This window comes from Pseudomonas sp. S31 (assembly GCF_016648105.1).
Classification (GTDB): Bacteria; Pseudomonadota; Gammaproteobacteria; order Pseudomonadales; family Pseudomonadaceae; genus Aquipseudomonas.
The window spans coordinates 57672-112098 of record NZ_JACVVE010000017.1 but is presented as its reverse complement, the minus strand read 5'-3'; the positions used below and the strand labels follow the sequence as shown (position 1 = coordinate 112098).

Genomic DNA, 54427 nt, shown 5'->3' with positions numbered 1-54427 from the left:
GGTCAGGTCGTGCAGATCTGGCACTTCCGATGGCGAGAACAGGGTCCACTTGCCGTCGTCGAAGACGCGCTTCATGAACAGGTCAGGGATCCAGTTGGCGGTGTTCATGTCGTGGGTACGACGACGATCGTCACCGGTGTTCTTGCGCAGCTCGATGAACTCTTCGATGTCCAGGTGCCAGGTTTCCAGGTAGGCACAGACGGCGCCCTTGCGCTTGCCACCCTGGTTGACCGCGACGGCGGTGTCGTTGACCACTTTCAGGAACGGCACGACGCCCTGGGACTTGCCGTTGGTGCCCTTGATGTAGGAGCCCAGTGCACGCACAGGGGTCCAGTCGTTGCCCAGGCCACCGGCGAATTTCGACAGCATGGCGTTGTCGTGGATCGCGTGGTAGATGCCCGACAGGTCGTCCGGCACGGTGGTCAGGTAGCAGCTCGACAGCTGCGGGCGCAGGGTACCGGCGTTGAACAGGGTCGGGGTCGAGGCCATGTAGTCGAAGGACGACAACAGGTTGTAGAACTCGATCGCACGGGCTTCCTTGTCTTTCTCTTCCAGCGCCAGGCCCATGGCCACGCGCATGAAGAAGACCTGTGGCAGCTCGAAGCGTACGCCATCCTTGTGGATGAAGTAGCGGTCGTACAGGGTCTGCAGGCCCAGGTAGGTGAACTGCTGGTCACGCTCGTGGTTGATCGCCTTGCCCATGCGCTCCAGGTCGTAGCCTTTCAGGGCAGGGTCCAGCAGCTCGAACTCGACGCCTTTCTCGACGTAGGCCGGCAGGGCCTTGGCGTACAGGTCGGCCATCTCGTGGTGGGTGGCGCTGTCGGCCACGCCCAGGAAGCCCAGGCCTTCGGCACGCAGGGTGTCCATCAGCAGGCGGGCGGTGACGAACGAGTAGTTCGGCTCGCGCTCGACCAGGGTACGGGCGGTCATCACCAGGGCGGTGTTGACGTCCTTCACGGCCACGCCGTCGTACAGGTTCTTCAGGGTATCGCGCTGGATCAGGCCGCCATCGACTTCGGCCAGGCCTTCGCAGGCTTCGCTGATGATGGTGTTCAGGCGCGCCATGTCGAGCGGCGCCAGGCTGCCGTCGGCGAGGGTGATGCGGATGCTTGGGTGCGGCTCGACCACGTTGTCGCTGACCACACGGGTGGCACGCTCCTTGGCGCGCTGCTCGCGGTAGATCACGTAGTCGCGGGCGACCTTCTGCTCGCCGGCGCGCATCAGGGCCAGTTCGACCTGGTCCTGGATTTCTTCGATGTGGATGGTGCCACCCGATGGCATGCGGCGCTTGAACGTGGCGGTGACCTGTTCGGTCAGGCGCGCGACGGTGTCGTGGATGCGCGACGAGGCGGCGGCGGTGCCGCCTTCAACTGCGAGGAACGCCTTGGTGATGGCCACGGTGATCTTGTCGTCGGTGTAGGGGACGACAGTGCCGTTGCGCTTGATCACGCGCAGTTGGCCGGGGGCGGTGGCAGCCAGATCCTGGTTGGCATCGGCAGCCTGCGGCGCCTTGGCCTGCGGGTTCTCGCGAGTTGTGTCGGTTTGCATGGGTGGGTGTCTCCACAGTTTCTATATTGTTCAGGCGCGTTGTGCGCGCCCACCGTTCCGTCCACTTGCTCGATGGCCCGCCGGGGAATGCGCCATGCACGGCGCATCCGCCCGCTCGGGCGTACCGACTTCGGGACAGATCAGGAATAAGGGGCAAAAACCTGCCGCTCCCTGGCCGAAGTCAAATGCTGTTGGCGCTGGACCAAAAGCTGTTGCTCTCAATGCTTCCGCTGGAGCGGTTTGGCTGATGAAACCACGTAGAACCTTGCGAGAAATTTCGCTTGAATTTCTCCGCTGGCTGGTGTTGGCGATGATGAGCCAAACCCTATATCTAGTGGTTCGCTGCGATGGGGATACAAGATAATGCGGTCTTGGGGGCTTTGCAAGGCGATCGCCTGTGGATAAGTTGTGCGTACTTTGTGTGTGAAGGGTGGGTATTCGCTGTAGGCCTTGTACCAAGAGGTTTGCACTATTTTTCTCTGCATCGCTGCTCCGAGGCAGATTTTTTCGGGCGCGAACCCTATCACAAAAAACGGTTCAGTCGAGGGGGCCGCCCGGCGGCTTGGCAGTACCTCCGACAGCACTTAGTATCCGGGACAGATGTTGCGCTCCGGTTAAAGGTTCATCGTTGCTTGTGCAGGCCTCTTCGCGGGTAAACCCGCTCCTACAGGGGCTTGGAGATCCTGTAGGAGCGGGTTCATCGGGGCGCCGAACCGCCGCGAAGAGGCCCGCAAAGGCGACATCAAACAAAAACGAAGGCACGAAGCCATGGCTCATCCCGCTCCCCGCATCCTCATCGTCGAAGACGACCCACGCCTGGCCGAACTCACCGCCGAATACCTGCATGCCAACGCCTTCGAGGCGGCCATCGAGCACGATGGCGCCCGGGCCGTGCGGCGGATCCTCGACAGCCAGCCGGACCTGGTGATCCTCGACCTGATGCTTCCCGGTGAAGATGGCCTGAGCATCTGCCGTCGCGTGCGCGCCCAATATCCCGGCCCGATCCTCATGCTCACGGCGCGCAGCGATGAACTTGACCAGGTCCAGGGTCTTGACCTGGGGGCCGACGATTACCTCTGCAAACCGGTGCGTCCACGCTTGCTGCTGGCGCATGTCCAGGCCCTGCTGCGGCGCCGCGAAGCTGAGCTCGGCAAACACCAGGCGCTGGTTTTCGGCGCACTGCGCATCGACAACCGCTTGCGCGAGGCCTGGCTGCACGAGCAGCCGATCGAGTTGACGGGCGCCGAGTTCGACCTGCTCTGGCTGCTGGCCAGCAACGCCGGCAAGGTGCTGTCGCGCGAACAGATCTTCACGTCGCTGCGCGGCGTTGGCTACGACGGCCAGGACCGCTCCATCGATGTGCGCATCTCGCGCATTCGCCCGCGCATCGGCGACGACCCGGAACATCCGCGGTTGATCAAGACCCTACGCAGCAAGGGCTACCTGTTCGTCGGCGATGCGCCATGAACAATTCGATCTTCCTGCGCATCTACGGCGGTATGCTCGCCGTACTGGTGCTGGTGGCCCTGCTGGGCGTGCTCAGCCTGCACCTGGTCAACGAAGTGCGCGCTGCCCAGCACCGCGAGCGCCTGGCCCAGGGCACGTTCAGCCTGATGGCCGACAACCTGGCGCAGCAGGATGACACCGAGCGCAAGCGTTCCTTGCTGATCTGGCAGCGTCTGCTCGGCGTGCCGCTGGCCTTGCAGCCGATGACCACGCGCACGCTCGATGGCGGCCAGCGCGGGCGCCTCGATCGAGGCCTGGTGGTGGTGGAAGCGACAGGGCCACATGCCGTGCAAGTGCTGCGCAAGGTCGGCCGGCAGGACCTGCTGCTGGTGGCCCAGGTCAAGCAGGTGAGCGAGCAGTTGGCGCGAGCCACCTTGTACCTGTTGGCCGACGAGTTGGTGCGCTACCCGGTGACCGAGCAGCAGCAGCGCCTGGCGGAGATCCGCCAGAGCAAGGGTTTCGGCTTTGGCGTGGCGCTCCAGCGCCTGGAGCGGGTCGGCCTGGACGATGACCAGCGGCGCCGGGTGGAGGAGGGCGACACAGTGATGGCGCTGGGCCCGGACGGCGACTCCATTCGAGTGTTCGCAGGCCTGCCGGGCTCGCCCTGGGTGCTGGAAATCGGGCCGTTGCACCAGCTCAACCCCTACCCACCGCAGTTGTTGGTGCTCATCGCCTTCCTCGGCCTGTGCCTGATCGGCCTGGTGGTGTACCTGTTGGTACGCCAGCTCGAACGGCGCGTGTCGGGCCTGGAAACCGCCGCCACGCAGATTGCTCAAGGTAGCCTGGACACCCGCGTGCCCGCGGGCGATGCCGATTCGGTGGGGCGTCTGGCGGCCGCCTTCAACGGCATGGCCGAGCACCTGCAACGCTCGCTGAACATGCAGCGCGAGCTGGTGCGGGCGGTGTCCCACGAGTTACGCACGCCGGTGGCGCGGTTGCGCTTTGGCCTGGAGATGATCGCCAGCGCGACCACCGAGCAGGCCCGGGCCAAGCACCTTGCCGGCATGGACGGCGACATTCAGGATCTCGACCGACTGGTCGACGAGATGCTCACCTACGCGCGCCTGGAGCAGGGTGCGCCGGCGCTGAAGTTCGAGCGGGTCGACCTGGACGTGTTGCTCGACCGGGTGATCGACGAGCTGGCGCCGCTCAACGCCAAGGTCCGCTTGCTGCGTGGCAGCTGCCAGGTACCGCAAGCCGACCAGGCCTGGGTCGAGGCCGAGCCGCGTTACTTGCACAGGGCCCTGCAGAACCTGGTGAGCAACGCCTTGCGCCACGCCCATGGCGAGGTACGCCTGAGCTACCAGCTGGGCCAGCAGCGTTGTCGCATCGAGGTGCAGGACGATGGCCCAGGCATTCCTGAAGGCCTCTGGGACCGTATCTTCATCCCCTTCACCCGCCTCGACGACAGCCGCACCCGAGCCTCGGGTGGGCACGGCCTGGGCTTGTCGATCGTGCGGCGGATCATCTACTGGCACGCCGGCCGCGCCTCGGTGGGGCGCAGTGCCGAGCTGGGCGGGGCTTGCTTCAGCCTCGAGTGGCCTCGCCAGCAGGCGTCGCCGTAGCGGCTAGACGCTGACCAGGCTGAGCAGGTGGCCGTCGTGCACGCTGAACTGGCCCTGCAGCTCGGCGCCGTGACGCCACTCGGCCGAGAGGTCGGTGAGCAGGCGCAGGCGGGCCAGGCCGGCCGCCGTCCATTCCAGGACCTCGGCGTGTTCGAAGTAGAAGCGCTGCCGGGTGATGGGGTACAGCGCCTTGAACAGGCTTTCCTTGAGCGAGAAGGTGAGGGTGACGGCCAGGCCCGTGCGGCGCTGGTCCAGGCGTTCGATTTCCGCCGGGGTGAGGATTTCGCCCTGCAGCCGCTCGGCACGGGCGTCGTCCAGCAATGCCTCCTGGTCCAGGCCCAGCCCCCGGCAATCGCTCTGGGCGGCGACCACGGCGGCGGCCCAGCCCTTGCCATGGGTGATCGATCCGTGGATGCCCGCTGGCCAGATCGGCGAACGGTCCTCGTGGGTGCCTGGCACGTAGTCGCGGCCATCCAGGCGCTGCAGGGCGGCACGGGCGCAGATGCGACCGGCCAGGTACTCGGCCTGGCGCTTGGCCACCGAGCGCTGCAGGCTGGCGCTGGGCGTGATGCCGGCGCGCTGGAAGTCATCGGCGGCCAGGTTCGCCGGGTCGAAGGCGCAACTGACCAGTACCGCGCCGGGTACTGGCTGGGGTAGTGGCCAATGGTGCTGGAGCGGGGCGCAGCAAGCGGGGAGTGTGTTCATGGCGGCTATTGTGCCAGCCGTTGGGTTTGTGGGGTAGGAGCGGCCCCCGGATATCGGCTGATATCCCTGAATCGGGGGCTGCTGCGCAGCCCATCCGGCCGGTCCGGCGCCCCGGCAAGGCCGCTCCTACAGGTACCGGTGTGGCTTAGTCGAACGCCTTCTTGAAGAACGCCTGCATGTCGGCCCAGGACTTCTCGTCGGCTGCCTTGTCGTAGCCGATGTCCGGACCTCCGTGCTCGCCATGGCTCAGGCGGTCGGCGTCCGGGTTGGTGAAACCGTGCTTGGCCCCCGGCAGGCTGACGAACTGATAGTCGGCCTTGGCCGCCTCCATTTCCGCCTTGAACGCCTCGACCTGCTGCTCGGTCACCATGCTGTCCGCCGCTCCATGCTCCACCAGGATCTTCGCCCGCACCAGACCGGGCTTGGCTGGCGTCTGGGTGGCCAGCGGGCCGTGGAAGCTCACCACGCCGTCGAGCTTGTCGCCACGCCGTGCGGCATCGAGCACGACCTTGCCGCCAAAGCAGTAGCCCACCGCACCCAGTTGGTGCTTGTTGATGTTCGGTTGCAGCTTGAGCAGCTCCAGGCCCGCCTCGAAGCGCTGGGCCGCGGCTTTCGGGTCCTTGGTCGCTTCGAGCATGAACGCCTTGGCATCGGCCGGGTGCTCGGTGTTCTTGCCATCGCCGTACATGTCGATGGCCAGGGCGTTGTAGCCCAGCGCTGCAAGATCGCGGGCGCGGCGCTTGGCGTAGTCGTTCAGGCCCCACCATTCATGTACCACGACGATGCCGGGGCGCTTGCCCTGCACCGCGTCGTCGTAGGCGTAGTAGCCGACCAGACGGTTGCCTTCGGCATCCTGGTAGGGAATCTCGCGGGTCTGCACCGCCGCCTGGGCAAGGCTGGCGCTGCAGATGAGGGTCAAGGCCAGCAGGGCACGCATATGAGGACTCCTTGGTTGACGAGCGAACCGTTCAGCCACGGTTCAGGCAGGGTTCAGCCGCGGTTCAGGGGGCCTTCCTTACTCTAGCTTCACACACAGACAACGCCCACCACGGAGTGCCAAACCATGAAAACCCTTCCAACCCTGTTCGCCGCCCTCGCTGTCTGCGCCGCCGGTGTCACCACCGTCCAGGCCGCCGACGACAACTTCGCCAGCATCACCTACGGCCAGACCAGCGACAAAGTGAAGAAGTCCGGCCTACTGCAGCGCAACACCGACCACCTCAATGCCGACGGCATCATCGGCAAGGACGACACCTGGGGTGTACGGGTCGGTAAGATCAACGAGGAGCGCCGCTACTACATGACCTACGACAATGTCTCCGGTGACCACAGCAACCTCAAGCTGCGCCAGGAAAACCTGCTCGGCAGCTACGATGTGCTCCTGCCCGTGGGCGATACCACCAAGCTGTTCGGTGGTGGTACCGTCGGTATGACCAAGCTGACCCAGGACTCTCCCGGCGCCAGCCGCGACAGTGACTATGGCTACGCGATCGGCCTGCAGGCCGGGGTGATTCAGGAGATCACCGACAAGGCCTCGGTAGAGTTGGGTTATCGTTACCTGCGCAGCAACGCGGCCACCGAAGTGAGCGAGCGTAGTGGTCCCAAGACCGGTACTCTGCGCTTGAACAGCAGCGCGCAAACTTACCTGTCGGCCAACTACAAGTTCTGACGCCGAGCCAAGTTATCCTGTACCGGCCTATTCGCGGGTAAACCCGCTCCTACAGGGGGTAGGTGATCCCCTGTAGGAGCGGGTTTACCCGCGAATAGGCCAGCACAGGCAACCGATACAAGGAGCCCAACATGAAACTGCTGGTGGTCGAGGACGAAGCCCTGCTTCGCCATCACCTGTTCACCCGCCTGGGCGAGAGCGGCCATGTGGTGCAGGCGGTAGGCGACGCCGAAGAGGCGCTGTACCAGGCCGAGCAATACCACTTCGACCTGGCCGTGATCGACCTGGGCCTGCCCGGCATGAGCGGCCTGGAACTGATCGGCCGGTTGCGCGGCCAGGACAAGACCTTTCCCATTCTCATCCTCACCGCGCGCGGCAACTGGCAGGACAAGGTCGAAGGCCTGGCCGCCGGTGCCGACGACTACCTGGTCAAACCCTTCCAGTTCGAAGAACTGGAGGCCCGGCTCAACGCCCTGTTGCGCCGCTCCAGCGGCTTCACCCAATCGACCATCGCCGCCGGTCCCCTGGTGCTCGACCTCAACCGCAAGCAGGCGACCCTGGAGGACCAGCCCCTGGCGTTGACCGCCTACGAATACCGGATCCTCGAGTACCTCATGCGCCATCACCAGCAGGTGGTGGCCAAGGACCGCCTGATGGAACAGTTGTACCCCGACGACGAGGAACGTGATCCCAATGTCATAGAGGTGCTGGTGGGCCGTTTGCGGCGCAAGCTCGAAGGCGAGCATGGCTTCAAGCCGATCGACACGGTCCGCGGCCTGGGCTACCTGTTCACCGAGCGCTGCCGATGATCCGCTCCCTGCGCGTGCGCCTGATGCTGGCTGCGGCGGTACTGGCGCTGCTGTTCATGCTGGCGCTGCTGCCGGCCCTGCAGCAGGCGTTCAGCCTGGCTTTGCAGGAGTCGATCGAGCAGCGCCTGGCCTCGGACGTGACCACGCTGATCTCCGCCGCGCGCATCGAGCATGCCCAATTGCAGATGCCCGACGTGCTTCCCGACGAGCGCTATAACCTGCCGGCCAGCGGTCTGCTGGGCTACATCTTCGACCGTGACGGTAAACTGGTCTGGCGCTCCAAGGCCACGCTCGACAAGCGCATCGACTATCAACCCCGCTACGACGGAAGCGGCAACGAGTTCGCCCGCATCCAGCGGGCCGACGGCGAGGAGTTCTTCGTCTATGACGTCGAGATCAAGCTGCTCGGCGGGCAGACCGCCGCCTACAGCGTCGTCGCCCTGCAGCCGGTGCGCGAATACGAACACACCCTCGATGGCCTGCGCAAAAACCTCTACCTGGGCTTCGGCGCGGCCTTGCTGGCCCTGCTGGCGCTGCTCTGGGCCGGCCTGACCTGGGCGCTGCGTTCGCTGCGCCGGCTGAGCCTGGAGCTGGACGAAGTCGAGGCCGGGGCGCGCGATGGCCTGAGCCGGGAGCATCCCCGGGAACTGCTGCGCCTGACCGGTTCGCTGAACCGCCTGTTGCGCAGCGAGCGCGAGCAGCGCCAGCGCTACCGTGATTCGCTCGGCGACCTGGCGCACAGCTTGAAGACCCCGCTGGCGGTATTGCAGGGTGTGGGCGAAAGCATGGGCCAGCGCGCTGGCGAGCGCGAGCAGGCGCGGGTGCTGCAAACCCAGATCGAACGCATGAGCCAGCAGATCGATTACCAGCTGCAACGGGCCAGCTTGCGCAAGAGCGGCCTGGTGCGCCATTCGGTGCAGCTGCGGCCGGTGCTCGAGAGCCTGTGCAGCACCTTGGCCAAGGTCTATCGCGACAAGCAGGTGGAGGTGACGCTGACGGTGGCGCAGCAGGCCACCGTGCCAATGGAGCGGGGCGCCTTGCTGGAGCTGCTCGGCAACCTGCTGGAGAACGCCTACCGGTTGTGCCTGGGGCAGGTGCGGGTGAGCCTCGTGGGGGCGCCGGGCAGTTTGGTCCTGGCGGTCGAGGATGACGGGCCGGGCGTGCCCGCCGATCAACGCGAACGCATCCTTGAGCGCGGGGAACGCCTGGACCGGCAGCATCCGGGGCAGGGGATCGGGCTGGCGGTGGTCAAGGACATCGTCGAAAGCTACGACGCCGAGCTGAGTCTGGAGGATTCGCCATTGGGCGGGGCGGCGTTCCGCATCACCTTCCATCTGGATTGATTAGTAGGCTGCACCGGCCTTTTCGCGGGTGAACCCGCTCCTACAGATGCAGCACCGGTTTCAATTGCTGTGCACTTCCTGTAGGAGCGGGTTTACCCGCGAAGAGGCCAGTGCAGGCGAAACCCAGCAGGGCGGATTCCCGCCATCCCCCTTGTTCGAAATCCGCCATCAGGCGGAAACCCGCCATCCCTCCTCAAGCAAATCGCCCCGTCCCAGGGCATTTTCCCCTTGCAAACACGGCCTCTGCACCCTCCCTGGGCATTTTGGCATCGCCCTTGCTATCAGTCTGGACAGAGGCCTGCCCAGGCAGCTCGAACACAACGACAAATCCCTCCAGGTGCAGGGGGGTTAGCGATTCAGGTGCCGCCACCCTGGGAAGGGTGAAACCGGCACACTTGAGGAAATTTAGCCATGACGACTCGTCAGCCGCTGTACAAATCCCTGTATGTCCAGGTGTTGGTCGCCATCACCGTCGGCATCCTGCTTGGCCACTTCTACCCCGAAACCGGCGTCGCCCTGAAACCGCTGGGTGATGGTTTCGTCAAACTGATCAAGATGGTCATCGCGCCCATCATTTTCTGTACCGTGGTCAGCGGCATCGCTGGCATGCAGAGCATGAAGTCGGTCGGCAAGACCGGCGGCTACGCGCTGTTGTACTTCGAAATCGTTTCCACCATCGCCCTGATCATCGGCCTGGTCGTGGTCAACGTGGTCCAGCCGGGCGCTGGCATGCACATCGACGTCAGCACCCTGAACGCCAGCAGCGTGGCTGCCTATGCCGCCGCCGGCGCGCAGCAGACCACCGTCGGTTTCCTGCTCAACGTCATCCCCAACACCGTGGTCGGCGCCTTCGCCAACGGCGACATCCTGCAGGTGCTGATGTTCTCCGTGCTCTTCGGCTTCGCCCTGCACCGCCTGGGCAGCTACGGCAAGCCGGTGCTGGACCTGATCGACCGCTTCGCCCACGTCATGTTCAACATCATCAACATGATCATGAAGCTGGCCCCGGTCGGTGCCTTCGGTGCCATGGCCTTCACCATCGGCCAGTACGGCGTCGGCTCGCTGGTACAACTGGGCTACCTGATGGCCTGCTTCTACATCACCTGCCTGCTGTTCGTGCTGGTGGTGCTGGGCGCCATCTGCCGTGCCCACGGCTTCAGCGTCCTCAAGCTGATCCGTTACATCCGTGAAGAACTGCTGATCGTACTGGGCACTTCCTCGTCGGAATCGGCCCTGCCACGCATGCTGGCCAAGATGGAGCGCCTGGGCGCGAAGAAATCGGTGGTCGGCCTGGTGATCCCGACCGGCTACTCGTTCAACCTGGACGGTACCTCGATCTACCTGACCATGGCCGCGGTGTTCATCGCCCAGGCCACCGACACGCACATGGACATCACCCATCAGATCACCCTGCTGCTGGTGCTTCTGGTGGCTTCCAAAGGTGCTGCCGGCGTCACCGGTTCGGGCTTCATCGTGCTCGCCGCGACTCTGTCGGCCGTCGGCCACCTGCCGGTTGCCGGCCTGGCGCTGATCCTCGGCATCGACCGCTTCATGTCCGAAGCCCGCGCCCTGACCAATCTGGTCGGCAATGCCGTAGCCACCGTGGTCGTGGCCAAGTGGGTGAAAGAGATGGACGACGACAAACTGGCCTCGGAGCTGGCCTCCGGTGGCGCGCCGCTGGAGCTCAATGCACCGACCGATGACCTGGGCGTTGCAGAGACTCCGGTTCGTTGATCGATTGGCGGTAATAATGAAGAAGGCGACCCTCGGGTCGCCTTTCTTTTACCTGGGATTTTTGCCCGGGTCTGGTCATTCGACCCGGGTCTCGCCGCTGTACTCGAGGATGGCCCGGCAGCGTCGGCACAGGTAACGCCGCCCCTGCCTCACCAGCTTGTGCCGCTGGGCAGTGAACGGGAAGTCGCTCTCCGGGCACGGGCAGCGGTAGATATAGCGGGTGACCACGCGCCGCTGCACTTCATAGTTGTGGCAGCGGTTTGGCGGCAGTTCATAGACCCCGCGCATGATCAACTGCCATTCCTCGCCATGGGCCTGGATCCGGTCGCCGAACAGTTGGTGGGCGACCAGATGCGCCACTTCGTGGGCAACGGTCTGGCGCAGGAAGTCTTCCTGGTTTTCGCGGTACAGCTGCAGGTTGAAGCGCAGCAGGTTCTCGTGCAGATGGGCGACACCGGCCTTCTGGCCGCGTAGCTTGAAGCTGACTTCCGGCCGCGGGAACGGGCGTTTGAAGAAGGTTTCGGCTTGCTGGTAACAGGTTTCGACGCGTTGCTTGAGCAGCTCGGGCATGGCAGGGTGGGTCTCCTCGATCGGCAATTATGCCGCAAGCACCCACCGCCTGCCGAGCCACTGGTCAGCGCACAGGCAAAGGCCGCCTTGCGGCGGCCCGTGCTTGATGCTCCGGTGTCGGTCGATCTGTTCTATGGGGTACTGCAGGCAAGGTTAGTTGGTATAGACGGGCCCCACGCCCAGTCCCCAGATGATCACGGTCGCGGCCATGATCGCCACCAGTACCACCAGCCCCACCGCCAGCACCGAGCTGGAGAACAGGAAGCCTTCATCCGATGGAATGTTCATGAAGGTCGGCAAGCCGACATACAACAGGTACACGGTGTAGCAGATGGCGGCGGTACCGACCATCATGCCCAGCCACAGGTGCGGGTACAGCGCTGCCAGGCCGCCGAGGAACAGCGGGGTGGCGGTATAGGTGGCAAAGGCGATGCATCGGGCCATGGACGGGGTGGCATCGTAGGTACGTGCCATCCAGTGGATGAAAGCGCCCATCACCGCCACCCCGGCGAGCATCGCCAGGTAGGACATGATGCTCATCCAAAGTGCGCTTTCCATGGTCAGCATCACCGCTGGCCGACCGCCGATCACCCAGCCGACCTGGGTAGTGCCGATGAACGCCGAAACGGCAGGGATCGCCGCCAAGATCAAGGTATGGGTGAGGTACATGTGGCTGATGCTTTCTTCCTCGCCACGGATTTCCCGCCATTCCTGGTCGGGATGGGTAAACAGCCCCACGACGTGATGAATCATGCCGGTCACTCCTCTCAGTGTTGCCCATCGCCCCCCACATGGAGCGCAAGCGGCCCGAGGCCAGGACACCGATGCAAGCGGTAATGTGGCCTTATGACGCAGTATAGGAAGCCGTACCCTGCACAAACCGGGCTTTTTAGAGCAAATTGCGCTGTCAGCGATGCTGCTGATTCCCTTGAAGTCTTTGTCGGAATCCCTACAGCATCGCGCTGTTTATGCGTAAAATACCCGCCTTTTGTCACACCTCGCGGATCCAAGCGCTATGGGCACCCTCTCGGTCAACCAGAACAAACTGCAAAAACGCCTGCGTCGTCTCGCCGGCGAAGCCATCACCGACTACAACATGATCGAGGATGGCGACAAGGTCATGGTCTGCCTGTCCGGCGGCAAGGACAGCTACACCATGCTCGACGTTCTGTTGCACCTGCAGAAGGTGGCGCCGATCAAGTTCGACATCGTCGCGGTGAACATGGACCAGAAGCAGCCGGGCTTCCCCGAGCACGTGCTGCCGGCGTACCTCAAGGAACTGGGTGTCGAATACCACATCGTCGAGAAGGACACCTACTCGGTGGTCAAGGAGCTGGTGCCCGAGGGCAAGACCACCTGCTCGCTGTGCTCGCGCCTGCGCCGCGGCACCCTGTACACCTTCGCCGACGAGATCGGCGCGACCAAGATGGCCCTGGGGCACCACCGCGACGACATCGTCGAGACCTTCTTCCTCAACATGTTCTTCAATGGCTCGCTCAAGGGCATGCCGCCGAAGCTGCGCGCCGACGACGGCCGCAACGTGGTGATCCGCCCGCTGGCCTACTGCAGCGAGAAGGACATCCAGGCCTATTCGGACATGAAGGAATTCCCGATCATTCCTTGCAACCTGTGCGGCTCGCAGGAGAACCTGCAGCGCCAGGTGGTCAAGGACATGCTGGTGGAATGGGAGCGCAAGCATCCGGGCCGTACCGAGAGCATCTTCCGCGCGATGCAGAACGTGGCGCCGTCGCAACTGGCCGACCGCAACCTGTTCGACTTCACCAGCCTGAAGATCGACGAAAGCGCCACCCCGCGCTTCCTCGACGTGGTGAACATCTGAGCCCATGCGCGACTACCAGTGGCTGCATGAATACTGCCTGAACCGCTTCGGTTCGGCCCAGGCGCTCGAAGCCTTCCTGCCGCAGCCGCGCACGCCTGCACAGCTGCGCGCGATCGGCAACGACCGCTACCTGTCGACCCTGGCCCTGCGCGTCTTCCGGGCCGGCCTCAAGCACAGCCTGGTGGACGCCAAGTGGCCGGCGTTCGAGCAGGTGTTCTTCGGTTTCGACCCGGAGAAAGTGGTGCTGATGGGCGCCGAGCACCTGGAGCGCCTGATGCAGGACGAGCGCATCATCCGCCACCTGGGCAAGCTCAAGAGCGTGCCGCGCAACGCGCAGATGATCCTCGACGTAGCGAAGGAAAAGGGCAGTTTCGGCGCGTTCATCGCCGACTGGCCGGTGACCGACATCGTTGGGCTGTGGAAATACCTGGCCAAGCACGGCAACCAGTTGGGCGGCTTGTCGGCGCCGCGCTTCCTGCGCATGGTCGGCAAGGATACGTTCATTCCCACCGAGGACATGGCGGCCGCCCTGATCGCGCAGAAGGTGATCGACAAGCAGCCGACCAGCCAGCGCGACCTGGCCTTGGTGCAGCAGGCGTTCAACCAGTGGCACGCAGAAAGCGGGCGACCGCTGTGCCAGTTGTCGGTGATGCTGGCGCATACCGTCAACCATTGAGAGCAGTGTTGCCCCGCGAATGGGCCGCAAGCCGGCCCTGATATCAAATACCTTCGCCCGCCATGCGCCGCTCGAACTGAAACTTCCAGCGCACATACAGCAGCCCGGCGATGAACAGCCCCAGGCTCACCAGCACCTCGACCCAGCCAAACACCGCCCGCGCCGGGTCGAACGCCGCCAGCACGCCCTTGATGAAGTAGATGTTCACCACGAAGCAGGTCCAGGCATGTGCTCGGGCGCTGCCTAGCAGCATGCCCGGCAGCAGCAACAGCAGCGGCACCAACTCGATCGTCAGGATCACTTCGACGCGCGCCCCGTGCAGGTTGGCGAACCACAGGTTGTTCACCACCAGCAGGGCGATCAGGCCCAGGAAAAACGCCAGGCTCAGCGCCCGCGTCAGGCGCAGGCGCGGGGCCAGCCATTGCAGCGTGGGCAACCGCTTGGGCTGCTTAGCCACGTGCGGCCTCCAGGGCCTTGGCGGTGGTCGCCAGGCGTTGGCCGAGGGCGCGGCACAGGGCGATCTCGTGAGGGTCCAGTTCACGCTTGCCGTCGGCGCCGGCATGGTGGCTGGCGCCATACGGCGTGCCGCCACCGCGGGTCTCGAGCAGCGCCGATTCGCTGTACGGCAGGCCCATCACCAGCATGCCGTGGTGCATCAGTGGCAACATCATCGACAGCAGGGTGGTTTCCTGGCCGCCGTGCAGGCTGGCGGTGGAGGTGAACACGCCGGCCGGCTTGCCGACCAGTTCGCCACCCAGCCACAGGCTGCTGGTGCCATCGAGGAAGTACTTGAGCGGCGCTGCCATGTTGCCGAAGCGGGTCGGGCTGCCCAGCACCAGGCCGGCGCAGTGGCGCAGGTCGTCGAGGGTGGCGTACAGCGCACCACTGGCCGGGATGTCCGGGGCCACGGCTTCGCATTCGGTGGAGATCGCCGGCACGGTGCGCAGGCGCGCTTCCATGCCCGCCAGCTCCACGCCGCGGGCGATGTGCCGGGCCATCTCGCTGGTCGAGCCATGGCGGCTGTAGTACAGGACCAGGATGTACGGCTCGCTCATGGCAGCAGCTCCAGGACCTTTTCCGGCGGTCGGCCGATCACGGCCTTGTCACCGGCCACCAGGATCGGCCGCTCGATGAGCTTGGGGTGTTCGACCATGGCCGCGATCAACTGCGCATCGCTCAGTGCCGGGTCGGCCAGGTTCAGCGCCTTGTACTCGTCCTCGCCGCTGCGCAGCAGTTGGCGTGGGGCGATACCCAGCTTGCCGAGCAGGGCCTTGAGGGTGGCGGCGTCGGGCGGGGTTTCCAGGTAGCGCACGATGGTCGGTGCCAGGCCACGGGCCTCGAGCAGTTCCAGCGCGCCGCGGGATTTGGAGCAGCGCGGGTTATGATAGAGCGTGAGGTCGGTCATGTCGGTTCGCATCCAGCGGGGTGTGGCGGCTATTCTAACCGTTGCGACTGACCCTTTCGCTTGAAACTTCGAGAAGGATTGACCCATGGCAAGGCGTTTGGCAGCAGTACTGGCCATCACCGCGAGCCTGTTGCTCGGTGGTTGCGGTGCCGACTACGGCGTGGACCAACACGGCAACACGGTAAAGGCCGAACAGATCGACGGGCACTGGCTGGTGCTCAACTACTGGGCGGAATGGTGCGGCCCGTGCCGGACCGAGGTTCCTGAACTGAACACTGCGGCCAAGCAGTGGGAGGGGCAGGGCATCAAGGTGCTGGGGGTGAACTTCGATGGCTTGCAGGGCCAGGACCTGAAACAGGCCGCCGACACCCTGGGCATCAGTTTCACCGTGCTCGCCCAGGACCCGGCCGAACGCTATGACCTGCCGCGCAGCGAGGCGCTGCCGGTGACCTACATCATCGATGACAAGGGCAAGGTCCGCGAGCAACTGATGGGCGAGCAGACCCTGGAGGGGCTGCAGGCCAAGATCAAGGCGCTCAAGGGCGCCTGATACTTCGGGGGCAGGCTCGCGGCCCACCCCCCAACAGCTGGCACGGTCGCTGTAGGAGCGGGTTTACCCGCGAACACGGGCGAAGCCCGTGCCAGACACCGCTGTGTATTTTCGCGGGTAAACCCGCTCCTACAAGACCGTGCCAACGCCTGGAAGTATCAGCCTTCCTCAGGCCAGAACCGCAGTGGCTTGCCCTCGGCCGGCCAGAAACGCAGTTGCTCGATCGGCGACACATCCCAGCGCTGCACCGTTTCCAGGGCCTGGAGGAAGCGCGTTTCCTGTTCCATCAACGCCGGGGCACACAGCTTGCGGGTCTTGCCGACCTTGCCGAAGCTCAGCTGCTCGCCGTCCAGTGTGTAGGGCGCGAACCAGTGGTTGCAGCCGGCATTGCCGTAAGCCCGGCCATCGCTGGCCAGGGTCAGGGTCAGGTGGCTGTAGTCGATCAAGGGCCGTTCGCCGATCCATTCCAGCACATAGCTGCGCTCCTGCTCCAGCTTGGACGGTTCGGCGGCGCAACCAAGCAGGCCGGTGGCGATCAACACGCCGCTCAGCAGATTTTTCACGCAGCGTTCTCCTGGCAACGCGGGCACAGGTGTTTCTCGCCTTGGCTGGCCCAGCCCAGTTCGGCGATGCGCGCGGTCGCCGCCGGCTGGCGGGCTTTCTTGCCGAGCTTGGCGTCGACGGCGAACTCGAAGTCCAGCACCGCATCGCAGCTGTCGCAGGCGACCTGCCAGTTGAGGATTTCTAGCTCGTTGAACACCGGGCCGGTGGCCACGGCCACCCACTGGCCGCGCGGGTTGATCAGGTGGCGCACGCTTTCCACGGTCAGGCGCATGGCCAGGTCCTTGCTGCCCTTGAGGGTGACCAGCAGGACATCGCCCTTGTGCATCGAGCCACCGTTGCCGGTGACCTGATAACGCCCCGGCACCAGTGCGCGGCACTCGATCAGGGTGTGTTGCGGATTGAAAAGGGTGTAGCGGAAATCGTGCTCGACCATGGGTCCTCCAGAAATGCCGCGTATCCTAGCATCAACCCGTGACCAGATTCTGCGGATTACCCGCCGCCCAGCCGATGATGTTGTCCAGCGTGGTGGTGGCAATCGCCTCCAGCGCTTCATGGGTGAGGAAGGCCTGGTGCGCAGTGACGATCACGTTGGGGAACGTCAGCAGCCGGGCCAGCACATCGTCTTGCAACGGCAGGTCGGAGCGGTCTTCGAAGAACAGCTGCGCTTCCTCTTCATAGACGTCCAGGCCAAGGTAGCCGAGCTGGCCGCTTTTCAGCGCGTCGATCAGTGCCGGGGTGTCGACCAGGGCGCCGCGCCCGGTGTTGATCAACATCGTGCCCGGCTGCAGCTGGGCCAGGCTGCGGGCGTTGATCAGGTGCTTGGTGTGCTCGGTGAGCGGGCAATGCAGGCTGATGATCCGCGCTTGGCGTAGCAACTCGGGCAGCTCCAGGTAGCGCGCGCCGAGCGCCAGCATTTGCGGGTTGGGGTAGGGGTCGTAGGCCAGCAACTGGCAGCCGAAACCGGCCATGATGCGAGCGAAGGCCATGCCGATCTGGCCGGTACCGACCACGCCGACGGTCTTGCCGTGCAGGTCGAAGCCGGTCAGCCCGTGCAGGGTGAAGTCGCCTTCACGGGTGCGGTTGTAGGCGCGGTGCAGGCGCCGGTTGAGCGCCAGGATCAGCGCCACGGCGTGTTCGGCGACGGCATGCGGCGAGTAGGCCGGCACCCGCACCACGGCCAGGCCCAGGCGCTGCGCCGCGGCCAGGTCGACATGGTTGTAGCCGGCCGAGCGCAGGGCGATCAGCCGCGTGCCGCCGGCGGCCAGACGCTCCAGTACCTGTGCATCCAGCTCGTCGTTGATGAAGGCGCACACCGCTTCAAAGCCCTGGGCCAGGGCGGCGGTGTCGAGGGTCAGGCGGGTGGGCTGGAAGTGCAGGTCCAGGGCGCTGCCCTTGGCAGCCTGGGTGAAGGTTTCCTGGTCGTAGTGCTGGCTGCTGAACAACAGGGCGCGCATGGGGGGGGAATCCTCTGTAGGAGCGGCCTCGTGCCGCGAAAGGGCTGCAACGCAGCCCTCGAATTGTAGCGGTGGAGCTGACAATCGGGGCCGCTTCGCGCCCCTTCGCGGCACAAGGCCGCTCCTACAGGGCGCGGTGCCGATTACCGGCGTCAAGCACTCAACTGCGCCTGCTCCGCCAACCGGTCGATCGCCGCGTCCAGTTCGTCCAGCGCCTGCTGCGCCTGCGGATTCTCCTGCTTGAGCAAGGTCTCGCTGCGCTGGCATGCCGCGCGCAACTGGGGTACGCCGCAATAGCGCGTAGCGCCGTTGAGCCGGTGCACCTGTTCGATCAGCAAACCGTGGTCCTCGGCTTCGCGCGCGCTGCGAATGGCTTGCTGGTCGCTCTCCAGCGATGCCAGCAGCATCGCCAGCATGTCGGCGGCGAGGTCGGCCTTGCCGGCGGCCAGACGCAGGCCTTCGTCGTGGTCGAGCACCGGCAGCGCCTGGCCGTCGCCATGGTGCTCGCCGGCCAGCTCCGGTGGCGGCGCTCCCAGGCTCATGCCGGTCCATTTCATCACTACCTGGGCCAGCTGCCGCTCGCTGATGGGCTTGGTCAGGTAGTCGTCCATGCCGCTGTGCAGCAAGGCGCGCTTTTCGTTGGCCATGGCGTGGGCGGTGAGGGCGACGATCGGCAGTGGATTGCCGCTGCGGGTGTTTTCCCACAGGCGGATCTGTTCGGTGCAGGCGCGCCCGTCCATACCGGGCATCTGCACGTCCATCAGCACCAGATCGAATGGCTCGTCCTGTACTGCCTGGACTGCGGCCAAGCCGTTGTCGACCGCCAGCACCTCAGCGCCCAGGTCTTCGAGCAGGGTCTTGACCAGCAGCAGGTTGGCGGCATTGTCGTCGACGCAGAGGATCTTCGGCTGGCGCTGGCCCCTGCCGTTGCCAGCCTCGCCCAGCGGGCGGCGCGGTTGGACCAGTTCCAGCAGCAGGCGGCGCAGCTTGCGTGTGCAGCTGGGCTTGGACAGCAGCTGGCCATGACCATTGGGCAGGTACGGGTGGTACAGCGCCTGTTCGGTGGTGGGGCAGAGCACCACGCACTGGCAATGCTGGCGTTCGAGTTGCAGGTTGTACTGGCCGAGCTGTTCGGGCGAAAGGTTGCCCAGATTGGTCCCCAGCACCGCGAAATCGAACGGCTGGCCTGCTTGGCTCGCGGCCTGTACGGCATGCAATAGTTGCTCGACGGAACCGAACAGGCTGACGCTCAGGCCGCAGTCCTCGAGCTGGTGCTCCAGTGCCTGGCGTGCCAGCTCGTGGCTGTCGACGATGGCCGCGCGCAGCCCCAGCAGGGGTTGCAGCGCACGCTCCTCGATGTCGTCGTGGGCCTTGGGCAGGTTCAGGCTGATCCAGAACTGCGAACCTTCGCCCGGCGTGCTGTCGACCCCGATCTCGCCGCCCATCTGTTCGATCAGGCGCTTGGAAATCACCAGCCCCAGGCCGGTGCCGCCGGGCTGGCGGGCCAGCGAGTTGTCGGCCTGGCTGAAGGCCTGGAACAGCGTGCGTACGTCCTGCGGCGACAAGCCGATGCCGGTGTCTTGCACGCTGATGCGCAACTGCGCGCTGTCTTCCTGCTCGTCCTCGAGCATGGCGCGCACGACGATGGTGCCCTCGCGGGTGAACTTGATGGCATTGCTGACCAGGTTGGTGAGGATCTGCTTGAGCCGCAGCGGGTCGCCGACCAGCGAAGTCGGGGTGTCGCGGTAGATCAGGCTGAGCAACTCCAGCTGCTTGGCATGTGCGGCCGGGGCGAGGATGGTCAGGGTGTCCTGGATCAGGTCGCGAAGGTTGAACGGAATGCTGTCGAGCACCAGCTTGCCGGCCTCGATCTTGGAGAAGTCGAGGATCTCGTTGATGATTCCCAGCAGGTTGTCGGCGGACTTTTCGATGGTGCCGAGGTAATCGAGCTGGCGCGGGGTCATCTCGCTTTTCTGCAGCAGGTGGGTGAAGCCGAGGATGCCGTTGAGCGGGGTGCGGATCTCATGGCTCATGTTGGCCAGGAACTCCGACTTGATGCGGCTGGCCTCCAGGGCCTCCTTGCGCGCCATGTCCAGCTCGATGTTCTGGATCTCGATGGTCTCGAGGTTCTGCCGCACGTCCTCGGTGGCCTGGTCGATGCTGTGCTGCAGTTCTTCGTGGGCGCTGTGCAGGGTTTCGGCCATACGGTTGATGCCGCCGGCCAGTTCGTCCAGTTCATGGCTGCCCAGGGTTGGCAGGCGCTCTTCGAGGTGGCCGTCCTTGAGCTGGTTGACCGCATGCTTGATGCGCGCGATGGGGTCGTTGATCGCTCGGCTCATGCGCAGCGCCAGCAGGCCGCTCAAGGCCAGGCAGACGAGGATCAGCAACAGGCTGGTGAACAGGTTGCGATAGCCGCGCAGCAAGGTGCCGTCGTGGGACAGCTCGATCTCGACCCAGCCCAGCAGACGCTCGGCCTCGGCGGGCACGGCGTCGGCGGCCAGGTCACGGTGGTGGCCGAACACCGGCATCAGGTAGCGCGTGGCATCATTGCCGCTGCGTTGCAGCAACTGCGTGCCGGTGCCGCCGCTGGGCGGCTGGTTGAGCATGCTCGGGCCGGCGTGGGCCAGGCGCGTGCGGTCCGGGGCGAGGAAGGCCACCGCGCGCACGTCGGCCTGCTCCAGGGTCTGCGCGGCGACACGCTCGAGCTGGGCGTCGGCGCCCCGGGCCAGGGCCGGGGCGGCCAATGGCGCCAGTTGCTCGGCGATCATCTTGCCGCGCTGCAGCAGCTGGGTGCGCAGTTCGCTTTGCTGCAGCCAGGTGAAGTAACTGCCCAGTACCAAGGCCATCAGGCTGGCGGGCAGCAAGGCCAGCAGCATGACCCGGCTTCTGATTCCCCAACGATCGAGCACACCAGCCTCCTGTCATGTGCGTGCACACCGCCAGCGTGGCGGATCAAAGCGGAAAGTTACTCCGCTAGCCGGCGTAATGCACCCATTTGTATTTCATATCATTTCACTTGTCGGGTGTTGGACGATGGGCTGTTGCCTGGATGTCTTGCATGCACAATAATTGCGCAATTGAGAATGCATGGCAGTTGCCAATGAATCCCGTAGCTATTAACACCTCAAACATCCTCGCCATCGAGGACGATCCGGTGCTCGGTGCCTACCTGCACGAGGAACTGCAGCGTGGCGGTTTCCAGGTCACCTGGTGCCGCAATGGCCTGGAAGGCCTGGAAACCGCCGGCCGCCAGGCGTTCGACGTGGTCCTGATGGACATCCTGCTGCCCGGGCTCAACGGCCTGGATGCATTGGCACGACTGCGTCGGCACAGCGCCACGCCGGTGATCCTGATGTCGGCGCTGGGCGCCGAGGCCGATCGCATCACCGGCTTCCAGCGTGGCGCCGACGACTACCTGCCCAAGCCGTTCAGCATGGCCGAACTGCAGGTGCGCATCGAAGCGATCCTGCGCCGGGTGGCGCTCGAACGTCGCCACCAGCCGCCGACAGAGCTTGCCACTGGCGAACTGGGCTTCGACGATGCTGCCTGCGATGTCAGCCTCGATGGCCAGCGCGCCGGCCTCACGCCCAGTGAATACCGCCTGCTGGAGGTGCTCAACCGCAACTCCGACGAGGTGTTGAGCAAACCCTTCCTTTATCAGCAGGTATTGCAGCGTGGCTACTCACGGCATGATCGCAGCCTGGACATGCACGTGAGCCAGATCCGCCGCAAGCTCAAGGCCATCGGTTACCACGAGCGGCAGATCCGCACCGTGTGGGGCAAGGGCTACGTGCTCAGCGCCGGCGAGGTGGACTGAACCATGCTCGACCGCCACTCGCTGTTCTGGAAGCTGGCCATCCTGCTGGTGGGCTTCTGCCTGCTGATGATCGGCCTGAGCTACACCTGGGGCCGCCACATGGAAACCCAGAACGCCTTCCTCACCGAGCCGGCCAGGCAGGTGCTGCGCGGCTACGCTGCCGAGGCCGAGCAGGCTTGGCGCAGTGGCGGGCGGGCGGGGCTGGACCGCTGGGTGGCCGACATGCGGCAGCGCGAACGAGGCTGGATCGGCGTGCTGGACACGCAACTGCAGCCGCTCGACAGCGCCATCCTCGGCCCGCAGATCATGCAGCGCCTGACCCGCCTGCGTGGTGCCGACTGGCCCATGAGCCGGCGCAGCGTCGACCAGCCCTGGTTGCGCTTGCCGTTTCCCCAGGCCCCGGAGCAGGGCATGCTGGTCATGGAACTGCCCCAGCGCCTGAACCCGGGGCAGTATCGGATGTTCTGGCAGGTCATCACCAACGGTGTCATTCCGGGGCTGTTCACCCTGCTGTGGTGCGTGGGGCTGTACCGCATGCTGATCGTTCCGCTCAACCAGTTGCGCGAGCAGGCCAACGCCTGGCGCGCCGACCAGCTGTCGGCGCGCCTCGATGCACGGACCACCGCCCGTCACGACGAACTTGGCGAGCTGGCCCGAGCCTTCGACCAGATGGCCGAGCGCCTGCAGGGCACGGTGGCGATGCAGCAGCAATTGCTGCGCGACCTGTCCCATGAGATGCGCACCCCGCTGAGCCGCTTGCGCGTGGCCTGCGACGGGGAAACCGACCTGCAGCGCCTGCGCGAACGCCTGGGCCGCGAAGTCGATTGCATGCAGCAGTTGGTCGAAGGCACCTTGCAGTTGGCCTGGCAGGACGCCGAGCGCGCTCCGATGAACCTCGAACCGATCCAGGTACAGGCGCTGTGGGACCTGCTGGCCGAGGATGCCAGCTACGAAAGCGGTTGGTCGCCTTCACGGCTGCGCTGCGAGTTGCCGGCCAACTGCTGGGTGAAGGGCAACCTCAACCACCTGGCCCAGGCCGTGGAAAACATGCTGCGCAACGCCATTCGTCATTCGCCGGAAGGTGGCCTGGTGCGCCTGGGCGGCCAGCGCGAGGGTGGCTATTGGCGCCTGTGGCTGGAGGATGAAGGCGGCGGCGTGGCCGAGGAAGACCTGGAGCGGATCTTCGCGCCGTTTTCCCGACTCGATGGCTCACGGCCCGGGGACGGCGGCTTCGGCCTGGGGTTGAGCATCGCCCGCAGCGCCATCCAGCGTCAGGGTGGAACGCTTTGGGCGGAGAATGGCAAGCGGGGCTTGCGGTTGTGCATGCGCCTGCCGGTTCATGCAGTGATGGCATCGGCCCCATCGCCGGCCCAGCTGCCCAAAACGCACTCTTATAGCTTGTAGCTATAGCAACCACAGATTGCGTGATATGGCGGCGAGGGGTTTGCCGGTATGATAGGCGCCCCTGCCGTCCGGATTGTGAAGCACGCCATGACCTTGCAGTACCCAACCATCGCCGATTGCGTCGGCAATACGCCCCTGGTTCGCCTGCAGCGTCTCGCTGGCGACACCAGCAATACCCTCCTGCTCAAGCTCGAAGGTAACAATCCCGCCGGTTCGGTGAAGGACCGCCCGGCGCTGTCGATGATCACCCGCGCCGAACTGCGTGGCCAGATCAAGCCCGGCGACACCCTGATCGAAGCCACTTCCGGCAATACCGGTATCGCCCTGGCGATGGCGGCGGCGATCAAGGGCTACAAGATGATCCTGATCATGCCCGACAACTCCACGGCCGAGCGCAAGGCGGCGATGACCGCCTACGGCGCCGAGCTGATTCTGGTGACCCGCGAGGAGGGCATGGAAGGCGCCCGTGACCTGGCCGACAAGCTGCAGGCCGAAGGCCGTGGCGTGGTGCTCGACCAGTTCGCCAACGGCGACAACCCGATCGCCCACTACACCAGCACCGGCCCGGAGATCTGGCAGCAGACCCAAGGCACCATCACCCATTTCGTCAGTTCCATGGGCACCACCGGCACCATCATGGGCTGCTCGCAGTACCTCAAGGAGCAGAACCCCGGTGTGCAGATCGTTGGCCTGCAGCCGATGGAAGGCTCGGCCATCCCAGGCATCCGCCGCTGGCCCCATGAGTACCTGCCGAAGATCTTCGACGCCACCCGCGTCGACCGTGTGCTGGACATGTCCCAGCAGGAGGCCGAGGACACCACGCGCCGCCTGGCCCGTGAAGAAGGCATCTTCTGCGGCGTCTCGTCCGGGGGGGCCGTGGCCGGCATGCTGCGCCTGTCGCGCGAAGTGGAAAACGCCGTGATGGTCGCGATCATCTGCGACCGTGGCGACCGTTACCTGTCCTCCGGCCTGTTCGACCCGAGCTAAATGTCCAGAAAGAAACCCAACAGCGGCCTGCGCTTCCAGCCGGCCGGTGGCAATCGAACGCCCCAGGTCCCCGTGGGCAAGAAGCAGCACCTGGATATCGAGCGCCTGGCCGGTGACGGCCGTGGCATCGCCTTCCATGACGGCCGTACCTGGTTCGTCAGCGGTGCGCTTGCCGGCGAGGCCGTCGAGGCGCGCGTGCTCAACGCCCGTGGCAAGGTGGTCGAGGCGCGCCTGGAGCGCGTGCTGCAAGCCAGCCCGGAACGCCGCGAGGCACCGTGCCGGTTCTACCAGCGCTGCGGTGGCTGCAACCTGCAGCACCTGCCCCACGAGGCCCAGTTGGCGCTGAAGCAGCGCACCCTGGCCGAACAATTGCAGCGGGTCGCCGGCGTGCAGCCCGAGGAGTGGGCGGCGCCGCTGAGCGGGCCGGAATTCGGTTACCGTCGGCGGGCGCGGGTTGCGGTGCGCTGGGACGTCAAGGCGCGGCAACTGGAAGTGGGTTTCCGTGCCGAAGCCAGCCAGGAAATTGTCGCCATTGATGACTGCGCCGTGCTGGTACAGCCTTTGCAATCTATTCTTCGTCATTTGCCGACCGCGTTGCGCTCGTTGAGCAAGCCCCAGGCCATCGGCCATGTGGAATTGTTCAGCGGCACCGCCGAGGCGGTACTGGTACGGCACGTAGCCGCGTTGCCAGACGACGACTTGGCACGCCTGCGCGCCTTCTGCGATGAAGCAGGCGCGCAGTTGTGGCTGCAGGGGGATGGCGAGCCGCATCCGCTGGATGCCGACGCCAGGCTGGGGTTTGCCCTGGCACCGTGGCAACTGGAGCTGGCGTGGCGTCCGGGCGACTTCGTCCAGGTCAACGCCCAGGTCAACACGGCGATGATCGAGCAGGCCTTGGCCTGGCTCGCGCCGCAGGCCGACGAGCGGGTTCTGGACCTGTTCTGCGGGCTGGGCAATTTCGCCCTGCCGCTGGCCCGGCAGGCCCGCGAAGTGGTGGCGGTAGAAGGTGTACAGGCCATGGTCGACAGGGCCGCGGCCAATGCCCGGAACAACGCAGTGCATAATGCTGCGTTTTTTCAGGCCGATTTATCGCAGCCTTTGGCTGGCGCCGGATGGGCCGCCGAGGGCTTTTCTGCGGTACTCTTGGATCCACCGCGCGACGGTGCTTTCGAGGTGGTGCAAGGCATCGCTCGCCTCAAGGCCAAGCGTCTGGTCTATGTCTCGTGCAATCCGGCCACGCTGGCACGGGACACCCAGGTACTGGTCGCCCAGGGGTATCGGTTAAAAAGGGCCGGGATTCTCGACATGTTTCCTCAGACGGCGCATGTCGAGGCCATGGCGTTATTCGAAGCGGGCTAGCAGTCTGGCCCCTTGGTGCGGCTTCCAGGGATTGGAAGCCACACGGTGATCGCCAGCGCACCCGTGTGGTGCGCTGTATGGAAAGGTAAAGCAAAGATGGTACAGGTGAGAGTGCACCAGCCGGTCAACACCGACGGCAGTATCAATCTCGAAGCATGGCTGGATCATGTGGTGAGCGTCGATTCGGCCTTGGACCGGCTGGCGCTGAAAGAGGCCTGCGAGTTCGCCCAGGAAATCGAGAAAAAGGGCAACCCGGCCAAGCATTCTTGGGCCGACGGTACGTCCAGCTTCCAGGCGGGCCTGGAAATAGCGGAAATCCTCGCCGACCTGAAGCTCGACCAGGACTCGCTGGTCGCGGCGGTGATCTACCGCTCGGTGCGCGAAGGCAAGGTGACCCTGGCCGAGGTCGGCCAGCGCTTCGGCCCGGTGGTCTCCAAGCTGATCGACGGCGTGCTGCGCATGGCGGCCATCAGTGCCAGCCTCAGCCCGCGCCAGTCGCTGGTGCTGGGTTCCCAGGCGCAGGTCGAGAACCTGCGCAAGATGCTCGTGGCGATGGTCGACGACGTTCGCGTGGCGTTGATCAAGCTGGCCGAGCGAACCTGCGCGATCCGTGCGGTGAAGGCCGCCGATGACGAAAAGCGCCTGCGCGTGGCGCGCGAGGTGTTCGACATCTATGCGCCGCTGGCCCACCGCCTGGGCATCGGCCACATCAAGTGGGAGCTGGAAGACCTGTCCTTCCGCTACCTCGAGCCCGATCAGTACAAGCAGATCGCCAAGCTCCTGCACGAGCGCCGGCTGGACCGCGAGCGGTTCATCAGCGACGTGATGAACCAGTTGCAGAACGAACTGCTGGCCACCGGCGTCAAGGCCGATATCAGTGGCCGGGCGAAACACATCTATTCGATCTGGCGCAAGATGCAGCGCAAGGGCCTGGAATTCAGCCAGATCTACGACGTGCGTGCGGTGCGCGTGCTGGTGCCGGAAGTGCGCGACTGCTACACCGCGCTGGGCATCGTGCATACCCTGTGGCGGCACATTCCCAAGGAATTCGACGACTACATCGCCAACCCCAAGGAAAACGGCTACCGCTCGCTGCACACCGCAGTGATCGGCCCCGAGGGCAAGGTGCTGGAAGTGCAGATCCGTACCCACGGCATGCACGAGGAGGCCGAGCTTGGCGTCTGCGCCCACTGGCGCTACAAGGGCACCGACGTCAAGTCCAGCTCCAACCACTACGAAGAGAAGATCTCCTGGCTGCGCCAGGTGCTCGAATGGCACGAAGAGCTGGGCGACATCGGTGGCCTGGCCGAACAGCTGCGGGTCGATATCGAGCCCGACCGGGTTTACGTGTTCACCCCCGACGGCCACGCCATCGACCTGCCCAAGGGCGCCACGCCGCTGGACTTCGCCTACCGCGTGCACACCGAGATCGGCCACAACTGCCGTGGCGCCAAGATCAACGGGCGCATCGTGCCGTTGAACTACAGCCTGCAGACCGGCGAGCAGGTGGAGATCATCACCAGCAAGCACGGCAACCCGAGCCGCGACTGGCTGAACTCCAACCTCGGCTACGTGACCACCTCGCGGGCCCGGGCCAAGATCGTCCACTGGTTCAAGCTGCAGGCCCGCGACCAGAACGTCGCCGCCGGCAAGACCTTGCTCGAGCGCGAACTCAGCCGCCTGGGCCTGCCCCAGGTCGACTTCGAGCGGCTGGCGGAAAAGACCAACGTCAAGACCGCCGAAGACATGTTCGCCGCCCTTGGGGCCGGCGATCTGCGCCTGGCGCACCTGGTCAACGCCGCCCAGCAACTGCTTGAGCCCGAGCGCATCGAGCAGATCGAACTGCCGTTGCGCAAGCCCACCGGCATGCGCAGCGGCAAGCGGGGCGACATCCAGATCCAGGGGGTCGGCAACCTGCTCACGCAGATGGCCGGCTGCTGCCAGCCGTTGCCGGGCGATGCCATCGTCGGCTACATCACCCAGGGCCGTGGCGTCAGCATCCACCGCCAGGACTGTGCTTCGGTGCTGCAGCTGGCCGGGCGCGAGCCGGAGCGGATGATCCAGGTGAGCTGGGGGCCGATACCGGTGCAGACCTACCCGGTCGACATCGTCATTCGTGCCTACGACCGCCCGGGGCTGCTGCGCGACGTGTCGCAGGTGCTGCTCAACGAGAAGATCAACGTGCTGGCGGTCAATACCCGCTCGAACAAGGAAGACAACACCGCGCTGATGTCGCTGACCATCGAGATTCCTGGCCTGGATGCCCTCGGGCGTTTGCTGGGGCGGATCTCGCAGTTGCCGAACATCATCGAGACGCGGCGTAATCGAACCCCTTGAGAACGCGCTTCCCTCTTCGCGGGTAAACCCGCTCCTACAAACCCCTGTAGGAGCGGGTTTACCCGCGAAGCAGACGCCGCCAAAGGACCTGCCTGAATGACCTACACCCTAGAAGACCTGCTGCACCTCATGGCTCGCCTGCGCGACCCGCAGCATGGCTGCCCCTGGGACCTGAAGCAGAACTACGCGAGCATCGTCCCGCACACCCTCGAAGAGGCCTACGAGGTGGCCGACACCATCGAGCGCGGTGACTTCGAGCACTTGCAGGGCGAGCTCGGCGACCTGCTGTTCCAGGTGGTCTACTACAGCCAGCTGGCCCGGGAAGAAGGGCGCTTCGAGTTCGACGGCGTGGTCGATGGCATCACCCGCAAACTGATCCGCCGCCATCCCCACGTATTCCCCACCGGTGACCTCTACGCGCCGCTGGACACCCCCAGCCTGAGCGAGGCCCAGGTCAAGTCGCGCTGGGAAGAGATCAAGGCCGAGGAACGTGCCGAGAAAAGCGCCCCCGAGCAACTGTCGCTGCTCGACGACGTGCCAGCCGCCTTGCCTGCGTTGTCACGGGCGGCCAAGCTGCAGAAGCGCGCGGCCACGGTCGGTTTCGACTGGCCCGAGGCCCTGCCGGTGCTGGACAAGGTGCGCGAGGAACTCGACGAGGTCCTGCAGGCCATGGCCGATGGCGACAGCGACGCCTTGGAAGACGAACTCGGCGACTTGCTGTTCGCCACCGTCAACCTGGCCCGTCACCTCAGGCACGATCCGGAAAATGCCCTGCGCCGGGCCAATCGCAAGTTCGAACGACGCTTTCGCTTCATCGAACAGGCATTGCGCGACAGTGGTCGGCCGATCGAAGATTGTAACCTTGACGAACTGGATGCCCTTTGGGGGGAAGCCAAGCGTCAGGAAAAGAACCTGCCCAGCTGCGGCTGAGCTGATGCATAAGTGAGTGAAAAAATGAGCCTTTCCCTTCGCGACCAATTGCTCAAAGCCGGTCTGGTCAACCAGAAACAGGTTTCCCAGGCCAACAAGGCCGAGAAGAAACAGAAACGCCTGGAGCACAAAGGCCAGGTCGAGGTGGACGACAGCCAGCAGCGCCTGGCCAAGGAAGCCATGGCCGACAAGGCCAAGCGCGACCAGGAGTTGAATCGCCAACAGCAGGAGAAGGCCGAGCAGAAGGCCCGTGCCGCGCAGATCAAGCAGCTGATCGAAGCGACCCGGCTGCCCAAGCTCACCACCGAGGATTACTACAACTTCGTCGATGACAAGAAGGTCAAGCGCATCGCCGTCAACGCCCTCATGCGCAGCAAGCTGAGCAACGGCTCGCTGGCCATCGTGTCGTTCGGCGGGGGCTATGAGGTGATTCCGCGCGAGGCCGCGGTAAAGATCCAGGAGCGCGACCCCAATCGCATCCTGCTGCTCAACACCCATGTCGAGGAAGCCGACGAGGACGATCCGTACGCGGCTTACAAGATCCCGGACGATCTGATGTGGTAAACCTGAAAAACCCCGCCTAGGCGGGGTTTTTGCTGGTTGCTCTGGGTCATTGCGAGGCGCGCTGGCTTTCCAGTTCTTCAAGCTCTACACGGTACAGGTGGGCTTCGTGCTCAGTGTGGAACATTCCCACCAATTCGCCCTGTTGATGCACATCCCAGATCCGCACGCCAGCGGCCAGGCCTTCGTGGGACATTTTCGATTCGTCGCGTTCGGTTACTTGGACAGTCATCGGTAAACTCCACTTCTTGAGTTGGCTGCGACACTGTGTCGCACAACCCCTTTATAGAGTTTGTTAGCAGGCTAAGTAAATAAAACGCCCATTAAACAAGTTTCATGAAGGGCTTGGGTTGAGGGTTGTTGTGGTGCATAAACCGCGTACGCGCGCAGATCCCACAGGCATCATTGGCCCGAAACAAACGTAGGAGCGAGCGAACGCTCGCGATGCGCCGCGCGGGCGGCGCTCGATATCAGCCGCACTGCATCCATCAAGCCGAGCCCATCAAAAAGCCCCGCACTAGGCGGGGCTTGTGTGGTACTGGCGCGGATCAGTTGCCTTTCACCGACTTGCCATCGACCGTGCCATCCTGCAGCACGATCACGTATTCCTTGCCGTCGGTCTCGACCTGGCGCAGTTGCACCAGCAGGTAGTCCCAATCCTTGGCGAACCACAGCTCGGTGATGCGCTTGCTCTGGCTCGGGTCGCGCACGCGCTCGACCTTGACTGCATCGACCTGGCCGGTCTTGGTGGTGACTTTTTCGGTACCGAGCACGCGGAAGTCGTAGGTGTCGATCTCGTCACCATCGACTACCTGATAGGTCATGCTCTTCTTGCCTGCGGCCACGTCATGCTGCAAGGCCAGCTGGTAGGAGGACTTGTCCAGCACGCCGCGGTTGAGCGGCAGGTTGATGGCATCGCCACGGTCCTTGCCGGTGACCTTCTTGCTCGACCAGTCGAAATCCAGGTCGACCTTCTTGGCCTTGCCCAGGCCGCCACGCTCGAAGTGGTACTTCTGCGGCAGCAGGGTGTCGTTGTCCATGCGCAGGGTGCTTTGCTCGGTCAGGCTGGCGATCATCATGGAGGCCTTGAAGTTAAGGTCCCAGGTACCGTTGGCATTCTTGACCAGGCTGCGCTCGGCAGTACCGCTCATGGGCAGCTGCTTCCAGTCGGCGGTGTAGCTGGCCGAGAAAGGCTTCAGTTCAGCTGCCTGGAGGGGCAGGGCTAGCACGGCGAGAGCCAAGAGCAGGGCACGACGCATAAATTCTCCTAGGGTCGAATCAAGTGACCGCTGGCCGCCAGCGGCTGGCCATCCAGTAACGCACCCTGTTCGCCCAGGCGCAAGCGCCCTTGGGCAAACCAGTGCACCGCCAGCGGGTAGATCTGGTGTTCCTGGTGGTGAACCCGTTGCGCCAGGCTGTCTGCAGTATCGTCCGGCGCCACCGCAACCACAGCCTGTACGACCAATGGCCCGCCATCGAGTTCCTCGGTGACGAAGTGTACGCTGCAGCCATGCTCGGTGTCGCCTGCCTCCAAGGCCCGGCGGTGCGTGTGCAGGCCTTTGTACTTGGGCAGCAGGGAAGGGTGGATGTTGAGCAGGCGGCCCTGGTAGTGGCGCACGAAGGCGCCACTGAGGATGCGCATGAAGCCGGCCAGCACCACCAGGTCCGGGGCGAAGGCATCGATGCGCGCCATCAGCGCGGCATCGAAGGCTTCACGGCCGTCGAACCCGGCGTGATCGAGCACCAGCGTGTCGATGCCGGCGGCAGCGGCCCGTTGCAGGCCATAGGCGTCGGCGCGGTTGGACACCACTGCGCGGATGCGTACCGGGCTGTCCTCGGCACGGCTGCTGTCGATCAGGGCTTGCAGGTTGCTGCCGGAACCCGACAGCAGTACCACCACGTTGCAGGGCGTGCTCGGCATCAGTGTGCCTTGAGGTTGTTCAGCACGACCTGGGCTGCACCTTCGGCGGCCTCGGCGATGTGGCCGATGACCCATGGCTGTTCACCGGCGGCGCGCAGCTCGTTCAGGGCGGCTTCGACCTGGTCCTGGGCGACGCAGATGACCATGCCGACGCCGCAGTTCAGCACACGGTGCATTTCGTGCTCGTCGACGTTGCCTTTTTCCTGCAGGAAATCGAACACCGCCGGGCGCTGCCAGCTGGCCACGTCGACCACGGCCTGGGCGTTTTTCGGCAGCACGCGCGGGATGTTGTCCAGCAGGCCGCCACCGGTGATGTGGGCCATGGCCTTGACCGCGCCGGTGTTCTTGATCAGTTGCAGCAGTGGCTTGACGTAGATGCGGGTCGGGGCCATCAGCAGGTCGGTCAGCGGCTTGCCGCCCAACTGGGTGTTCTCGATATCGGTGGCCGATACTTCGAGGATCTTGCGGATCAGCGAGTAGCCGTTGGAGTGCGGGCCAGAGGACGGCAGAGCGATCAGCGCGTCGCCGGTGGCAACCTTGGAGCCGTCGATGATCTCGGCCTTTTCCACCACGCCAACGCAGAAGCCGGCCAGGTCGTAGTCTTCGCCTTCGTACATGCCAGGCATTTCGGCGGTTTCACCACCGACCAGCGAGCAGCCGGCCAGTTCGCAACCGGCGCCGATGCCGGTGACCACGGTGGCGGCCACGTCGACGTTGAGCTTGCCGGTGGCGTAGTAGTCGAGGAAGAACAGCGGCTCGGCGCCACACACCACCAGGTCGTTGACGCACATGGCGACCAGGTCCTGGCCGATGCTGTCGTGCTTGTTCAGGTTTAGCGCCAGGCGCAGCTTGGTGCCGACGCCGTCGGTGCCGGAGACCAGCACCGGCTGCTTGTAGCCGGCCGGGATCTCGCAGAGGGCGCCGAAGCCGCCCAGGCCACCCATGACTTCAGGGCGTGCGGTGCGCTTGGCGACGCCCTTGATGCGTTCGACCAGTGCTTCGCCGGCGTCGATGTCTACACCGGCGTCCTTGTAGCTCAGGGAGGGTTGCTTGCTCATTGATCCAGGCCTTTAGGAGGGAGGGATTCTAAAAACGACCGTGACGGCCAAGGCCGGCTTTGCAGCGGCGGCTGCCTGAAACGTCAGAGGTCTGCGAAGGCGCGCGATTTTATCAGGGTTGCCGTGCAGCGGCCATCCTCAGGCCGACGGGCAGGCCAGGAAAGCATGAAAAAAGCACCTTTGCGGGGCTGCGACTGGTTGCCGCCCGGGTCGCTGTATAAGGTATAGGAAAGGCTGCGGCACGAAATGGCCGCCAGCGGGGAGCGTTTCGCCTTGGCGGCGGTCACAGCCAGCACGACGGGCCCCGTGCCATTGGTCATCCGGACAGGAATCCTCCATGCGTTTTCTCAACTTTTCGGTAGCTGTATGCCTCGCCCTGGCCAGCGTCGCCACGCAAGCCGCAACCGTTTCCGGGCTTTACCAGGTGCATGAACCTCTCGAAGGCCAAGGTGCCGAGGCGCGCACCCAGGCCACCGGCAAGGCCCTGGAAACCCTGGTGCTGCGCCTGACCGGCGACCCTAAGGCAGCGCAGAGCCCAGCGCTGGCCGAACTGCGCAAGGATCCACAGCAGATCATCAACCAGGTCGGCACCGAGGCTGGGCCGCCGGAGTCGGTGGTGGTGGAGTTCGACCCAGGCAGCACCGAGCGCGCCTTGCGCAAGGCGGGTCTTGCTCTGTGGGGCAGCAATCGGCCTTCGATCGTGGCTTGGTGGCTAAACGACAATGTCGATGGCAGCAGCCTGGTCGGCGACGGCCAGGCCAGCGCCGAACCGCTGCGCCGCGCCGCCCAGCACCGTGGGTTGCCGTTGCGCCTGCCGCTGGCCGACCTGCAGGAGCAACTGGTGGCCAACGCCGGACAGCTCGAAAGCAGCGATGCGGGGCCGCTGCGCAGCGCATCCGAGCGTTACGCCGCCGATGCCTTGCTGGCCGTGCATGCCCATGAGACCGACGGCAAATGGCAGGGCAAGTGGCAGTTGTGGTTGGGCGATCAACGTGAACAGGGCACGGCCGAAGGCACTGACCAGGCGGCCCTGGCCGATGCCGTGATGCTGGCAGTGAGCAGCCGCCTGGCGCCTCGCTATGTGACCAAGCCTGGTGCCAGCGACGCCTTGCAAGTGCAGTTCCAGGGCGCCAACCTGCAGCGCTATGCCGAACTGGGCCGCGTGCTCGAACCCTATGGTCCACGCCTGCAGATGGCCGAGGGCGATACCCTGACCTACGCCGTGACCGCCAACCGCGAGCAGCTGCGAGCGCAGTTGAGCCTGGCCAAGCTGCAAGAGGTCGCGCCCGAGTCGTCGGCACCAACGCCAGCGCCGACCAGCCAGCCGAGTGTCACGCCAGCCCCCGGCAGCGCACCGCCGCCAGCTGCGCCCAAGCCGTTCGACGGCCTGCGTTTTCGCTGGTAAGGGGTGATGCAGATGATGGACACCCGTCGCTGGATCTGGCTGGGCGTTGCCCTGCTGCTCGCCGTGCTGCTGTATAGCCTGCACAACATCCTTTCACCGTTTCTGGTCGGCATCCTGCTGGCCTACCTGGCCGACCCGCTGGTCGACCGCCTGGAGCGCCTGGGCCTGTCGCGCACCTGGGGCGTGGTCGTGGTGTTTGGCCTGTTCACCTTGATACTGCTGGCCTTGCTGCTGATCCTGATCCCCATGCTGGCCAAGCAGCTGGTGCGCCTGTACGAGCTGGCTCCGCAGATGCTCGACTGGCTGCAGCATGTCGCGCTGCCCTGGGTGCAGGTGCGCCTGGGCCTTGCCGATGGCTTCTGGAAGTTCGACAAGATCAAGGCCGCCATCGGCGCGCACATGGGCCAGACCACCGACATCGTCGGCATGCTGCTATCGCACGCCACCGCCTCGAGCCTGGCCCTGATGGCCTGGCTGGCGAACCTGGTGCTGATTCCGGTGGTGGGGTTCTACCTGCTGCGTGACTGGGACCTGATGATGGCCAAGCTGCGCAGCCTGCTGCCTCGCCAGCGTGAGTCGCAGGTGGTGGGCCTGGCAGGGGAGTGCCATGAAGTGCTGGGGGCCTTCGTGCGGGGCCAGTTGCTGGTGATGGTCGCCTTGGGCTTCATCTATTCCGCCGGCTTGATGCTGGTGGGCCTGGAGCTGGGGCTGTTGATCGGTATGCTCGCCGGCCTGGCCGCCATCGTGCCGTACATGGGGTTCATCATCGGCATCGGGGCGGCGCTGCTGGCCGGCCTGTTCCAGTTTGGCGGCGACCTCTACCCGTTGCTGGGCATCGTCGCGGTGTTCATGGTCGGCCAGGCGCTCGAAGGCATGGTGCTGACGCCCTTGCTGGTGGGTGACCGCATCGGCCTGCACCCAGTGGCGGTGATCTTCGCGATCCTCGCCGGTGGTGAGTTGTTCGGTTTCACCGGGGTGTTGCTGGCCTTGCCGGTGGCGGCGGTGATCATGGTGCTGCTGCGCCATGTGCACGACTTGTACAAGGAGTCGGATATGTATGGTGGGGATGTCGACCCAGAGCTTTAGGTTCCTCACGGATTAGTGGGGAATAACAAAACTCCAGGCCCGCCGACATGCCGCCGGTCTCCAAAAATACCCGCCGCAGTGGCGCAACTCGTTGATTTTATTTGAGCTCTGTGCCTGCGCGATTGTGCCTGTCGCGTTGCCGGTATAGACTTTGCACACTGTTTAGAAAGGGTCCTCCAGGCCGCCCGTCAGCATGAAACCGATCCAGTTGCCCCTGGGTGTGCGTCTACGCGATGACGCCACCTTCATCAACTATTATCCGGGCGCCAATGCCGCGGCGTTGGGCTATGTCGAGCGGTTATGCGAGGCTGACGCCGGCTGGACCGAAAGCCTGATCTACCTGTGGGGCAAGCAGGGGGTCGGGCGTACCCACCTGTTGCAAGCCGCTACCCACCGTTTCCAGCAACTGGGCGAGCCTGCCGTCTACCTGCCCCTGGCGCAACTGCTCGACCGCGGCGTCGAACTGCTCGACCACCTCGAGCAATACGAATTGGTGTGCATCGACGACCTGCATGTCATCGCCGGCAAGGCCGATTGGGAAGAGGCCATGTTCCACCTGTTCAACCGCTTGCGCGACAGTGGTCGACGCTTGCTGCTGGCCGCGTCCAGCTCGCCACGCGAACTGCCGATCAAGCTCGCCGACCTCAAGTCGCGGCTTACCTTGGCACTGATCTTCCAGATGCGCGGAATGTCCGATGAAGACAAGCTGCGCGCCCTGCAGTTGCGCGCCTCGCGCCGCGGCCTGCACCTGACCGACGAGGTCGGGCATTTCATCCTCACCCGGGGCACGCGCAGCATGAGCGCGTTGTTCGATCTGCTCGAGCGCCTCGACCAGGCTTCGCTGCAGGCGCAACGCAAGCTCACCATCCCCTTCCTCAAGGAAACACTCGGCTGGTAGGCCCCGTAAAACCTGGGCTGCAGCCGCAAACAGGAAAAGTCACATCTTTTTCGATAAAATTTGCAAATGATCCTGATAGAAGGCATAGTCGCACCCTTCTAAAGGATTAAGACACGGTCGTGCCCATGCTCAAGCGCTTCGCACCCCTCGTGCCACTCGCACTCGTGACCCTGCTGTTCGGCTGCGCCTCCCAGGGCCCGGTTTCGCAAGCAGAGGATCACCCTTCGGTCGCCGCGCAATCGGCCACCAAGGCTCCCACGCCTGCTTCGTCGGTGTTCGGCGAAGAGGAAGTGGCCACTGAAGATGACCTTCAGGCATTTTCCAGCAGCAAGCCCTACCAGTTGCCGGCCCTGGCCGACAGCATTCTCGAGCGCGGCATGTCGTTGATCGGCACCCGCTACCGCTTTGGCGGCACCTCGGAGAAGTCCGGCTTCGACTGCAGCGGTTTCATCGGCTACCTGTTCCGTGAAGAGGCCGGCATGACCCTGCCGCGCTCGACCCGTGAAATGATCAACGTCGATGCCCCGAAAGTCGCCCGCAACAAGCTCAAGCCAGGCGACCTGCTGTTCTTCAGCACCAATGGTCGTGGCCGCGTCAGCCATGCAGGCATCTACCTGGGTGACAACCAGTTCATCCACTCCAGCAGCCGCCGCAGCGGTGGCGTGCGCATCGACAACCTCGGTGATCGCTACTGGAGCAAGACGTTCATCGAGGCCAAGCGTGCCCTGGCCATGGCGCCGACCAATATCGCGCGCAACTGATATCAAATTGATATATCCTCTCGCGGCGGCGGTGCTTTTGAAAAAAAGCTCGCCGCCGTGCGCATTTACAGAAAGCGTCTAATCTAAATTCTCAACTCTTTTCGGCTGCGGCCGTTCGGTCTCAGACAGGATGTTCTGGCCATGGCGATGATGGCGCGCTTTGCATTTCTTTCCCTGGCGGCTTTGCTTGCCGCCTGTTCCAGCCGTGCCCCGGCACCGCCGCCGGTGGTTCAGCCGCAGGTCACCTATGCCCCGGCCGACACCTCGCCGGTGGCCGATGACGTGCTGATACGGGCCATCGGCCTGGTCGGCACGCCCTATCGCTGGGGTGGCAATACGCCGGACTCGGGCTTCGACTGCAGTGGCCTGATCGGCTACGTGTACCGCGATGCCGCCGGTATCAGCCTGCCACGCACCACCCGTGACATGATCGTCATGCGTGCGCCGAGCGTGGCGATCAACTCGCTGCAATCCGGTGACCTGGTGTTCTTCGCCACCAATGGCGGTTCCCAGGTCAGCCATGCCGGTATCTACGTGGGGGAGGGGCGCTTCGTCCATGCGCCGTCCTCCGGCGGCACGGTACGCCTGGACTACCTGTCCAACAGCTACTGGGCCAAGGCCTATCTGCAGGCCAAGCGGGTGATCCCGTCGGGGCACCTGGCGCAAAACCCGTAGTCTGAGCCGGATCCGGCCGGGTTCGATTGACGCTCAGGGTGCAACCCTCTAACCTTCGCGGCGTGTTTCAGGTGCCCTGCCAGCCTTGACTGGGCAGGGTGAAACTGGGAAGCCGGTGGGCGCCAGCATGGCGCGATTCCGGCGCTGCCCCCGCAACGGTAGGTGAGATCGCAGCCGCGCATGGCCACTGGGTGAAATTGCCCGGGAAGGCGCGCAGGCTTGGGCCCAGGCCCACTCACGAGCCCGGAGACCGGCCTGTCACTGCCAACGGCATCACGGAGGGTGATGCGCGGTGCACCGTGGCCCTTGGCCGCGGCTCCTGCGCGTTCTCCGTCTGCCTGTCCATCGACCTGTCGCCGCTTCTTCGCGTGGCGCCAGCCTGCGGAGAACCCCCTGATGAGCGAAACCCCCGAACGCGACGAACGCCACCTGGCGCGCATGCAGCGCAAGAAGGCGATCATCGACGAGCGCATCGCCAACTCCCCCAACGAATGCGGCCTGCTGCTGGTGCTCACCGGCAACGGCAAGGGCAAGAGCAGCTCGGCCTTCGGCATGCTCGCCCGGGCCCTCGGCCACGGCATGCAGTGCGGTGTGGTGCAGTTCATCAAGGGCCGCAACAGCACCGGCGAGGAGCTGTTCTTCCGGCGCTTCCCCGAACAGGTGCGCTACCACGTGATGGGCGAAGGCTTCACCTGGGAAACCCAGGACCGCCAGCGCGACATCGCCGCCGCCGAAGCGGCCTGGGCGGTATCGCGGCAACTGCTGCAGGACCCGTCGGTGCAGTTCGTGGTGCTCGACGAGCTGAACATCGCCCTCAAGCATGGCTACCTGGACCTCGACCAGGTGCTTGCCGATATCCAGGCGCGCCCGCCGATGCAGCACGTGATCGTCACCGGTCGCGCCGCCAAGCCGGAAATGATCGAGATGGCCGACACCGTGACCGAGATGGGCATGCTCAAGCACGCCTTCCAGGCCGGTATTCGCGCGCAGAAGGGCGTCGAACTGTGAGCCGAACGCGCCACTGCCCGGCTGTGTTGATCGCGGCACCGGCCTCCGGCCAAGGCAAGACCACCGTCACTGCGGCCCTGGCCCGTCTGCACCGCAATCTCGGGCGCAAGGTTCGCGTGTTCAAGTGCGGGCCCGATTTTCTCGACCCGATGATTCTCGAGCGCGCCAGCGGCGCGCCGGTGTACCAGCTCGACCTGTGGATGATCGGCGCCGAGGAAAGCCGCCGCCTGTTGTGGGACGCGGCGGGTGATGCCGAGCTGATCCTCATCGAAGGGGTCATGGGGCTGTTCGACGGCACGCCCTCCAGCGCCGACCTGGCGCGCCATTTCGGTGTGCCGGTGCTGGCGGTGATCGACGGCACGGCCATGGCCCAGACGTTCGGCGCCCTGGCCTTGGGCTTGGCGCGCTACCAGGCCGACCTGCCGTTCGCCGGGGTGCTGGCCAACCGAGTCGGCAGCCTGCGCCACGCGCAATTGCTCGAAGGCAGCCTGACCGAGGGCCTGCGCTGGTACGGCGGGCTGTCGCGCGAGCGCGGCATCGAGCTGCCCAGCCGTCACCTGGGCCTGGTCCAGGCCAGCGAGCTGAATGACCTGGATGCGCGCCTGGACGCCGCTGCCGAAGCCTTGGGCGCCAGTTGCGATGCCGCTTTGCCGCCGCCCGTGGCTTTTGCCGAGCCACAGCCGCAGGCGCGCGCCGCTGCGCTGGCTGGCGTCCGTATCGGCGTGGCGCGGGACGAGGCGTTCGCCTTCACCTATGGCGCCAACCTCGACCTGCTGCGCCAGCTGGGCGCGCAACTGGCGTTCTTCTCGCCGTTGCACGACCGCGAGCTGCCGCAGGTGGACAGCTTGTACCTGCCCGGCGGCTATCCTGAATTGCACCATCACGCGCTGGCCGCCAACGCACCGATGAACGAGGCGATTCGTGCCCACCATGCGGCGGGCAAACCCTTGCTCGCCGAGTGCGGCGGTATGCTCTACCTGCTCGAGGCGCTGACCGACGTGGCCGGCGAGCGCGCCGAACTGCTTGGCCTGCTACCGGGCGAGGCGACCATGCAGAAGCGCCTGGCGGCCCTGGCCCTGCAAGCCGTGGAACTGCCGGAAGGCACCTTGCGCGGCCACACCTACCACCACTCGCTGACCAGCACCGAGCTGCAGCCGATCGCTCGCGGCCAGAGCCCCAATGGCGGGCGTGGCAACGAAGCGGTATATCGCCAGGGGCGCATGACCGCCTCGTACGTGCATTTCTATTTCTCCTCCAACCCTGAAGCGACGGCGGCGCTGCTGCGACCATGAATGATCACGCGTACAGCGCTGCCGAGCGCGCAGCCGTCTACCGGGCCATCGGTGAGCGCCGTGACATGCGCCACTTCGCCGGCGGCACGGTGGCCCCCGAGCTGCTAGGGCGGCTGCTGGCGGCTGCGCACCAGGCGCCGAGCGTCGGCCTGATGCAGCCATGGCGTTTCATTCGCATCAGCCAGCGCGCGCTGCGCGGGCGTATCCAGGCGCTGGTCGAGGAGGAGCGTGTGCGCACGGCCGAGGCGCTGGGCGAGCGCTCCGACGCGTTCATGAAGCTCAAGGTCGAAGGTATCGATGATTGCGCCGAGGTGCTGGTAGCGGCCTTGATGGACAAGCGCGAGGCGCACATCTTCGGCCGCCGCACCCTGCCTGAAATGGACTTGGCCTCGTTGGCCTGCGCCATCCAGAACCTGTGGCTGGCGGCCCGTGCCGAGGGCCTGGGCATGGGTTGGGTGTCGCTGTTCGACCCGCAGGCCCTGGCCGAACTGCTGGGCATGCCCGCCGGGGCCAAGCCGGTGGCGGTGCTGTGCCTGGGGCCGGTACATGAATTCTACGATGCGCCCATGCTGGTGCAGGAGCACTGGGCCGAGGAGCGCCCCCTGGGCGACATGTTGTTCGAGAACCGTTGGGGAGAGCAGCCATGAGCGTGGCCTTGCTGACCGTGGCTGGCGTGGCCCTGGATGCCCTGCTCGGCGAGCCGAGCCGACGCCACCCGCTGGTGGGCTTCGGCAACCTGGCGTCGAACCTGGAGCGGCGCCTGAACGCCGGGGGCCGTGGCTGGCGCAGCCATGGCGTGAGTGCCTGGTTCCTGGCCGTGGTGCCGTTGACCCTGGTGGCGCTGATCCTGTCCTGGCTGCCCTATGTCGGTTGGCTGGTGGACGTGCTGGCGCTGTATTGTGCCCTTGGCCTGCGCAGCCTGGGCGAGCATGTGCTGCCGGTGGCCAATGCCCTGCGCCAAGGCGACCTGGAAGAGGCGCGTCGGCGCGTCGGCTATCTGGTCAGCCGCGAGACCCGTGAGCTGGACGAACCCGCAGTGGCCCGGGCGGCCACCGAGTCGGTGCTGGAAAATGGCAGCGATGCGGTGTTCGCTGCGCTGTTCTGGTTCGTCGTGGCAGGGGCGCCGGGGGTGGTGCTGTACCGCCTGAGCAATACCCTGGATGCCATGTGGGGCTATCGCAACGAGCGCTTCGAGCGCTTCGGCTGGTGCGCGGCACGTATCGACGACGTCCTTAACTACATTCCGGCACGGCTGGTGGCTTTGACCTACGCGCTGCTCGGCCAGACGCGCCTGGCCCTGGCCTGCTGGCGCCGGCAGGCGCCGCTGTGGGACAGCCCCAATGCCGGGCCGGTGATGGCTGCTGGTGCCGGTGCCTTGGCCGTGGAGCTCGGAGGGCCTGCGGTGTACCACGGCGAGCTGCATGAGCGCCCCCGCCTGGGCGAGGGGCCGGTGGCCGATGCCGAGGCCATCGAGCGCGGCTGGAGCCTGGTGCAGCGCGGCGTGTGGCTGTGGCTGCTGCTGATCGCCCTGGGAGGCTGCTTCTATGCTTGAGCACGGAGGCCGCCTGCTACGGGCGGTGCGGCAGTACGGCATCGCTCGCGAAGACTGGCTCGACCTGTCCAGTGGCATCGCTCCCTGGCCTTACCCGATCCCGTCCATTCCCATCGAGGCCTGGGCCCGTCTGCCGGAAACCGAAGATGGCCTGGAACAAGCGGCGCGTCGCTATTACGGCGCACGCCAGCTGCTGCCGGTGGCCGGCTCGCAGGCGGCGATCCAGGCCTTGCCGACGCTGCGCCCGAGCAGCCGGGTCGGCGTGCTGTCGCCCTGTTACGCCGAGCATACCCAGGCCTGGCGACGCGCCGGGCACACGCTGGTCGAGCTCGATGACGCCGAGGTCGACGCCGCGCTCGACCGCCTCGATGTACTGGTGTTGGTCAACCCGAACAACCCCACCGGCCGCTGCGTGCCACGCGCGCGCCTGCTGGCCTGGCACGCGCGCCTGGCGGCACGCGGTGGCTGGCTGCTGGTCGACGAAGCATTCATGGACAACACGCCCGCGCTCAGCGTGATCGACTGCGCCGAGCGCCCCGGGCTGATCGTGCTGCGCTCGTTCGGCAAGTTCTTTGGCCTGGCCGGCGTGCGGCTGGGCTGCGTGGTTGCCGAACAGCCGTTGTTGCAGCGCCTGGCGGAACTGCTCGGGCCGTGGACCGTCAGCGGCCCGACCCGGGTGCTGGCCCAGACCTGTTTCGCCGACCAGGCCGCCCATGCCCGGCAGATCGCACGGTGCCGCGAGGCCAGCCAACGCCTGGCGGCCCTGCTTCGCACTCACGGCCTGGCGCCCAGCGGCGGCTGTGACCTGTTCCAGTACGTGCGCAGCGATCGCGCCGCGCAGCTGCATGACTTTCTCGCCCGCCGCGGCATCCTCGTGCGCCTGTTCGAGCAGCCTGCGGCGGTGCGCCTGGGCCTGCCCGCCAACGCCACGGACGAACAGCGCCTGGCCCAGGCCCTGGCTGACTATCACAAGGAAACGGCATGACCACCCTCATGGTGCAAGGCACCACCTCCGATGCCGGCAAGAGCACGCTGGTCACCGCCCTGTGCCGTTGGCTGCTGCGCCAGGGCATCGGCGTGGTGCCGTTCAAGCCGCAGAACATGGCGCTCAACAGCGCGGTGACTGCCGATGGTGGCGAGATCGGTCGCGCCCAGGCGGTGCAGGCCCAGGCCTGCCGGCTGGCGCCGCATACCGACATGAACCCGGTGCTGCTCAAGCCCAACAGCGATACCGGCGCCCAGGTGATCATCCACGGCCGTGCCGTCACCAGCATGAACGCGGTGGCCTATCACGACTACAAGGCCATCGCCATGCAAGCGGTGCTGGCCTCGCACCAGCGCCTGTCTGCCGACTACCCGGTGGTGATGGTCGAGGGCGCGGGCTCGCCCGCCGAGATCAACCTGCGTGCCGGCGACATCGCCAACATGGGCTTCGCCGAGGCGGTCGACTGCCCGGTGATCCTGGTCGCCGACATCAATCGCGGGGGTGTCTTCGCCCACCTGGTCGGCACCCTCGAACTGCTTTCGCCCAGCGAGCAGGCGCGGGTCAAGGGCTTCGTGATCAATCGCTTTCGCGGCGACATCGCCTTGCTCCAGCCGGGCCTCGATTGGCTCGAGCAGCGTACCGGCAAGCCAGTACTCGGCGTGCTGCCTTATGTCACCGACCTGCACCTGGAGGCCGAGGATGGCATCGACGTACGCCAGGCGGTCAAGCGCGAGCGCGTGCTCAAGGTGATCGTCCCGGTACTGCCGCGTATCAGCAACCACACCGACTTCGACCCACTGCGCCTGCACCCGCAGGTTGACCTGCAATTCATCGGTCCGGGCCAGCCGATCCCGCCCGCCGACCTGATCATCCTGCCGGGCTCCAAGAGCGTGCGCGGCGACCTCGCGCAACTGCGCGCTCGCGGCTGGGACCGCGCCATTGCCCGGCACCTGCGCTATGGCGGCAAGCTCATCGGCATTTGCGGCGGGCTGCAGATGCTCGGCCGCGAAGTGCACGACCCCCTGGGCCTGGAAGGGTCGGCTGGCTCCAGCCTCGGGCTTGGCCTGCTCGACTACGCCACGGTGCTCGAAGCCGACAAGCAGCTGCGCAACGTCGCCGGTACCTTGGACCTGGAGGCCGCGCCGGTGACTGGCTACGAGATCCATGCCGGCGTCACTACCGGCGCGGCCCTGGAGCATCCTGCCGTGCGCTTGGCCGATGGCCGCTGCGACGGTGCGCTCAGCGCCGATGGGCAGATCCTCGCCACCTACCTGCATGGCCTGTTCGAGGGCAGCCAGTCCTGCGCCGCGCTGCTGCGCTGGGCGGGCCTGGAGGATGTGCAACCGGTCGACTACGAGGCCTTGCGCGAACGCGACATCGAGCGCCTGGCCGACCTGGTGGAAAAGCACCTGGACACCGCGCTGCTCCGCCAACTCTGTGGAGTCGCCTGATATGCGCAACCTGATTCTCGGCGGCGCCCGTTCTGGCAAGAGCCGCCTGGCCGAACGGCTGGCCAGCGAAAGCGGACTGCCGGTCACCTATATCGCCACCAGCGAGCCGCTGGACGGTGAAATGAACGAACGCGTGCGCCTGCACCGCGAGCGTCGGCCCGCTGCCTGGGGGTTGATCGAAGAGCCTCTGGCGCTGGCCCATGTGCTGCGCGCCGAGGCCGTCGCCGGGCGTTGCCTGCTGGTCGATTGCCTGACCCTGTGGCTGACCAACCTGCTGATGCTCGAAGACGACCAGCGCCTGGCCGCAGAGCGCGATGCGCTGCTCGACTGCCTGGAACAACTGCCCGGCACAATCATCCTGGTCAGCAACGAAACCGGCCTGGGCGTAGTGCCCATGGGCGAGCTGACCCGTCGTTACGTCGACCAGGCAGGCTGGTTGCATCAGGCCGTGGCCGAGCGTTGCCAGCGCGTGGTGCTGACCGTGGCCGGCCTGCCTCTCATGCTCAAAGGACCTGCTCTATGAATCCGACCTGGTGGTGCGACGCCTGCCACGCACTTGACCACAGCGCCCTGCAACAGGCCCGCGAACGCCAGCGGCAGCTGACCAAACCCGCAGGCTCCCTGGGCCAGCTCGAAGGCCTGGCTGAACGCCTGGCTGGCCTGCAAGGTTGCGAACGCCCCAGCCTGGAGCGGGTCGCCATCGGCCTGTTCGCCGGTGATCATGGGGTGGTCGAGGAGGGCGTTTCGGCCTATCCGCAAGCGGTCACCGGGCAGATGCTGCGCAACTTCGTCGGTGGTGGCGCGGCCATCAGCGTGCTGGCTCGGGAGCTGGGGGCCAGCCTCGAGGTGGTCGACCTGGGTACCATCGACCTCAGCCTCGATCTGCCCGGTGTGCGCCATTTGCGTGTGGCCGCCGGTACCGCCAACTTCGCTCGCCAGCCGGCGATGACCGACAGTCAGTTGCAGGCCGCCTTGCAGGCCGGGCGTGACAGCGCGCTGCGAGCGGCCGGAGGCGGTGCGCAGCTGTTCATCGGTGGCGAGATGGGCATTGGCAACACGACCTCGGCCGCCGCCTTGGCCTCTGTCCTGCTCGACTGTCCGGCACTGGCGCTGAGCGGCCCGGGTACTGGCCTGGACCAAGCGGGGGTGCGGCACAAGGCCGAGGTGATCGAGCGCGCGCGCCTGCTGCATGGCCTGCGCGCCGACGAGCCGCTGCGAGCACTGGCCTGTGTCGGCGGCCTGGAGATCGCGGCGCTGGCCGGGGCCTACCTGGCTTGCGCCCAGGCCGGCATCGCGGTGCTGGTCGACGGCTTCATCTGCAGCGTCGCGGCGCTGCTGGCCGTACGCCTGAATCCGCAGTGCCGCGATTGGCTGCTGTTTGCCCACCAGGGCGCCGAGCCAGGTCACCAAGCCGTGCTCGAAACCCTGCAGGCCGACCCGCTGCTGGCCCTCGGCCTGCGTCTGGGCGAGGGCAGTGGCGCGGCGCTGGCCGTGCCGCTGTTGCGCCTGGCCTGCGCGCTGCATGGGCAGATGGCGACTTTTGCCGAAGCTGCAGTGGCGGACCGTCCGGCGTGAGGCTCGACCTGTTGCGCCATGGTGCGACCGAACTGGGTGGCGGCTTGCGCGGCAGCCTCGACGATGCCCTGACCGAGCAGGGTTGGGCGCAGATGCACGCAGGCATTGCTGGGGCGGGTCCATGGGATGTGCTGGTGACCTCGCCGCTGCAGCGTTGCGCACGGTTCGCCGAAACCCTGGGAAGCCGCCTGGGCCTGACGGTCCAGTGCGAAGCCGATGTGCAGGAGCTGCATTTCGGCGCCTGGGAAGGGCGCAGCGCGGCGCAGATCATGCAGACCGACGCCGATGGACTGGGGCGTTTCTGGGCCGATCCCTACGCCTTCACGCCACCTGACGGCGAGCCGGTACTGGCGTTCGATCAGCGGGTGAGCCGCGCGATCGAAACGCTGGCCCGGCAGCATGCCGGCAAACGCGTGCTGCTGGTGACCCACGGTGGTGTGATGCGCTTGTTGCTGGCTCGCGCCCGTGGCCTGCCCAGGGAGCAGTTGCTGCAGGTCGAGGTGCGGCACGGTGCGTTGGTACACCTGGCAGTGGGTGATGACGGGCAGTTACGGGAGGTGAGTTGAAATGCTGCCATTCTGGATCGCCCTGCAGTTTCTCAGTAGCCTGCCGGTGAATTTGCCGGGCATGCCCGAGCCTCGCGAGATGGGCCGCTCGCTGCTGTATTACCCGCTGGTTGGCTTGCTGTTCGGGTTGCTGCTATGGCTGGCCAGTTACCTGCTGCAAGGATCGCCGGCGCCATTGCAGGCAGCGCTGCTGCTGACGCTGTGGGTATTGCTCAGTGGTGCCTTGCACCTGGACGGCCTGGCCGACAGTGCCGACGCCTGGTTGGGTGGCTTCGGCGACCGTGAGCGCACCTTGCAGATCATGAAGGACCCGCGCAGCGGCCCGATTGCCGTGGTGGCTCTGGTACTGACGCTGCTGCTCAAGTTTTGCGCGGTGTGGGTGCTGGTGGAGCAGGGGGAGGGCGCCTTGCTGGTGCTGGCGCCGGTGGTTGGGCGGGCGGCCATGCTCGGGTTGTTTCTCGGCACGCCGTATGTGCGGCCGGGTGGCTTGGGCCAGGCGTTGGCCGAGCACCTGCCTCGGCGGGCGGCTGGCTGGGTGCTGTTCGCCAGCCTGCTGGGCTGCCTGGTCCTGGGAGGCTGGCCGGCACTCTGGCCGCTGCTGGCGGCGCTGGCGGTGTTCGGCTGGTTGCGGCGCATGATGTGCCAGCGACTGGGGGGGGCCACGGGTGATACCGCTGGGGCGATGTTGGAGTTGCTCGAGCTGACGGTGGTGGTGGGGCTGGCGTTGGTGGTTTGAAGGCTTGAGATATCCGCCCCGCCACATGATTCAAGCCAAACACCCCGAAACGTCCAGCAACGCATCCCCGCCAGCGACCCGGCCCCAAGCGCGTATCCTCGGCTGCTCCCATTCCTGGCCAAGGAGGCCACCCCATGCACCGCTGGATCCTCGCCACCCTGCTGGCAGCCCAGGCCCTTCCCGGCAACGCCGCCGACCTCATCGATTTCTGGAACACACCCCGCCACGGCGGTAACAGCTTCAACCGACTCCCGCCCGACCGCACCTATTTCGACGCCCTGCGCGGCTATGGTGCGACCTGGGTACGGTTGTCCTATGACAAATGGCAACCGGCCCAGCGCGACTTCCTTCTGGGCAACGCCGACCATTACCCCGGCCTGCCCCCAGCCGATCTGGCCCAGCTACGCGAAACCCTCGACCACGCCCACGCGGCAGGCTTGAAGGTGGTCATCGCACCATTGTCCTTGCCGGGCATGCGCTGGTCGCAGAACAACCAGGGCCAGTTCGACGATCGCCTCTGGCAAGACAAGCGCTACTGGACCCAGGCCACCGCATTCTGGCGTGACCTGGCGGGTGAACTGAAGGACCACCCGGCCATCGCCGCCTACAACCTGATCAACGAACCGGCACCGGAAAAACAAGGCGGCCTGGCCGAACACGCCAGCCTCGCCGCCATGCAGCAGTGGTACGCCACCGCGCAGGGCGGGTCCCGCGACCTGCCGGCGTTGTACCGCCAGGTGATCGCGGCGATCCGTGAGGTGGATCCGCTCACCCCGATCATGCTCGACGCTGGCTGGTACGCGGCAGCCGATGCCTTTGGCTACTGGCCGGCCCCGCTGGCAGATGACCGAGTGCTCTACAGCCTGCACATGTACGAGCCCTACGCGGCCACCAGCGCCCCCAACATGACCCGCCAGGCACCCTTTGCCTACCCAGGGGCGGTGCCCTTCGCCGGTCGATCCGAGCGCTGGGACGGCGAGCGGATACAGCAGTACCTGCAGCAACCGCTGGCCTGGGCCGACGCAGTGGGCCTGCCGCGTTCGCGCCTGGTGGTCGGTGAGTTCGGCTGCATGCGCCGCCTTCCAGGGTGCCGTCAATACCTCGAAGACGTTCTCACGGTGCTGGACCAGAACGCCTTGCACTGGGCCTTCTACAGCTTTCGCGAAGACAATTGGGAGGGTATGGACTACGAGCTGGGCTCGGCCAAGGTGCCTTGGCGCTACTGGCAGGCCATCGAGCAGGGTGCCCCCGACCCGGTGCCGCGCCAGGCAACCAACATGTTCGAACCGATCCGCAAGCGCTTGTCGGGTGATTGACGGCTGGCCATGAAGTGAAACGTCTTGCAACATCATGGAGGCGGGTATATACCCGTGGGCCTTGCGATGTGCTGGAGATAACGACAATGACTTCGGTGTGGCGAACCAGCGGTTGGGTACTGGCGGGCGCGGCGGTGATCCTCGCTCTGTCACTGGGCGTGCGGCACGGCTTCGGCCTGTTCCTGGCGCCGATGAGCGCGGACTTTGGCTGGGGCCGAGGGGTATTCGCCTTCGCCATCGCCTTGCAGAACCTGGTCTGGGGGCTGGCTCAGCCTTTCGCTGGCGCCCTGGCCGATCGGCTGGGGGCGGCGCGGGTGGTGATCATCGGTGGTGTGCTGTATGCCGCCGGCCTGGCCCTGATGAGCATGGCCGACTCGCCCCTTTCACTGTCGCTCAGCGCGGGTTTGTTGATTGGCATCGGCCTTTCCGGCACCTCGTTCTCGGTCATTCTCGGCGTTGTGGGGCGCGCAGTGCCTGCGGAGAAACGCAGCGTGGCAATGGGGATCGCCAGCGCCGCGGGCTCGTTCGGCCAGTTCGCCATGCTGCCCGGCAGCCAGGGCCTGATCCAATGGCTGGGCTGGTCGACGGCGTTGCTGGTGCTGGGGCTGCTGGTGGCGTTGATCGTGCCGTTCGTGGGCCTGTTGCGCGACCGCCCGTTGCCCAGCCATGGCAACGAGCAGACCCTCGGCCAGGCACTGCGCGAGGCTTGCTCGCATTCTGGGTTCTGGCTGCTGGCGCTGGGCTTCTTCGTCTGCGGCTTCCAGGTGGTGTTCATCGGCGTGCACCTGCCGGCCTACCTGGTGGACCAGCACCTGGCCGCCGCTACCGGCACCACCGTGCTGGCGCTGGTCGGTCTGTTCAATATCGTCGGCACCTACGTCGCCGGCTGGCTTGGCGGGCGGATGTCCAAGCCACGCTTGCTCAGCGCCCTGTACCTGCTGCGTGGGGTGGTCATCCTATTGTTCCTGTGGGCGCCGGTGACCGAGTTCAGTGCCTACCTGTTCGGCATCGCCATGGGCTTGTTGTGGCTGTCCACGGTGCCGCTGACCAATGGCACCGTGGCCACGGTGTTTGGCGTGCGCAACCTGTCGATGCTCGGTGGCATCGTCTTCCTGTTCCATCAACTGGGGGCATTTCTCGGTGGCTGGCTGGGCGGCCTGGTGTATGACCAGACCGGCAACTATGACCTGGTCTGGCAGATATCGATCCTGCTCAGCGTGATGGCAGCGGCCCTCAACTGGCCGGTGCGCGAACGCCCGGTCGCGCGCTTGCAGGCCCAGGCAGCATGAGCCGCTATCTGGTGCGTGGGCTGCTGGCGGCGGTGTTCTTGCTGCTGCTGGGAGTGGCGTGGTGGGGCTGGCAGAACGGTGGGTTGGCGCTGATGCAACTGGGCATGGGCGTGTGTTAGGTCCCTAGGTAAGAGGCGCTCCAATGCATCTATCGAAGACAGTGATCAAAGGCCCGAGATCACAGTGATAGGCCGCTATGTTGGCATTCAACCACTGTTCGGGTTCCACGCCCCACCAGCTGATGTCATACCCGGCGTTGTAAACGATGTGTTCGAAAAGTATCCGTTGCGTGCGTCCGTTTCCCTCTCTGAAAGGGTGCACGACGTTCAGCTCGGAATACCGAAAATAGAGCGCTGTGGATGCGGCAAAGGTAATCCAGGTCGTAGGGAGGTGGTTCAAACTCGATGTGTTCGGCAGCGATTGCCGAAAGGAGGCGCTCGGCTTGATTCAGCTCGGCCTCGTCATGAATATTCAGCTTGTTGCGCAGTACTGAACTGTAGGCATAACAGTAAGGGTCTTGATCTATGCCATATCTATCAGTCATCAGCGTGTGGGTTTCATGTAGGCCTTCAACACATCTTCTTTGGAAGGCAGTGGTTTTTCTGCATCTTCCAGCGAGGCTGCAAACCCCTCCAGGCGCAAGCTTGCGGCATAGTTCGAGCGGCGTTTACTGGCTGCGTGTGCTTTCTTCGCTTGCAGGTCGGTCGGGGCCATGGTTCGGTTCGCTCTGGCGTGATTGGAGGCATTATAACCCTACGTTTTTTTGTGATGCCCGCAACCATTAGCCATGGGCGTGTGTTAAGCGCTAACCTGCAGGCTCACGATCGTCAGCAGGAGAACCACACCATGCGTGCACCTTGGTTGATGTTGCCGGCGCTGGCTTTGCTGAGTACCGCGAGCTGGGCGGCGGACTGCCCGGCGTTGTTGCAGGGCAGCCTGCCGGAGTTGCGAGGCAAGGGGCAGGTGGACTTGTGCGAGCGCTTTGCCGGAAAGCCGCTGGTAGTCATCAATACCGCCAGCTATTGCGGATTTGCCCCACAGTTCGAGGGGCTTGAGGCTACCTACAAGGAATACCACGAGCAGGGGCTGGAGATGCTCGGCGTGCCCTCGAATGACTTCAAGCAGGAAGACGACAACGCCGAGAACACCGCGAAGGTGTGCTACGCGAACTATGGCGTGACCTTCACCATGACCAAGGCGCAGCCGGTGCGGGGCAAGGACGCGGTTCCGTTGTTCGTGGAGCTTGCCAACCAGAGCAGTGCGCCGAAGTGGAACTTCTACAAGTACGTGGTGGATCGGCAGGGCAAGGTGATCGGCAATTTCTCCAGCCTGACCAAGCCTGATGATCCTGCGTTCAGGGAAGCGATCGAACAGGCGATTGCCTCCAAGCCTTGAGAGTTTCTGCCCAAAGCCAAAAGCCGTTATTGGTGGGGCGAGGGGAGCAAGCTAATGGGGGTGCACGGTCAGCGCTACCAGGCGCAACACGATTGGCCGCACCAGCAGCACGCAGACGAAGGCGACCGGCATCGCCAGTTGGTAGGCCTTCAGCACGTTGCTCAGGTACTGCGGGTTGACTCCCGCATTCGCCGCTGTGATCACGAAGCACATCAGTAACGCCATGATCGACGACATGAAGAACGCGAACACATAGGGGGTTGCGGCGGGGCGGAGCTTGCGCCCGATACGTGGCTGGGACAGGTTGCTCATGCGAACTCCTGGAACAATGGATGAGGCCGCAGGTTAGCAATGCCGGGCACAGGGTCTGTAGACCGGCAATGCTAAGTTCTCTATAAAGAGATTCTTACGAATCTCTGGGCGCATCATGGACCTGCTCAATGCCATTCGCAGCTTCGTCAAGGTCGTCGAGGCCGGCAGCATCGCTGGCGGCGCTCGCATGCTCGGCCTCAGCCCGGCAGCCGTCAGCCAGAACCTGGCACGCCTGGAAAGCCACCTGCAGGTGCGCTTGGTTAGCCGTACCACCCGCAGCATGGCCCTGACACCGGCCGGTGCGTTGTATTACGAACGGGTCCGACAGGTCGAGCGCGACCTTGCCCTCGCTGAGCACGCGGTCACCACTCCCGACAGCGAGCCCCAGGGCCGGCTCTGCATTGCCTCGACCTCGGCGTTCGGTCGGCATGTGCTGGCGCCGCTGATACCCGCGTTCAGTGCTCGTTATCCGCTGCTTTCGATAGAACTGGTAACGACTGATCGTCGCGTGAGTCACGCCCGCGAAGACGTCGACATCAGCCTGCGCATCGCTGCGCAACTGGAAGACCAGCTGCTCGCCCGGCATATCGCCCGTATTCCTTTCATCTGCTGCGCATCGCCCGGCTACCTGGCCAAGGCCGGCCTGCCGACCACGCCTGAAGCCCTGCACGAGCACCGTTGCCTGGTGTTTCGCTACCCGGTCGATGGCCGGTATCTGCGTTGGGGGTTCGTGCGCGACGGCCTGCGCTTCGAGGCAGAGTTCGGTACCGTGCTGGTCAGCGACGACATCGACGCCCTGGCGCAGATGGCGCTCAACGACGGTGGCATCACCCGGCTGGCTGAGTTCATCGTCCGCCCGCACCTGGACTCGGGCGCCCTGGTGCCACTATTCGAATACAGCGACAGCAGTCAGGCCTATGCCCAGACCGAGCCGATGGACGTTTACCTGTGCCTGGCCGACCGCTTCGCCCTGACGCCCAAGGTGCGCGCGTTCATGGACTACCTGCGTGAATCGCTGGGCGATAGCTGGCAAGTGCAGGCATGAAAAAACCGCCACGAGGGCGGTTCTTCATGCAGCGGGTGGCGATCAGAAGCGGTAGGTGAGGGAGGCACCGATGCCGTGAGCGCTGTTTTCGTACTTGGCCTGGTAGCTGCCTTTGGTGGTGCTGACCTGGTTGACCTTGGTGTCTTCTTCCCACAGGTAGGAATAGGCCACGTCGATGGTCATGTCGTCGTTCGGGCTCCAGCCAGCACCCAGGCTGAAGATCTTGCGGTCGCCGGTTGGGATGCGCGGAGAGCGGTCGGTGTTATTGGTCGGCGACTGGTCAACGGAGAAGCCGGTACGCAGTACCCATTCCTTGTTCACGCGGTACGAAGCGCCAATGGCGTGGGCCCAGGTATCGTGCCAGTTCTGCTCCTCGGTGATGGTCTCGAACGCCGAGCCTTGCAGCGCCGTCGGTACGTCGTTCTGCACGGTGATGTTTTCCAGACGGCTCCAGCGAGTCCAGGTGCTACCGGCGTAGAGGGTCCAGTGATCATCCAGCTCGTGGGTCACGGAAAGGTCGATCGACTCGGGTGTCTTGATCTTCAGGGTAGCGTCGAACTTGCTGCCGTCGTAGGGGCCGATCAGAGGGGTACTGACCCGGGTCTTGCCTTCGAGCTTGTAGTCGACCATCGAGTGGTAGGTGAGGCCGATACGTGTGCGGTCGGTGGCCTGTACCAGGATACCGATGTTGTAGCCAACGGCGGTATCGTCACCCTTGATCTTCACCTCGCCATCGTTCTGGCCGGCTGGGCCGAACGGGTTGATCAAGCTCGATCCCAGCTCACCCTCGATACGGTTGATGGTCGGGCCGAAACCGATCGATACCTTGTCGTTGAAGGCGTAGCTGACGGTTGGCTGGAAGGTGATGACCTGAACGTGGCTCTTCTTGCCCCAATAGCGAGCAGCATCGTCGCTACCATAGTCGGTGACCAGGCCGAACGGCACGTAGACGCCGAAGCCAACGCTCCAGTGATCATCGATTGGTTTTACGTAATAGCCCATCGGCACGCCGACAACCGGAACCATATCACCATCGGTTTCCCCCCCGAGGTTGCTACCTGGGCCCGAGATATCGGTTTTTGCGATGACGGCCGCGCCACCCACGGTGACTTGCTCGCGCTTGAGGCGCGACATGCCGGCAGGGTTGCCAAACACGGTACTTGCATCTTCGGCAGAAGAAGAACGACCCGCGAACCCCGTACCCATCCCACTGATGCTTTGCTCGTTGAGCGCAAAGCCGCTGGCGAGCAGTTGGCTGGATGCGAGGGCAACGGCTACGCCGAGGGAGGTTTTGAGCATTGCTTTTTTCATTATTAGAACTCCTTGAGGTCTCCGGGGCGAAAAGCTACCAACAAATCACGCGCCGCGCTATAGGCTCAAACGCAGGAGATAGAGCGCTTTTGTAGGACAATCCGACCAAAATTCCTTTTTATATAGTCAGTAGGTAGGACCTTTCTTACGAGGCTTGCGGGACTTTCTGTGAGACACAGGTCTGCCAGGCGAGGGTGAAGTCGCGTATTCGGCCTTGTGGGTGGAATACCTGGCGCCAGATTCGTGCCAGGCCGATCAGGTCGTCGGCGGCCGGCAAGGGGGCGGCGTGCTCTTCGATGAGCATCCAGGCAATGGCGGTGGAGTAACGCAGGTTGACGGCGAGTTCCAGGTACGGGCCGCCGAGGAAGGCGTGTTGGCTGGCCAGGCCGCGGACGAGGCTGGCAAGTTCGGGGTCGCGGGCCAGATAGTGGTCCCAGAGGGCCTGGTGGCGTTGTTCGCCGATCCGGTACAGCCCATGCCCGCGCCGGTCATGCAAGACCGAACCGAGGGTCGACTGGCTGGCGGCGACGCCCAGCAACAGGGCTTCGGCACTGGCGCAATGACGATTGAGGTAGACCAGGGTTGGTCGGATCACATACTGACACAATTCCTTCGCGGCAATACTCATGATGCCCTCGAGCAGTTGAAGGCCGACGGGCGCTGGAGCTTGGCAGCTGGTGAATGGTCAGGCCCGCCGGAAGCGGCTCGCACCGCTCGAGTTGAAGTGTAGTGTGATAATGCTGGTGTAAAAGGCTGTTTTTAAATCGATTGCGGCCCGTCGCCCGGTGCCATATGCCTTGTGGCAATTACGCCAAGAACCAATGACTGCCTGGGCGGCGGGTGCATTCAGCGGCTGAATGCCACGGCATTCGCCGCTCACGCAGTCAATGACTGCCGGGTGCGAGTGATGACGGCCTGCAGCGGCTCCGATCGGCTGTACTGTTCAGGGTACAGGCGCTCGGTGTGGCAGGCGACGCCGTGTTCGTCCACCAGAGTGAAGCTGAAGCTGCCCTTGCGGGGGGCAACGATGAGGCATTTCAGCGGCGAAAACGCCTTGGAGAGGGTGCCAATGGCAGCCTGAATTTGGTGATGAGTTTGCATATTGTTGGATGTTCCTGCTTTAAACACGGGGATTAGGATCCGTGCATGATAGAAACGTTCCAGTGACGCCTTTATTAAGGGACGAACGAACCTGACTGGAACAGGGCAGCCAGAGAGGGCGCAATCAAAAGTGGGCGCTTGGGCTGACTGGTAGGTACTTCAGAAGGCAGGCAATACTCCGGGGCCAAGGTTCTAGGCCGTCGGGGTTGGGTCCTGATCAATCTGTCACGTGATTCGTGCTTGGACAGCGAGAAGCTGGCGAGGGAATCATCGATTGGCCGGTCCTGGTTTCAGCGGCGGGCACCTTCGTAGGTGATACGAATGGGTGGGCAGCAAGGACGCGAATGGCCGGAATT

The 54427-nt window shown here is 65.0% G+C and carries 58 protein-coding genes, 1 pseudogene and 1 riboswitch (1 of these 60 running past the window's edge); of the genes and pseudogenes, 36 read left to right on the top strand and 23 right to left on the bottom strand.

Annotated features, from left to right (window positions below; genetic code table 11):
- Positions 1-1548, bottom strand: partial view of a ribonucleoside-diphosphate reductase subunit alpha gene (locus IAE37_RS14745; RefSeq protein WP_201174740.1) — the 5' portion only. It extends 1332 nt beyond the left edge of the window; 1548 of the gene's 2880 nt are visible here — the first part of the coding sequence; it begins with the start codon at positions 1546-1548; the stop codon falls past the left edge of the window.
- A 768-nt stretch (positions 1549-2316) separates the two neighbouring features.
- Here IAE37_RS14745 and IAE37_RS14740 point away from each other — a divergent pair.
- Together IAE37_RS14740 and IAE37_RS14735 are read left to right on the top strand one after the other, a co-directional pair.
- A complete protein-coding gene (locus IAE37_RS14740; RefSeq protein WP_201174738.1) occupies positions 2317-3015 on the top strand; it encodes a response regulator transcription factor in 699 nt (232 codons plus the stop codon).
- Positions 3012-4619: an ATP-binding protein gene (locus IAE37_RS14735; RefSeq protein ID WP_201174736.1), complete on the top strand. Its 1608-nt coding sequence runs from the start codon at positions 3012-3014 to the stop codon at positions 4617-4619. Before IAE37_RS14740 ends, IAE37_RS14735 begins: the two co-directional genes overlap by 4 nt.
- 3 nt (positions 4620-4622) lie before the next feature.
- Here the strand turns inward: IAE37_RS14735 and IAE37_RS14730 are convergent, their stop codons facing one another.
- Together IAE37_RS14730 and IAE37_RS14725 are read right to left on the bottom strand one after the other, a co-directional pair.
- Positions 4623-5324, bottom strand: a complete 702-nt coding sequence (locus IAE37_RS14730) for a 4'-phosphopantetheinyl transferase family protein (RefSeq protein WP_201174734.1) — start codon at positions 5322-5324, stop codon at positions 4623-4625.
- Positions 5325-5469: 145 nt separating this feature from the next.
- Complete coding sequence (locus IAE37_RS14725; protein WP_201174733.1) at positions 5470-6261, bottom strand: dienelactone hydrolase family protein; 792 nt, start codon at positions 6259-6261, stop codon at positions 5470-5472.
- 126 nt (positions 6262-6387) lie between these two features.
- Here IAE37_RS14725 and IAE37_RS14720 point away from each other — a divergent pair, with 126 nt between their 5' ends.
- From IAE37_RS14720 to IAE37_RS14705, 4 genes are all read left to right on the top strand, one after another.
- Positions 6388-6993: an outer membrane protein gene (locus IAE37_RS14720; protein WP_201174732.1), complete on the top strand. Its 606-nt coding sequence runs from the start codon at positions 6388-6390 to the stop codon at positions 6991-6993.
- Between the two features lie 131 nt (positions 6994-7124).
- Entirely contained in the window at positions 7125-7802 is a 678-nt protein-coding gene (locus tag IAE37_RS14715) for a response regulator (RefSeq protein WP_201174731.1), read from the top strand.
- Positions 7799-9145, top strand: a complete 1347-nt coding sequence (locus IAE37_RS14710) for an ATP-binding protein (protein ID WP_201174730.1) — start codon at positions 7799-7801, stop codon at positions 9143-9145. The genes IAE37_RS14715 and IAE37_RS14710 overlap by 4 nt, the downstream gene beginning before the upstream one ends.
- Positions 9146-9556: 411 nt before the next feature.
- The gene (locus IAE37_RS14705; protein ID WP_201174729.1) at positions 9557-10879 is read left to right on the top strand and encodes a dicarboxylate/amino acid:cation symporter; all 1323 of its coding nucleotides are present in this window, start codon (positions 9557-9559) and stop codon (positions 10877-10879) included.
- Between the two features lie 75 nt (positions 10880-10954).
- Here the strand turns inward: IAE37_RS14705 and IAE37_RS14700 are convergent, their stop codons facing one another.
- Together IAE37_RS14700 and IAE37_RS14695 are read right to left on the bottom strand one after the other, a co-directional pair.
- On the bottom strand, positions 10955-11449 hold the full coding sequence (locus IAE37_RS14700) for a SprT family zinc-dependent metalloprotease (RefSeq protein WP_201174728.1): 495 nt from the start codon (positions 11447-11449) through the stop codon (positions 10955-10957).
- Between the two features lie 153 nt (positions 11450-11602).
- Complete coding sequence (locus IAE37_RS14695; protein WP_201174726.1) at positions 11603-12202, bottom strand: Yip1 family protein; 600 nt, start codon at positions 12200-12202, stop codon at positions 11603-11605.
- Positions 12203-12464: 262 nt separating this feature from the next.
- On the opposite strand from IAE37_RS14695, the gene ttcA reads away from it, so the two are divergent.
- Complete coding sequence (gene ttcA, locus IAE37_RS14690; RefSeq protein WP_201174725.1) at positions 12465-13289, top strand: tRNA 2-thiocytidine(32) synthetase TtcA; 825 nt, start codon at positions 12465-12467, stop codon at positions 13287-13289.
- A 4-nt stretch (positions 13290-13293) separates the two neighbouring features.
- On the top strand, positions 13294-13965 hold the full coding sequence (locus tag IAE37_RS14685) for a DNA-3-methyladenine glycosylase I (RefSeq protein ID WP_201174724.1): 672 nt from the start codon (positions 13294-13296) through the stop codon (positions 13963-13965).
- A gap of 43 nt (positions 13966-14008) precedes the next feature.
- Here IAE37_RS14685 and IAE37_RS14680 read toward each other — a convergent pair whose 3' ends face one another.
- The 3 genes from IAE37_RS14680 to arsC are packed head-to-tail and all read right to left on the bottom strand — an operon-like array spanning position 14009 to position 15370.
- The gene (locus tag IAE37_RS14680; protein ID WP_201174723.1) at positions 14009-14422 is read right to left on the bottom strand and encodes a DUF2069 domain-containing protein; all 414 of its coding nucleotides are present in this window, start codon (positions 14420-14422) and stop codon (positions 14009-14011) included.
- Positions 14415-15020, bottom strand: coding sequence for an NAD(P)H:quinone oxidoreductase (wrbA, locus tag IAE37_RS14675; protein WP_201174722.1), 606 nt, complete (start codon positions 15018-15020; stop codon positions 14415-14417). The genes IAE37_RS14680 and wrbA overlap by 8 nt, the downstream gene beginning before the upstream one ends.
- Positions 15017-15370: an arsenate reductase (glutaredoxin) gene (arsC, locus tag IAE37_RS14670; RefSeq protein ID WP_201174721.1), complete on the bottom strand. Its 354-nt coding sequence runs from the start codon at positions 15368-15370 to the stop codon at positions 15017-15019. The genes wrbA and arsC overlap by 4 nt, the downstream gene beginning before the upstream one ends.
- A gap of 85 nt (positions 15371-15455) precedes the next feature.
- Here arsC and IAE37_RS14665 point away from each other — a divergent pair, with 85 nt between their 5' ends.
- The gene (locus IAE37_RS14665; RefSeq protein WP_201174720.1) at positions 15456-15920 is read left to right on the top strand and encodes a TlpA disulfide reductase family protein; all 465 of its coding nucleotides are present in this window, start codon (positions 15456-15458) and stop codon (positions 15918-15920) included.
- A 158-nt stretch (positions 15921-16078) separates the two neighbouring features.
- Here the strand turns inward: IAE37_RS14665 and IAE37_RS14660 are convergent, their stop codons facing one another.
- The 4 genes from IAE37_RS14660 to IAE37_RS14645 all read right to left on the bottom strand — a co-directional run bounded on the left by IAE37_RS14660 (position 16079) and on the right by IAE37_RS14645 (position 20847).
- Positions 16079-16483: an META domain-containing protein gene (locus IAE37_RS14660; protein WP_201174719.1), complete on the bottom strand. Its 405-nt coding sequence runs from the start codon at positions 16481-16483 to the stop codon at positions 16079-16081.
- The gene (locus tag IAE37_RS14655) at positions 16480-16917 is read right to left on the bottom strand and encodes a hypothetical protein (protein WP_201174718.1); all 438 of its coding nucleotides are present in this window, start codon (positions 16915-16917) and stop codon (positions 16480-16482) included. The genes IAE37_RS14660 and IAE37_RS14655 overlap by 4 nt, the downstream gene beginning before the upstream one ends.
- Positions 16918-16948: 31 nt before the next feature.
- Complete coding sequence (locus tag IAE37_RS14650; RefSeq protein ID WP_201174717.1) at positions 16949-17938, bottom strand: 2-hydroxyacid dehydrogenase; 990 nt, start codon at positions 17936-17938, stop codon at positions 16949-16951.
- 152 nt (positions 17939-18090) lie between these two features.
- Positions 18091-20847: a response regulator gene (locus IAE37_RS14645; RefSeq protein ID WP_201174716.1), complete on the bottom strand. Its 2757-nt coding sequence runs from the start codon at positions 20845-20847 to the stop codon at positions 18091-18093.
- A gap of 191 nt (positions 20848-21038) precedes the next feature.
- On the opposite strand from IAE37_RS14645, the gene IAE37_RS14640 reads away from it, so the two are divergent.
- From IAE37_RS14640 to IAE37_RS14610, 7 genes are all read left to right on the top strand, one after another.
- The gene (locus tag IAE37_RS14640) at positions 21039-21755 is read left to right on the top strand and encodes a response regulator transcription factor (protein WP_201174715.1); all 717 of its coding nucleotides are present in this window, start codon (positions 21039-21041) and stop codon (positions 21753-21755) included.
- A 3-nt stretch (positions 21756-21758) separates the two neighbouring features.
- Positions 21759-23159, top strand: coding sequence for a sensor histidine kinase (locus IAE37_RS14635; protein ID WP_201174714.1), 1401 nt, complete (start codon positions 21759-21761; stop codon positions 23157-23159).
- 87 nt (positions 23160-23246) lie between these two features.
- On the top strand, positions 23247-24146 hold the full coding sequence (gene cysM, locus IAE37_RS14630) for a cysteine synthase CysM (RefSeq protein ID WP_201174712.1): 900 nt from the start codon (positions 23247-23249) through the stop codon (positions 24144-24146).
- Positions 24147-25505, top strand: a complete 1359-nt coding sequence (gene rlmD / locus IAE37_RS14625) for a 23S rRNA (uracil(1939)-C(5))-methyltransferase RlmD (RefSeq protein ID WP_201174710.1) — start codon at positions 24147-24149, stop codon at positions 25503-25505. It begins immediately after the preceding gene.
- Positions 25506-25601: 96 nt separating this feature from the next.
- Entirely contained in the window at positions 25602-27842 is a 2241-nt protein-coding gene (gene relA, locus IAE37_RS14620; RefSeq protein WP_201174708.1) for a GTP diphosphokinase, read from the top strand.
- A 96-nt stretch (positions 27843-27938) separates the two neighbouring features.
- Positions 27939-28772: a nucleoside triphosphate pyrophosphohydrolase gene (mazG, locus tag IAE37_RS14615; RefSeq protein ID WP_201174706.1), complete on the top strand. Its 834-nt coding sequence runs from the start codon at positions 27939-27941 to the stop codon at positions 28770-28772.
- 24 nt (positions 28773-28796) lie between these two features.
- Positions 28797-29336 (top strand): DUF2058 domain-containing protein, encoded by a 540-nt coding sequence (locus tag IAE37_RS14610; RefSeq protein ID WP_201174704.1) that lies wholly within the window; start codon positions 28797-28799, stop codon positions 29334-29336.
- 46 nt (positions 29337-29382) lie between these two features.
- On the opposite strand, the gene IAE37_RS14605 is transcribed toward IAE37_RS14610, so the two are convergent.
- The 5 genes from IAE37_RS14605 to IAE37_RS14585 all read right to left on the bottom strand — a co-directional run bounded on the left by IAE37_RS14605 (position 29383) and on the right by IAE37_RS14585 (position 32632).
- On the bottom strand, positions 29383-29565 hold the full coding sequence (locus tag IAE37_RS14605) for a hypothetical protein (RefSeq protein WP_201174702.1): 183 nt from the start codon (positions 29563-29565) through the stop codon (positions 29383-29385).
- A gap of 316 nt (positions 29566-29881) precedes the next feature.
- Positions 29882-30592: a DUF3108 domain-containing protein gene (locus IAE37_RS14600; RefSeq protein ID WP_201174701.1), complete on the bottom strand. Its 711-nt coding sequence runs from the start codon at positions 30590-30592 to the stop codon at positions 29882-29884.
- An 8-nt stretch (positions 30593-30600) separates the two neighbouring features.
- Entirely contained in the window at positions 30601-31254 is a 654-nt protein-coding gene (gene purN, locus IAE37_RS14595; protein WP_201174700.1) for a phosphoribosylglycinamide formyltransferase, read from the bottom strand.
- Positions 31254-32312, bottom strand: coding sequence for a phosphoribosylformylglycinamidine cyclo-ligase (gene purM / locus IAE37_RS14590; RefSeq protein WP_201174699.1), 1059 nt, complete (start codon positions 32310-32312; stop codon positions 31254-31256). The genes purN and purM overlap by 1 nt, the downstream gene beginning before the upstream one ends.
- Before the next feature lie 83 nt (positions 32313-32395).
- Positions 32396-32632 (bottom strand): hypothetical protein, encoded by a 237-nt coding sequence (locus IAE37_RS14585; RefSeq protein WP_201174698.1) that lies wholly within the window; start codon positions 32630-32632, stop codon positions 32396-32398.
- A gap of 17 nt (positions 32633-32649) precedes the next feature.
- Here IAE37_RS14585 and IAE37_RS14580 point away from each other — a divergent pair, with 17 nt between their 5' ends.
- The 18 genes from IAE37_RS14580 (at position 32650) to IAE37_RS29020 (ending at position 49026) form a co-directional block, all read left to right on the top strand.
- A complete protein-coding gene (locus IAE37_RS14580; protein ID WP_201174697.1) occupies positions 32650-33717 on the top strand; it encodes a DUF2066 domain-containing protein in 1068 nt (355 codons plus the stop codon).
- 12 nt (positions 33718-33729) lie between these two features.
- Positions 33730-34803 carry an AI-2E family transporter gene (locus tag IAE37_RS14575; RefSeq protein ID WP_201174696.1) on the top strand — a complete coding sequence of 358 codons (1074 nt, stop codon included), beginning with the start codon at positions 33730-33732 and terminating at the stop codon, positions 34801-34803.
- 193 nt (positions 34804-34996) lie between these two features.
- Entirely contained in the window at positions 34997-35701 is a 705-nt protein-coding gene (hda, locus tag IAE37_RS14570; RefSeq protein ID WP_133331767.1) for a DnaA regulatory inactivator Hda, read from the top strand.
- A 125-nt stretch (positions 35702-35826) separates the two neighbouring features.
- A complete protein-coding gene (locus IAE37_RS14565) occupies positions 35827-36462 on the top strand; it encodes a C40 family peptidase (protein WP_201174695.1) in 636 nt (211 codons plus the stop codon).
- 141 nt (positions 36463-36603) lie between these two features.
- On the top strand, positions 36604-37137 hold the full coding sequence (locus IAE37_RS14560; RefSeq protein WP_201174694.1) for a C40 family peptidase: 534 nt from the start codon (positions 36604-36606) through the stop codon (positions 37135-37137).
- A 52-nt stretch (positions 37138-37189) separates the two neighbouring features.
- A riboswitch (cobalamin riboswitch) is annotated at positions 37190-37410 on the top strand.
- A 123-nt stretch (positions 37411-37533) separates the two neighbouring features.
- Positions 37534-38145 carry a cob(I)yrinic acid a,c-diamide adenosyltransferase gene (gene cobO, locus IAE37_RS14555; RefSeq protein ID WP_201174692.1) on the top strand — a complete coding sequence of 204 codons (612 nt, stop codon included), beginning with the start codon at positions 37534-37536 and terminating at the stop codon, positions 38143-38145.
- Positions 38142-39437 carry a cobyrinate a,c-diamide synthase gene (locus tag IAE37_RS14550; RefSeq protein WP_201174689.1) on the top strand — a complete coding sequence of 432 codons (1296 nt, stop codon included), beginning with the start codon at positions 38142-38144 and terminating at the stop codon, positions 39435-39437. Before cobO ends, IAE37_RS14550 begins: the two co-directional genes overlap by 4 nt.
- Positions 39434-40084, top strand: a complete 651-nt coding sequence (gene bluB, locus IAE37_RS14545; RefSeq protein WP_201174688.1) for a 5,6-dimethylbenzimidazole synthase — start codon at positions 39434-39436, stop codon at positions 40082-40084. The genes IAE37_RS14550 and bluB overlap by 4 nt, the downstream gene beginning before the upstream one ends.
- Positions 40081-40989, top strand: a complete 909-nt coding sequence (cbiB, locus tag IAE37_RS14540) for an adenosylcobinamide-phosphate synthase CbiB (RefSeq protein WP_201174687.1) — start codon at positions 40081-40083, stop codon at positions 40987-40989. Before bluB ends, cbiB begins: the two co-directional genes overlap by 4 nt.
- Entirely contained in the window at positions 40982-41974 is a 993-nt protein-coding gene (gene cobD, locus IAE37_RS14535) for a threonine-phosphate decarboxylase CobD (protein ID WP_201174685.1), read from the top strand. Before cbiB ends, cobD begins: the two co-directional genes overlap by 8 nt.
- Positions 41971-43425 (top strand): cobyric acid synthase, encoded by a 1455-nt coding sequence (locus IAE37_RS14530; protein ID WP_201174682.1) that lies wholly within the window; start codon positions 41971-41973, stop codon positions 43423-43425. Before cobD ends, IAE37_RS14530 begins: the two co-directional genes overlap by 4 nt.
- Before the next feature lies 1 nt (position 43426).
- The gene (gene cobU, locus IAE37_RS14525) at positions 43427-43948 is read left to right on the top strand and encodes a bifunctional adenosylcobinamide kinase/adenosylcobinamide-phosphate guanylyltransferase (protein ID WP_201174681.1); all 522 of its coding nucleotides are present in this window, start codon (positions 43427-43429) and stop codon (positions 43946-43948) included.
- Positions 43945-45000 carry a nicotinate-nucleotide--dimethylbenzimidazole phosphoribosyltransferase gene (cobT, locus tag IAE37_RS14520; protein WP_201174679.1) on the top strand — a complete coding sequence of 352 codons (1056 nt, stop codon included), beginning with the start codon at positions 43945-43947 and terminating at the stop codon, positions 44998-45000. Before cobU ends, cobT begins: the two co-directional genes overlap by 4 nt.
- Positions 44997-45566 carry an alpha-ribazole phosphatase family protein gene (gene cobC, locus IAE37_RS14515; RefSeq protein WP_201174677.1) on the top strand — a complete coding sequence of 190 codons (570 nt, stop codon included), beginning with the start codon at positions 44997-44999 and terminating at the stop codon, positions 45564-45566. Before cobT ends, cobC begins: the two co-directional genes overlap by 4 nt.
- Position 45567: 1 nt before the next feature.
- Positions 45568-46302 carry an adenosylcobinamide-GDP ribazoletransferase gene (locus IAE37_RS14510; RefSeq protein WP_201174675.1) on the top strand — a complete coding sequence of 245 codons (735 nt, stop codon included), beginning with the start codon at positions 45568-45570 and terminating at the stop codon, positions 46300-46302.
- A 134-nt stretch (positions 46303-46436) separates the two neighbouring features.
- Positions 46437-47618, top strand: a complete 1182-nt coding sequence (locus tag IAE37_RS14505) for a cellulase family glycosylhydrolase (protein WP_201174673.1) — start codon at positions 46437-46439, stop codon at positions 47616-47618.
- 86 nt (positions 47619-47704) lie between these two features.
- The gene (locus IAE37_RS14500) at positions 47705-48907 is read left to right on the top strand and encodes an MFS transporter (protein WP_236409962.1); all 1203 of its coding nucleotides are present in this window, start codon (positions 47705-47707) and stop codon (positions 48905-48907) included.
- On the top strand, positions 48904-49026 hold the full coding sequence (locus IAE37_RS29020) for a hypothetical protein (RefSeq protein ID WP_268933320.1): 123 nt from the start codon (positions 48904-48906) through the stop codon (positions 49024-49026). The genes IAE37_RS14500 and IAE37_RS29020 overlap by 4 nt, the downstream gene beginning before the upstream one ends.
- Before the next feature lie 4 nt (positions 49027-49030).
- Here IAE37_RS29020 and IAE37_RS14495 read toward each other — a convergent pair.
- Positions 49031-49451, bottom strand: a pseudogene (locus IAE37_RS14495) (Fic/DOC family protein).
- Positions 49451-49621 (bottom strand): YhfG family protein, encoded by a 171-nt coding sequence (locus IAE37_RS14490; RefSeq protein WP_201174671.1) that lies wholly within the window; start codon positions 49619-49621, stop codon positions 49451-49453. Before IAE37_RS14490 ends, IAE37_RS14495 begins: the two are co-directional and overlap by 1 nt.
- A 132-nt stretch (positions 49622-49753) precedes the next feature.
- Between IAE37_RS14490 and IAE37_RS14485 the strand changes: the two genes are divergently transcribed.
- Positions 49754-50302 carry a glutathione peroxidase gene (locus tag IAE37_RS14485; protein WP_201174669.1) on the top strand — a complete coding sequence of 183 codons (549 nt, stop codon included), beginning with the start codon at positions 49754-49756 and terminating at the stop codon, positions 50300-50302.
- Positions 50303-50353: 51 nt separating this feature from the next.
- On the opposite strand, the gene IAE37_RS14480 is transcribed toward IAE37_RS14485, so the two are convergent.
- Positions 50354-50614: a DUF2798 domain-containing protein gene (locus IAE37_RS14480; RefSeq protein WP_201174668.1), complete on the bottom strand. Its 261-nt coding sequence runs from the start codon at positions 50612-50614 to the stop codon at positions 50354-50356.
- 115 nt (positions 50615-50729) lie between these two features.
- Here IAE37_RS14480 and IAE37_RS14475 point away from each other — a divergent pair, with 115 nt between their 5' ends.
- Positions 50730-51659, top strand: a complete 930-nt coding sequence (locus IAE37_RS14475; RefSeq protein WP_201174667.1) for a LysR family transcriptional regulator — start codon at positions 50730-50732, stop codon at positions 51657-51659.
- A gap of 42 nt (positions 51660-51701) precedes the next feature.
- Here IAE37_RS14475 and IAE37_RS14470 read toward each other — a convergent pair whose 3' ends face one another.
- The 3 genes from IAE37_RS14470 to IAE37_RS14460 form a co-directional block, all read right to left on the bottom strand.
- Positions 51702-52970, bottom strand: a complete 1269-nt coding sequence (locus IAE37_RS14470; protein ID WP_201174666.1) for an OmpP1/FadL family transporter — start codon at positions 52968-52970, stop codon at positions 51702-51704.
- Positions 52971-53115: 145 nt separating this feature from the next.
- Positions 53116-53598, bottom strand: a complete 483-nt coding sequence (locus IAE37_RS14465; RefSeq protein ID WP_201174665.1) for a hypothetical protein — start codon at positions 53596-53598, stop codon at positions 53116-53118.
- A 248-nt stretch (positions 53599-53846) separates the two neighbouring features.
- On the bottom strand, positions 53847-54071 hold the full coding sequence (locus IAE37_RS14460) for a hypothetical protein (RefSeq protein ID WP_201174651.1): 225 nt from the start codon (positions 54069-54071) through the stop codon (positions 53847-53849).
- Positions 54072-54427: the final 356 nt, after the last annotated feature.

Excerpts from the sequence above, each read along its gene's own strand:
- IAE37_RS14490 (WP_201174671.1), bottom strand. The coding sequence starts at position 49,621 with ATGGCCCCGACCGACCTGCAAGCGAAGAAAGCACACGCAGCCAGTAAA.
- IAE37_RS14600 (WP_201174701.1), bottom strand. The coding sequence starts at position 30,592 with ATGCGTCGTGCCCTGCTCTTGGCTCTCGCCGTGCTAGCCCTGCCCCTC.
- cobT (WP_201174679.1), top strand. The coding sequence starts at position 43,945 with ATGAATCCGACCTGGTGGTGCGACGCCTGCCACGCACTTGACCACAGC.
- IAE37_RS14655 (WP_201174718.1), bottom strand. The coding sequence starts at position 16,917 with ATGGTCGAGCACGATTTCCGCTACACCCTTTTCAATCCGCAACACACC.
- IAE37_RS14640 (WP_201174715.1), top strand. The coding sequence starts at position 21,039 with ATGAATCCCGTAGCTATTAACACCTCAAACATCCTCGCCATCGAGGAC.
- IAE37_RS14720 (WP_201174732.1), top strand. The coding sequence starts at position 6,388 with ATGAAAACCCTTCCAACCCTGTTCGCCGCCCTCGCTGTCTGCGCCGCC.
- arsC (WP_201174721.1), bottom strand. The coding sequence starts at position 15,370 with ATGACCGACCTCACGCTCTATCATAACCCGCGCTGCTCCAAATCCCGC.
- IAE37_RS14475 (WP_201174667.1), top strand. The coding sequence starts at position 50,730 with ATGGACCTGCTCAATGCCATTCGCAGCTTCGTCAAGGTCGTCGAGGCC.
- IAE37_RS14530 (WP_201174682.1), top strand. The coding sequence starts at position 41,971 with ATGACCACCCTCATGGTGCAAGGCACCACCTCCGATGCCGGCAAGAGC.
- IAE37_RS14730 (WP_201174734.1), bottom strand. The coding sequence starts at position 5,324 with ATGAACACACTCCCCGCTTGCTGCGCCCCGCTCCAGCACCATTGGCCA.
- cobU (WP_201174681.1), top strand. The coding sequence starts at position 43,427 with ATGCGCAACCTGATTCTCGGCGGCGCCCGTTCTGGCAAGAGCCGCCTG.
- mazG (WP_201174706.1), top strand. The coding sequence starts at position 27,939 with ATGACCTACACCCTAGAAGACCTGCTGCACCTCATGGCTCGCCTGCGC.
- IAE37_RS14685 (WP_201174724.1), top strand. The coding sequence starts at position 13,294 with ATGCGCGACTACCAGTGGCTGCATGAATACTGCCTGAACCGCTTCGGT.
- IAE37_RS14575 (WP_201174696.1), top strand. The coding sequence starts at position 33,730 with ATGATGGACACCCGTCGCTGGATCTGGCTGGGCGTTGCCCTGCTGCTC.
- cobO (WP_201174692.1), top strand. The coding sequence starts at position 37,534 with ATGAGCGAAACCCCCGAACGCGACGAACGCCACCTGGCGCGCATGCAG.
- IAE37_RS14635 (WP_201174714.1), top strand. The coding sequence starts at position 21,759 with ATGCTCGACCGCCACTCGCTGTTCTGGAAGCTGGCCATCCTGCTGGTG.
- IAE37_RS14500 (WP_236409962.1), top strand. The coding sequence starts at position 47,705 with ATGACTTCGGTGTGGCGAACCAGCGGTTGGGTACTGGCGGGCGCGGCG.
- IAE37_RS14650 (WP_201174717.1), bottom strand. The coding sequence starts at position 17,938 with ATGCGCGCCCTGTTGTTCAGCAGCCAGCACTACGACCAGGAAACCTTC.
- purM (WP_201174699.1), bottom strand. The coding sequence starts at position 32,312 with ATGAGCAAGCAACCCTCCCTGAGCTACAAGGACGCCGGTGTAGACATC.
- IAE37_RS14665 (WP_201174720.1), top strand. The coding sequence starts at position 15,456 with ATGGCAAGGCGTTTGGCAGCAGTACTGGCCATCACCGCGAGCCTGTTG.
- IAE37_RS14465 (WP_201174665.1), bottom strand. The coding sequence starts at position 53,598 with ATGAGTATTGCCGCGAAGGAATTGTGTCAGTATGTGATCCGACCAACC.
- IAE37_RS14585 (WP_201174698.1), bottom strand. The coding sequence starts at position 32,632 with ATGACCAATGGCACGGGGCCCGTCGTGCTGGCTGTGACCGCCGCCAAG.
- IAE37_RS14710 (WP_201174730.1), top strand. The coding sequence starts at position 7,799 with ATGATCCGCTCCCTGCGCGTGCGCCTGATGCTGGCTGCGGCGGTACTG.
- IAE37_RS14580 (WP_201174697.1), top strand. The coding sequence starts at position 32,650 with ATGCGTTTTCTCAACTTTTCGGTAGCTGTATGCCTCGCCCTGGCCAGC.
- IAE37_RS14470 (WP_201174666.1), bottom strand. The coding sequence starts at position 52,970 with ATGAAAAAAGCAATGCTCAAAACCTCCCTCGGCGTAGCCGTTGCCCTC.
- IAE37_RS14505 (WP_201174673.1), top strand. The coding sequence starts at position 46,437 with ATGCACCGCTGGATCCTCGCCACCCTGCTGGCAGCCCAGGCCCTTCCC.
- IAE37_RS14565 (WP_201174695.1), top strand. The coding sequence starts at position 35,827 with ATGCTCAAGCGCTTCGCACCCCTCGTGCCACTCGCACTCGTGACCCTG.
- cysM (WP_201174712.1), top strand. The coding sequence starts at position 23,247 with ATGACCTTGCAGTACCCAACCATCGCCGATTGCGTCGGCAATACGCCC.
- IAE37_RS14715 (WP_201174731.1), top strand. The coding sequence starts at position 7,125 with ATGAAACTGCTGGTGGTCGAGGACGAAGCCCTGCTTCGCCATCACCTG.
- bluB (WP_201174688.1), top strand. The coding sequence starts at position 39,434 with ATGAATGATCACGCGTACAGCGCTGCCGAGCGCGCAGCCGTCTACCGG.
- wrbA (WP_201174722.1), bottom strand. The coding sequence starts at position 15,020 with ATGAGCGAGCCGTACATCCTGGTCCTGTACTACAGCCGCCATGGCTCG.
- IAE37_RS29020 (WP_268933320.1), top strand. The coding sequence starts at position 48,904 with ATGAGCCGCTATCTGGTGCGTGGGCTGCTGGCGGCGGTGTTCTTGCTG.
- relA (WP_201174708.1), top strand. The coding sequence starts at position 25,602 with ATGGTACAGGTGAGAGTGCACCAGCCGGTCAACACCGACGGCAGTATC.
- IAE37_RS14740 (WP_201174738.1), top strand. The coding sequence starts at position 2,317 with ATGGCTCATCCCGCTCCCCGCATCCTCATCGTCGAAGACGACCCACGC.
- hda (WP_133331767.1), top strand. The coding sequence starts at position 34,997 with ATGAAACCGATCCAGTTGCCCCTGGGTGTGCGTCTACGCGATGACGCC.
- rlmD (WP_201174710.1), top strand. The coding sequence starts at position 24,147 with ATGTCCAGAAAGAAACCCAACAGCGGCCTGCGCTTCCAGCCGGCCGGT.
- IAE37_RS14610 (WP_201174704.1), top strand. The coding sequence starts at position 28,797 with ATGAGCCTTTCCCTTCGCGACCAATTGCTCAAAGCCGGTCTGGTCAAC.
- IAE37_RS14725 (WP_201174733.1), bottom strand. The coding sequence starts at position 6,261 with ATGCGTGCCCTGCTGGCCTTGACCCTCATCTGCAGCGCCAGCCTTGCC.
- cbiB (WP_201174687.1), top strand. The coding sequence starts at position 40,081 with ATGAGCGTGGCCTTGCTGACCGTGGCTGGCGTGGCCCTGGATGCCCTG.
- IAE37_RS14510 (WP_201174675.1), top strand. The coding sequence starts at position 45,568 with ATGCTGCCATTCTGGATCGCCCTGCAGTTTCTCAGTAGCCTGCCGGTG.
- IAE37_RS14695 (WP_201174726.1), bottom strand. The coding sequence starts at position 12,202 with ATGATTCATCACGTCGTGGGGCTGTTTACCCATCCCGACCAGGAATGG.
- cobD (WP_201174685.1), top strand. The coding sequence starts at position 40,982 with ATGCTTGAGCACGGAGGCCGCCTGCTACGGGCGGTGCGGCAGTACGGC.
- IAE37_RS14735 (WP_201174736.1), top strand. The coding sequence starts at position 3,012 with ATGAACAATTCGATCTTCCTGCGCATCTACGGCGGTATGCTCGCCGTA.
- IAE37_RS14560 (WP_201174694.1), top strand. The coding sequence starts at position 36,604 with ATGGCGATGATGGCGCGCTTTGCATTTCTTTCCCTGGCGGCTTTGCTT.
- ttcA (WP_201174725.1), top strand. The coding sequence starts at position 12,465 with ATGGGCACCCTCTCGGTCAACCAGAACAAACTGCAAAAACGCCTGCGT.
- IAE37_RS14605 (WP_201174702.1), bottom strand. The coding sequence starts at position 29,565 with ATGACTGTCCAAGTAACCGAACGCGACGAATCGAAAATGTCCCACGAA.
- IAE37_RS14700 (WP_201174728.1), bottom strand. The coding sequence starts at position 11,449 with ATGCCCGAGCTGCTCAAGCAACGCGTCGAAACCTGTTACCAGCAAGCC.
- IAE37_RS14485 (WP_201174669.1), top strand. The coding sequence starts at position 49,754 with ATGCGTGCACCTTGGTTGATGTTGCCGGCGCTGGCTTTGCTGAGTACC.
- IAE37_RS14480 (WP_201174668.1), bottom strand. The coding sequence starts at position 50,614 with ATGAGCAACCTGTCCCAGCCACGTATCGGGCGCAAGCTCCGCCCCGCC.
- IAE37_RS14460 (WP_201174651.1), bottom strand. The coding sequence starts at position 54,071 with ATGCAAACTCATCACCAAATTCAGGCTGCCATTGGCACCCTCTCCAAG.
- purN (WP_201174700.1), bottom strand. The coding sequence starts at position 31,254 with ATGCCGAGCACGCCCTGCAACGTGGTGGTACTGCTGTCGGGTTCCGGC.
- IAE37_RS14705 (WP_201174729.1), top strand. The coding sequence starts at position 9,557 with ATGACGACTCGTCAGCCGCTGTACAAATCCCTGTATGTCCAGGTGTTG.